A 57,671-nucleotide genomic window follows, 5' to 3' on the forward strand; every position below is an offset into this window, starting at 1 on the left:
AGTGTTTCATAGTGTTTCGGTGGTCATAGCGTGAGGGAAACGCCCGGTTACATTCCGAACCCGGAAGCTAAGCCTTACAGCGCCGATGGTACTGCAGGGGGGACCCTGTGGGAGAGTAGGACGCCGCCGAACAAATATTGATAGAGCTGGTCCCCGAATTTCGGTTCGGGGACCAGCTCTTTTTTGTTGCGCTTTACTTGGAGTTCACGTTGCGCGACCAGGATCCGCGCCATGGGTACCGTTGGAATGCTCAGGGCCGCAGGTGTCGGCGCAGGTGACGAGGTCGTCGTGCCGGCGTTCGGGAACCCGGAGGTCGCCCAGGCGGTGAGCCTGGCCGGGGCTGTGCCGGTGTTCGCCGACATAGACCCGGTGACGTACTGCCTGGATGCCTCGGCTGTCGAGGCCGCGGTGACGTCGCGGACGGTGGCCGCGGTCGTCGTACACCGTTTCGGAAGGTCCGCCGATATCGCGGCGCTTCATCAAGTCGGCCAGCGGCATGGGCTGTTGGTGCTGGAGCAGGGAGAGTCGGAGGCACCGTACAGCGAACTCGGGGAGCGTCGGCAGCGGGCCGCGTACCTCAGCGCCAAGCTGAAGGGCGTACGGACTCCCGAGGGCTGTGACGGGCACACCTTCCAGCAGTACGTCGTGCGGGTCCCCGGGAACGGGCGGCCGGACCGGGACGCGTTCGCGCGGGCCGTGCGGGCCAAGGGAGTCGAGTGCAGTGTGCCGGTGAAGACCCCGGTGCACCGGATGCCCGCGTTCCGGCGTGACGTGTGTCTGCCGGAGACCGAACGGGCCGCCGACGAGACGCTGGCGCTGCACATCGGCGGCGAGATGTCCCGGCGGCAGCTGCATCGGCTGGTGTCCGCCTGCAATGCGCTCGGTGGGCTGTTGCAACCGGCTTTCTAGTTCCGGTACTTCGGGCGACTCCGGGCACTGTGCCTGGCCGGCGTGCTGGTGGTTCGAAGCATCCGCCGAATCGGGGTATGATCTATCTCGTTGCCGCGAGGGAAACCTCGAACAGGCGACTGGCCCCTATAGCTCAGTCGGCAGAGCGTCTCCATGGTAAGGAGAAGGTCAACGGTTCGATTCCGTTTGGGGGCTCAGACTGAAGGCCCCGCCCATTGGGCGGGGCCTTTCTCGTGCTCGCTCAGTTCTGCGTGCTCGCTCAGTCCTGCTGGAGGCCCGGGACGCGCATCGCCAGAATGGCCATGTCGTCGGAGGGCGCGTCGGAGGCGAAGCGTTCGACCGCGCGCATCACACGGGCCGCGACCGCGCCGGCCGTGAGGCCCGTGCAGGTGGTGAGGACCTCGGTGAGGCCGTCGTCGCCCAACATACGGGTGCCCTCGCGTCGTTCGGTGACGCCGTCCGTGACACAGAGGAGGACGTCCCCGGGGTCGAGGGTGACCGTCTGCTCGTACAGCTCCAGATCCTCCATGACGCCGAGCAGGGCCTGCGGTTCGGCGGCCGGTTCGACCGTGCCGTCCTGGCGCAGGCGCAGCGGGAGCGGGTGGCCGGCGCAGACGACCTTCAGGACCGCGCCGCCGTCCTCCTGGGGCCACAACTCGCCGTACAGGAGCGTGAGGAAGCGGCTGCGGGCGCCCTCGTCGATGATCGCGGAGTTGAGGCGGTCCAGAACCGCCGGGCCGGAGTAGCCCTCGCGGGCCAGCAGGCGCAGGGCGTGGCGGGCGAGGCCCGTGACCGCGGCGGCCTCCGGGCCGGTACCGCAGACGTCGCCGATGGCGAAGCCGTACGCGCCGTCACGGATGGGGAAGAGGTCGTAGAAGTCGCCGCCGACCTCGTTGCCCTCGCCGGCCGCGCGGTAGATGACCTCGACCTCGACGCCGTCGATCTGGGGGAGCTCCGGCGGGAGGAGGCTGCGTTGGAGGGACTGGCTGATGGCCACGCGCTCCGAGTACAGGCGGGCGTTGTCCAGGGCGAGGGCGGCCCGGCGGGAGAGGTCCTCCGCCAGTTCCAGGATCTCCTGGCGGAAGTGCTCGTCGGTGGGCTTGCCGAGGGTCAGCATGCCGATGACGCGGTTGCGGGCCACGAGGGGCAGGACGACGGTCTCGCCGCCCACCGCCGAGGCCGTCGCCAGGGTGGTGCCGATGCCCGAACTCACCGTGGCGGGCTCGCCGAGGCCCAGGCTGCGCATGGAGGTGCGCAGGGCCGCCTGGTGGGCCGCCTCGGCGGGAGCCGTCCAGACGCGGGCGCCCGGGGTGGGAATGGGCTCCGGCGGGCGGATCTTGACGAGGAGGGCCTTGAGGCCGTCGATGAGGTCCTCGTCCTCGTGCAGGACGTAGCTGAGGTACGGGTCCGAGGCCTGGTCGGCGATCGTGTAGACGGCGCACCAGGTGGCGAGGGTCGGGATCGTCATCTGGGCCATCAGGGCGAGGGTCTGGTCGCGGTCCAGGGTGCCCGCGAGGAGGTCGGAGGCCTCCACGAGGAAGCTCAACGAGCCGCGGCGTAGGCGTTCCAGCTCGCCCAGGCGGGCCGACTCGACGGCCAGGGCGATGCGGTCGGCGGCGAACTGCAGGCGCAGGGCCTCCTCGTTGGAGTACCGGCCCTGCGCCTCGGCGGCGACGCCCAGGGAGCCCGTGAGGCGCCCTTCGACCTTGAGGGGGACCGTGACGACCGAGCGCATGCCCGTGCCGTTGAGGAGGGGCACCGCGCCGGGGACGGCCGTGAGGTCGTCGTGGACGGCCGGCATACGGGCCGAGCCGTACCGGCCGGGGCCGGCCTCCACGGGGACGCGGGCGAAGCGCTGGCGGGCCGAGGGGAGGCCCGTGGAGGCCCGTACCTCCAGCTCCGTCTCGTCGTCGGTGGCCAGCAGCAGGAAGGCGGAGTCGCCGTCGAGCATGTCGCGGGCGCGTTCCACCGTGCGCTGGAGGAGGCCGTCGAGGTCGTCCGGGGCGGGGGAGCCGATGAAGACTTCGAAGGGGTCGGTCGCCTGGCCCTCGCCGGAACCGGAGTTGTCGCCGGACGGCATGCGGATCGGGGTCTGGAGGACGGCGCGCTCGTGGTCGCGTACGAGAAGGCAGACCGTCGAGGGGTCGCCTGCGGTGTCGCGGACCCGGAGGTGGGAGGCATAGACCGGCGTCACACGGCCGTTGGCGGCGCGGATCCCGTAACTGCCCTCCCAGCGGGAGAGTTGGAGGGCCTCGGCGACGCCGGTGCTGGTGCCCGGGGTGTGCGGCCACGCGGCGAGGTCGGTGAGGGGCTTGCCGATGACCTGGTCGGGGGCGTAGCCGAAGAGTTCCTCGGCGTCCTCGTTCCAGGCGCCGATGGCGCCCGCCCGGTCGATCTGGACGACGGCGACGCGGACCCGGCCGTCGGCGAGCGGGAGGAGGTCGGCGGGGAGGGACGGGCCGGCCGAGCGGGTGCCCACCGGGCGGTCGGGGAGGTCGAGTTGGAACCAGACCTGCTTGTGCGTGGGCGTGTATTCGACGCCCCAGCGGGTGGCCATCGCCGCGCACAGCTGGAGGCCACGGCCGCCCTCGCGGTCCGGGCTGCCCATGTTGATGTGGCTGCCCTGGAGGGGGATCTCACGTTCGGGGTATCTGTCGGCGACCTCGATGCGTACGCCGTCCTCGGTGCGCAGGCAGAGGACGTCGGCGGGGGTGCCGGCGTGGACGACCGCGTTGGTGACGAGTTCGCTGGTGAGGACCACCGCGTCGTCGACGATGTCGGCGAAGCCCCAGCCCTGGAGGGTGTCGCGGACGAACGAGCGGGCGGTCGCGACGGATCGTGAGACGGCAGCGAAGCTGGCGGCCGCGCGCGCGGTGATCACAGAACTCCTTGTCCGGTTCTCTACGTGCTCTACGTGCTCTACGTGCGGGGGTGCGAGGACGGCCTCCTGCCGTGGCAGAGGCTGGTTCTCCGTCGGCCTGGGGTCCTGGGGGGTCTCCCCGGGATGCAGTCCGGTGGTCATGGTGCGGCCGCCCCTCCGATGCCTGCCCGCTCGTGCTCGTGCGCCACCGCCCAGGCCGGGTCGGAACCGGCGTGGCTGGACAGCCGCATGCAAGGTTACTTACCTTCGCCGTCCATGCGGATGCCGGTCGTCTGTGTTTCCGCCCGGAGGTGTGCGGACCGTGTGCGAAGCTGCCGAACTGTTATGGCCTGGTTCAGCCATGGTGAAACACTGGGCAGGCTTCCAGGAGTGGGTCGGGCGACTCCGAGTACGAAGTGGTACGAGCAGTGTGAGCAGTGCAAAGCGTTCGAATGCGACGAAGTACGTCTAGCAGGAACGGTCGACCCTTGCGGGAGGGACACAGTGGAGTCTGGCGCAGCGACGCGGGGCACTAAGACGCGCGCGAAAGGCGGACAGTCCATGAGTGACCAGCGCAAGTCACGCAAACCGCGCAGTGGCACGACGACCGTGGACACGGCTGCCCTGAACCGGCTGCTCACGGCTCTGGAGTCGATGCGGGACGGCAACTTCCGCAAGCGGCTGACCGTCTCGGGTGACGGGGTCATGGCCGAGATCGCCGCGGTTTTCAATGAGGTGGCGGACCGGAATCTGCATCTGACCGGTGAGCTGTCGCGGGTGAGGCGTGTCGTCGGGCGGGAGGGCAAGCTCACCGAGCGGCTGGAGACGGGCGCTGCCGAGGGGTCCTGGGCGACGGCGATCGACGCGTCGAACGCACTGGTCGACGACCTGGTGCGGCCCGTCTCCGAGGTCAGCCGGGTGCTGTCGGCCGTCGCGGACGGTGATCTGTCGCCGCGCATGGAGCTGCGGACGCAGGCGCCGGACGGGACCGGGCACCCGTTGCGCGGGGAGTTCCTGAAGGTCGGGCGTACGGTCAACAACCTGGTCGATCAGCTGTCCACGTTCACCGACGAGGTCACCCGGGTGGCCAGCGAGGTGGGCACCGAGGGCAAGCTGGGCGGGCAGGCCAAGGTGCGCGGCATGTCCGGTTCGTGGAAGGACCTGACGGAGTCCGTCAACACGATGGCGTATCGCCTCACCGCTCAGGTGAGGGACATCGCGCTGGTGACGACCGCGGTCGCGAAGGGTGATCTGTCCCGGAAGGTCACGGTTCACGTGGCCGGCGAGATGCTGGAGCTGAAGGAGACCGTCAACACGATGGTCGACCAGCTCTCCGCGTTCTCCTCCGAGGTGACGCGAGTCGCCCGTGAGGTGGGTACCGAGGGTCAGCTCGGGGGGCAGGCCGAGGTGCCGGGCGTGGCCGGGGTGTGGAAGGAACTCACCGATTCGGTGAACACCATGGCCGGCAACCTCACGCTTCAGATGCGCGGGATCGCTCAGGTCACCACCGCGGTCGCCAATGGTGATCTGTCGCAGAAGGTGACCGTGCCGGCGCGCGGCGAGGTCGCCAAGCTCGCCGAGACGATCAACCAGATGACCGAGACGCTGCGGATCTTCGCCGACGAGGTCACGCGCGTGGCCAACGAGGTCGGTGCCGAGGGTCGGCTGGGTGGTCAGGCCCAGGTGCCGGGTGCGGCGGGAACCTGGAAAGACCTCACCGATTCCGTGAACACCGTCTTCCGGAACCTGACCATCCAGGTGCGGGACATCGCGGCGGTGACGACGGCCGTGGCCAACGGTGATCTCTCGCAGAAGGTCACCGTGGATGTCGCGGGCGAGATGCTCGAACTGAAGAACACCGTCAACGGGATGGTCGACCAGCTCTCCTATTTCGGGGCCGAAGTGACCCGGGTGGCCAATGAGGTCGGTGCCGAGGGACGGCTGGGCGGTCAGGCGCAGGTGCCGGGCGCGGCGGGAACGTGGAAGGACCTGACGGACTCCGTCAACACGGCGTTCCGGAATCTCACCGGACAGGTGAGGAACATCGCGGCCGTGACGACGGCCGTGGCCAACGGCGACCTCTCGCAGAAGGTCACCGTGGATGTCGCGGGCGAGATGCTCGAACTGAAGAACACCGTCAACACGATGGTGGACCAGCTGTCGAGCTTCGCCGATCAGGTGACGCGGATGGCCCGGGACGTGGGTACGGAGGGCCGGCTCGGCGGTCAGGCCCGCGTGGACGGTGTGTCCGGCACGTGGAAGGAGCTCACCGACTCCGTCAACTCGATGGCCGGCAACCTCACCTCGCAGGTGCGCAACATCGCGCAGGTGACGACGGCCGTGGCGCGCGGCGACCTGTCGCAGAAGATCGACGTGGACGCGCGCGGCGAGATTCTGGAGCTGAAGAACACCATCAACACGATGGTCGACCAGCTGTCGTCCTTCGCCGACCAGGTCACCCGGGTCGCCCGGGACGTGGGTACGGAGGGCCGTCTCGGCGGTCAGGCGCAGGTGCCCGGTGTCGCCGGTGTGTGGCGCGACCTCACCGAGTCCGTGAACGGCATGGCCGGCAACCTGACCGGCCAGGTGCGCAACATCGCCCAGGTCGCCACGGCGGTGGCCCGGGGCGATCTGTCCCAGAAGATCACCGTGGACGCGCGCGGGGAGATCCTGGAGCTGAAGAACACGCTGAACACGATGGTGGACCAGCTGTCGTCGTTCGCGGAGGAGGTCACCAGGGTCGCCCGCGAGGTGGGTACGGAGGGCCAGCTCGGCGGTCAGGCCGAGGTGCAGGGTGTCTCCGGCACCTGGAAGGACCTCACGCAGTCGGTGAACTTCATGGCGAACAACCTGACCATCCAGGTGCGCCAGATCGCCGAGGTCACGACCGCGGTCGCCAAGGGCGACCTGTCGAAGAAGATCACCGTCGACGCCAAGGGCGAGATCCTCGAACTCGTCACCACCGTCAACACGATGGTCGACCAGTTGTCGTCCTTCGCCGAGCAGGTGACCCGGGTGGCCCGTGAGGTGGGCACCGAGGGCATCCTCGGCGGTCAGGCGCACGTGCCGGGCGTCACCGGCATCTGGAAGGACCTCAGCGGCAATGTGAACCTGATGGCCAAGAACCTGACCATGCAGGTGCGGAACATCTCCCAGGTCGCCGCGGCCGTCGCCAACGGCGACCTGACCCGTACGGTGACGATCGAGGCGGCCGGTGAGGTCGCGCAGCTCGCCGACACCTTCAACAGCATGGTGAAGACGCTGAGTTCGTTCGCCGACCAGGTCACCAAGGTGGCCCGTGAGGTGGGCACCGACGGCATCCTGGGCGGTCAAGCGCACGTGCCGGGTGTGGCGGGTACGTGGAAGGACCTCACCGAGTCGGTGAACTCGATGGCGTCCAACCTCACCGGACAGGTCCGCAACATCGCGATGGTCACGACCGCCATCGCCAAGGGCGACCTGACCAAGAAGATCGACATCGACGCGCGCGGCGAGATCCTGGAGCTGAAGACGACCATCAACACGATGGTCGACCAGCTGTCGTCCTTCGCCGAAGAGGTCACCCGGGTGGCCCGCGAGGTGGGCACCGAGGGGCAGCTCGGCGGCCTCGCGCGCGTGCGTGACGTCGACGGCACCTGGCGGGACCTCACCGAGTCGGTGAACGAGATGGCCGGGAACCTGACCCGGCAGGTGCGTGCCATCGCGCGCGTGGCCACCGCGGTGACCCGGGGCGACCTGAACCTCAAGATCGACGTCGACGCGTCCGGCGAGATCAAGGAGCTGCAGGACTACATCAACAAGATGATCGCCAACCTGCGCGACACCACGATCGCCAACCAGGAGCAGGACTGGCTCAAGGGCAACCTCGCCCGGATCTCCGCCCTGATGCAGGGCCGGCGGGACCTCGACGACGTGGCCTCGCTGATCATGAGCGAGCTGACGCCGGTGGTGTCCGCGCAGCACGGCGCGTTCTTCCTGGCGCTGCCGTTCCTCGACGGCAAGGACCTGGCCCCGGACAACGACGACCAGTACGAGCTGCGCATGCTCGGTTCGTACGGCTATTCGATGGGTTCGATGCCGACGTCGTTCCGGCCCGGGGAGGCGCTGGTCGGGACGGCGGCCAAGGAGAAGCGCACGATCCTGGTGGAGAACGCGCCGAGCGGTTACCTGAAGATCTCCTCCGGGCTCGGCGAGGCGCCCCCGGCGCAGGTCATCGTGTTGCCGGTGCTCTTCGAGGGGACCGTGCTCGGGGTGATCGAGCTGGCGTCGTTCACGCCGTTCACCCAGATCCAGAAGGACTTCCTGAGCCAGATCGCGGAGATGATCGCGACGAGCGTCAACACCATCTCCGTCAACACCAAGACCGAGGTGCTGCTGAAGCAGTCGCAGGAGCTGACCGAGCAACTGCGGGAGCGGTCCGACGAGTTGGAGAACCGGCAGAAGGCACTCCAGGCGTCCAACGCCGAACTGGAGGAGAAGGCCGAGCTGCTGGCCCGGCAGAACCGCGACATCGAGGTCAAGAACACCGAGATCGAGGAGGCGCGGCAGGTCCTGGAGGAGCGCGCCGAGCAGCTCGCGGTGTCCATGCGCTACAAGAGCGAGTTCCTCGCGAACATGTCGCACGAGCTGCGCACGCCACTGAACTCGCTGCTGATCCTCGCCAAGCTGCTCGCCGACAACGCCGAGTCGAACCTGACGCCGAAGCAGGTCGAGTTCGCCGAGACGATCCACGGGGCCGGCTCCGACCTGCTCCAGCTCATCAACGACATCCTGGACCTGTCGAAGGTCGAGGCGGGCAAGATGGACGTCTCCCCGACCCGGATCGCCCTCGTCCAGCTCGTCGACTACGTGGAGGCCACCTTCCGGCCGCTGACCGCGGAGAAGGGCCTGGACTTCTCCGTACGGGTCTCGCCGGAGCTGCCCGCCACGCTGCACACGGACGAACAGCGGCTGTTGCAGGTGCTGCGGAACCTGCTGTCCAACGCGGTGAAGTTCACCGACTCCGGGGCCGTGGAGCTGGTCATCCGGCCGGCGGGCGCGGATGTGCCGGTGGCCATTCGGGAACAGCTGCTGGAGGCGGGCTCGCTGCGGGACGCGGACGCCGACATGATCGCGTTCTCGGTGACGGACACGGGCATCGGGATCGCGGCCAGCAAGATGCGGGTGATCTTCGAGGCGTTCAAGCAGGCGGACGGCACCACGAGCCGCAAGTACGGCGGTACGGGTCTGGGGTTGTCCATCTCGCGGGAGATCGCCCGGCTGCTGGGCGGCGAGATCCACGCGCAGAGCGAGCCGGGACGCGGTTCCACCTTCACCCTGTATCTGCCGCTGCACCCGAGCGAACTGCCGCCGCAGGGCTACGCGCACAACGCGTCCGCCGCGCTGGAGGCAGGAGAGCTGCTGGAGTCCGAGGACGAGCTGGCAGAGCGCAGGGAGACGCCGGCCGAGGTGAAGTCGTACCGCGAGACCCAGAACGGGGCCGCCGCGCTCTTCAGGCGGCGCCGCCGGTCCGTGTCGGCCGGTTCCCCGTCCGCCTCGCTCGCGCAGGGCAACGGGCACGCGCAGGAGCACTGGGCGCAGCAGGCCGCTCAGGAGGCGGCGTCGCAGGCGCGCCGGACGGCGGCCCGCTTCGACGGCGAGAAGGTGCTCATCGTCGACGACGACATCCGTAACGTCTTCGCGCTCACCAGCGTCCTGGAGCAGCACGGCCTGTCCGTGCTGTACGCCGAGAACGGCCGTGAGGGCATCGAGGTCCTGGAGCAGCACGACGACGTGACGGTCGTGCTGATGGACATCATGATGCCCGAGATGGACGGGTACGCGACGACCACGGCGATCCGCCGGATGCCCCAGTTCGCCGGACTGCCGATCATCGCGCTGACGGCCAAGGCGATGAAGGGCGACCGGGAGAAGGCGATCGACTCGGGCGCTTCCGACTATGTGACGAAGCCGGTCGATCCGGATCATCTGCTGGCGGTCATGGAGCAGTGGATGCGAAGTGAGTGACAGGTGGTGCGGTCCGTGGTCACAACCCGTTGGGGGGCGCACGGAGTTGCTGACTGAGTGTGGCCGAGGCCGTGTAGAAACGCGGGATTCGGGGAACCTTCTGGTCCCCGCTTGCGTTTCTGCTACGAGCACAGTGACATCACGGTGACAGGGTGTGGCGACGGGCGGGGTGCGGCTACGATGACCGGCACAAGGACGGGTGGCGCGAGGGAGTCGTCCCCTGGGGTGACGCCGAGCGGTGTCACGTCGAGTCCTGCGGACAGGGGAGGCCCCAAGCCGGGGCGAGGAGGGCGGGCCATGGTGCAGAAGGCCAAGATCCTCCTGGTCGATGACCGGCCGGAGAATCTGTTGGCGCTGGAGGCCATCCTCTCCGCGCTCGATCAGACACTGGTGCGGGCATCGTCCGGGGAGGAAGCGCTCAAGGCGCTGCTGACGGACGACTTCGCGGTCATTCTGCTGGACGTCCAGATGCCGGGAATGGACGGTTTCGAAACGGCCGCGCACATCAAGCGGCGGGAACGGACCCGTGACATCCCGATCATTTTTCTGACCGCCATCAACCACGGACCGCATCACACGTTCCGTGGATACGCGGCGGGTGCGGTCGACTACATCTCGAAGCCGTTCGACCCATGGGTGCTGCGCGCCAAGGTCTCCGTCTTCGTCGAGCTGTACATGAAGAACTGCCAGCTCAGGGAGCAGGCGGCGCTGCTGCGGCTCCAGTTGGAGGGCGGTGGCAAGGGCGCGGCGGGCGGTTCCAAGGAGCCCTCCGGCGGCATCCTCGCCGAACTCTCCGCGCGGCTCGCGGCCGTGGAGGAGCAGGCGGAGGCGCTCTCCAAACAGCTCGACGACGACTCCGCGGACGCCGCGGCGGTGGCCACAGCGGCCCATCTCGAACGCAAACTCACCGGCCTGCGCCGGGCGCTGGACGCGTTGGAGCCGGGCACGGGCGGACCTTCACCGATGCCGTCGCAGAACTGAGCACAGGTCGCAGAGGGGGCCCGGTCACACAAGTGGCCCGGGCCCGCCCTTCGTTGCGGCCGGTTTCGGTACCGGCGCCCTTGATGGTTTGTCAGGCCGTGTCAGCTTCACGGCGGCTCGCGCGCGACACGAACGGGTGAAGCAGTAGGCACACGTGTCGGCCGTGGCCTCCACCGGTAACCTCACACTCATGGCCTCACGTCAGTCCGCAGCGAAGAAGCCGCCCGCGAAGAAGGCGGCCGCTCCGACGAAGGCTCCGGCGAAGAAGGCCCCCGCGAAGAAAGCCGCCGCCAAGAAGGCACCTGCCAAGAGGGCGACGGCGAAGAAGACGGCCCCTCCGAAGCCGGCGCCCAATCCGACCGGAGGCGTGTACCGACTCGTACGCGCCGTCTGGCTCGGTGCCGCGCACGCCGTCGGCGCCGTCTTCCGCGGCATAGGGCAGGGGGCGAGGAATCTCGACCCGGCGCACCGCAAGGACGGTGTCGCGCTGCTGCTGCTCGCGCTCTCCCTGATCGTCGCCGCCGGTACCTGGTCGAATCTGCGCGGTCCGGTCGGCGATCTCGTCGAGATGCTGGTCACCGGCGCCTTCGGCCGCCTGGACCTGCTGGTGCCGATACTGCTCGCGGTCATCGCCGTGCGGTTCATCCGGCACCCCGAGAAGCCCGAGGCCAACGGCCGGATCGTCATCGGCCTGTCCGCGCTCGTCATCGGCATTCTCGGCCAGGTCCACATCGCCTGCGGCTCGCCCGCCCGCAGCGTCGGCATGCAGGCGATAAGGGACGCCGGAGGACTCATCGGCTGGAGCACGGCCACCCCACTGACGTACACGATGGGCGAGGCCCTCGCCGTGGCGATGCTCGTGCTGCTCACGGTCTTCGGGCTGCTCGTCGTCACCGCGACGCCCGTCAACGCGATCCCGCAACGACTGCGGCTGCTCGGCCAGAAGCTCGGCATCATCGCGGACGACGAGGACGACGACGAGTTCGCCGAGGACGACGCGCGCTACGAGGAGCAGTGGCGCGACGCCCTGCCCGCGCGCTCCCGCCGACGCGGCTCCGCGACCGAGCCGTACGACCCGGACGGCGCCGAACAGGAGGCCCTCACCCGGCGCCGCCCGAGGCGCTCCGCCGTACGGCAGCCCGACCCGGACCGGCCGATGGACGCCGTGGACGTCGCCGCGGCGGCCGCCGCCGCGCTCGACGGGGCGGTGCTGCACGGCATGCCGCCCTCGCCGGTGGTGGCCGACCTCACCCAGGGCGTCACCGCGGGGGACCGGGAGGAGACCACTCCCGTACCGGCCGCGCGCAGCAAGCCGCCCCAGCAGGAGCCGCCGGCCGCCAAGCCGCCCAAGGGCGCCAGGCAGGACGCCCTGGTGCCGGATCTGACCAAGAAGGCACCGGACGAGCCCCGCGAGCTGCCGGCCCGTGCCGAACAGCTCCAGCTCTCCGGCGACATCACCTACTCCCTGCCCTCGCTCGACCTCCTGGAGCGGGGCGGCCCGGGCAAGACGCGCAGCGCCGCCAACGACGCCATAGTGGCCTCCCTGTCGAACGTGTTCTCCGAGTTCAAGGTCGACGCCTCGGTCACCGGCTTCACTCGCGGGCCGACGGTCACCCGCTACGAGGTCGAGCTGGGGCCCGCGGTGAAGGTCGAGCGGATCACCGCGCTCACCAAGAACATCGCCTACGCCGTCGCCAGCCCGGACGTACGGATCATCAGCCCGATCCCCGGCAAGTCGGCCGTCGGCATCGAGATCCCCAACACCGACCGCGAGATGGTCAACCTCGGCGACGTCCTGCGCCTCGCGGACGCGGCCGAGGACGACCACCCGATGCTGGTCGCGCTCGGCAAGGACGTCGAGGGCGGTTATGTGATGGCCAATCTGGCGAAGATGCCGCATGTGCTCGTCGCGGGTGCGACCGGCTCGGGTAAATCGTCGTGCATCAACTGCCTGATCACGTCGATCATGGTCCGCGCGACCCCCGAGGACGTCCGCATGGTCCTCGTGGACCCCAAGCGCGTCGAGCTGACGGCCTACGAGGGGATCCCGCACCTCATCACGCCGATCATCACCAACCCCAAGCGGGCCGCCGAGGCGCTCCAGTGGGTCGTGCGCGAGATGGACCTGCGCTACGACGACCTGGCCGCGTTCGGCTACCGACACATCGACGACTTCAACGAGGCCATCAGGAACGGCAAGGTGAAGCTGCCCGAGGGCAGTGAGCGTGAGCTGCAGCCATACCCGTACCTGCTGGTCATCGTGGACGAGCTGGCCGACCTGATGATGGTCGCGCCGAGGGACGTCGAGGACGCCATCGTCCGCATCACCCAGCTCGCGCGGGCGGCCGGCATCCATCTGGTGCTCGCCACCCAGCGGCCGTCCGTGGACGTCGTCACCGGTCTGATCAAGGCGAACGTGCCCTCGCGGCTCGCCTTCGCGACCTCCTCGCTCGCCGACTCGCGCGTCATCCTCGACCAGCCCGGCGCCGAGAAGCTGATCGGCAAGGGCGACGGGCTCTTCCTGCCGATGGGGGCGAACAAGCCGACCCGTATGCAGGGCGCGTTCGTGACCGAGGACGAGGTCGCCGCGATCGTCCAGCACTGCAAGGACCAGATGGCGCCCGTCTTCAGGGACGACGTCACCGTGGGCACCAAGCAGAAGAAGGAGATCGACGAGGAGATCGGCGACGACCTCGACCTGCTGTGCCAGGCGGCCGAACTGGTCGTCTCCACGCAGTTCGGCTCGACCTCCATGCTCCAGCGCAAGCTGCGCGTCGGCTTCGCCAAGGCCGGGCGGCTGATGGACCTCATGGAGTCCCGGGGCATCGTCGGGCCGAGCGAGGGCTCCAAGGCGCGTGACGTTCTTGTGAAACCCGATGAGCTGGACGGCGTGCTGGCCGTGATCCGGGGGGAGACTGAGGCGTAGGGGCCGCAGCGGTATCGCGGAGGGGCGCGACAGGGGCGCACGGCAGAGAAAAACCGGTTGTCCGACGGTCGGCACACGGATGTGATTACGGCATCCGGGTATTCGAACGTGACTCACCCGTAAGGAAATGGTGAGCAACCGTTTCCCTTCGTCGTACGTCAAGTTGGACGAGGGGACAGCCCCGTGCCCCACCCTCACCACCAGCAGGATGACCGGCCATTCTGATGGCGTACAAAGTCCCACCGCCCGGTTGCCCCACCCTTTCGCACCCCCCCTAGACTGAACCTCCAGCACAGGTGGCTACACGCTCGAAAGGCGCCCCCGTGTCCATCGGCAACTCCCCTGACGGCAACTTCCCCGAAGACGAGCGTCCGTTCGAAGACGACCGTGACGAACGCTTGGCGGAACGCCCCTCGATCGGCCGTGCCCTCCAGCAGGCACGCATCGAGGCCGGGCTGACCGTCGACGACGTCAGCAACGCCACCCGGGTCCGCATCGCCATCGTGCACGCGATCGAGCAGGACGACTTCGCCCCCTGCGGTGGCGACGTCTACGCGCGCGGTCACATCCGCACCCTCGCGCGCGCCGTGCGCATCGACCCCGCCCCGCTCCTCGAACAGTTCGCGGAGGCGCACGGCGGGCGGCCCGCGCCGACCCCGGCGGCCCCGCTGTTCGAGGCGGAGCGGATCCGTCCCGAACGGCGCGGCCCCAACTGGACCGCCGCCATGGTCGCCGCGATCGTCGCGGTGATCGGCTTCGTCGGCTTCACCGCGTTCAACGGCGGGGACGACGACGGCGACGCCACGCAGGTGGCGGAGGGCTCCACGCCGACCACCGGCAAGTCCGCCTCGCCGACGCCCAAGGCCGACAAGCCCGACGCCGACCCGAAGCCCGACCCGACCGACAGCGCCATCGCGGCCGCGCCCCATGACAAGGTGACCGTGCAGGTCAGCGCCTCCGACGGCCGCAGCTGGATCTCCGCCAAGGACCACAACGGCCGCTTCCTGTGGGACGGCCTCCTCAAGCAGGGCCAGTCCAAGACCTTCCAGGACAGCTCCAGGATCGACCTCGTCCTCGGTGACGCCGGAGCCGTCCAGCTCTACGTCAACGGCAAGAAGATCAAGGACGACTTCCAGCCCGGCCAGGTCGAACGACTGACGTACACGAAGGGCGACCCGGAGGTCGGCTGAGCCTTCGGCGCGTCCGGGGCGGGCGTACAGACGATTCAAAGGGAGACGCGGGTACGGGGTTGGCCATGATCGGCCAACCCCGTCGACGTGGGCTGTCACTGGGACGAAGTAGTCTTGAGCCCATGCCTGAACGCCGTACCGTCGCACTCGTCACTCTTGGCTGCGCCCGTAACGAGGTGGACTCGGAGGAGCTCGCAGGCCGCTTGGAGGCGGACGGCTGGGAGCTCGTCGAGGACGCCGAGGAAGCGGACGTCGCGGTCGTCAACACCTGTGGCTTCGTCGAGGCCGCCAAGAAGGACTCCGTCGACGCCCTCCTGGAGGCCAATGACCTCAAGGGACACGGCAGAACCCAGGCCGTCGTGGCGGTCGGCTGTATGGCCGAGCGGTACGGCAAGGAGCTGGCCGAGGCGCTGCCCGAGGCCGACGGCGTGCTCGGCTTCGACGACTACGCGGACATCTCCGACCGTCTCCAGACCATCCTGAACGGCGGCATCCACGCCTCCCACACCCCCCGCGACCGGCGCAAGCTGCTGCCGATCAGCCCGGCCCAGCGGCAGGAGTCCGCGGCCGAGGTCGCGCTTCCGGGGCACGCCCCCGTCGATCTTCCGGAAGGCCTCGCTCCGGCCTCGGGGCCGCGATCCCCGCTGCGCCGCCGTCTGGACGGCTCACCCGTCGCCTCCGTGAAGCTCGCCTCCGGCTGCGACCGCCGCTGCTCCTTCTGCGCCATCCCCTCCTTCCGCGGCTCCTTCATCTCCCGACGCCCCTCGGACGTGCTGAACGAGACCCGCTGGCTGGCCGAGCAGGGCGTCAAGGAGATCATGCTGGTCTCCGAGAACAACACCTCGTACGGCAAGGACCTGGGCGACATCCGGCTGCTGGAGTCCCTGCTGCCCGAGCTCGCCGAGGTCGACGGCATCGAGCGCGTGCGCGTCAGCTACCTCCAGCCCGCCGAGATGCGGCCCGGCCTCATCGACGTGCTCACCTCCACACCCAAGGTCGTGCCCTACTTCGACCTCTCCTTCCAGCACTCCGCCCCCGCGGTGCTGCGCTCGATGCGCCGCTTCGGCGACACCGACCGGTTCCTGGAACTGCTGGACACCATCCGCGGCAAGGCCCCCGAGGCCGGCGTCCGGTCCAACTTCATCGTGGGCTTCCCCGGTGAGACCGAGGACGACCTCGCGGAACTGGAGCGGTTCCTGAACGGCGCGAGACTGGACGCCATCGGTGTCTTCGGATACTCCGACGAGGAGGGCACCGAAGCGGCGACCTACGAGAACAAGCTGCCCGAGGACGTCGTCGCCGAGCGGCTCGCGCGGGTCTCCCGGCTGGCCGAGGAACTGGTCTCGCAGCGCGCCGAGGAGCGCGTCGGACAGACCGTGCGGGTGCTGGTCGAGTCGGTCGACGGCGACGAGGGTGCCTACGGCCGTGGCGCGCACCAGGCGCCCGAGACGGACGGCCAGGTGCTGTTCACGAACGGCGAGGGACTGAGCGTCGGCCTTATGGTCGAGGCGAAGGTGGTCGGCACGGAAGGCGTCGACCTGGTGGCCGAGGTGCTTCCGGGCTCGCTCACCTCCCCCGTGTGTACTGAGGAGGCGGCCAGATGACGGGAGTCCCGGCATCCGCGGCGGGCGGCACCTCCGGCGCCAAGAGCGCGACGAGCGCCTCCGGCGTTCCCGGCGCCCCGAGCGCCGCCGCCTCCAGCGCTGCCGGGGAGACGCGACCCGTCCGTGGCGGGAAGCTGGGAGCCGCTGCCGTCAATCAGGCCAGCCTCTGGAACATCGCGAACATCCTGACCATGGTCCGCCTGGTCCTCGTGCCGGGCTTCGTCGTCCTGATGCTCATGGACGGCGGGTACGACCCGGTCTGGCGGGCCTGGGCCTGGGCCGCCTTCGCCGTCGCCATGATCACCGATGTCTTCGACGGTCATCTGGCCCGGGCGTACGACCTCGTCACCGACTTCGGGAAGATCGCCGACCCCATCGCCGACAAGGCGATCATGGGCGCCGCCCTGATCTGTCTGTCCTACCTCGGCGATCTGCCGTGGTGGGTGACCGGTGTCATCCTCGGCCGGGAGCTGGGCATCACCCTCCTGCGCTTCGTCGTCATCCGGTACGGAGTCATCCCCGCGAGCCGCGGCGGCAAGCTGAAGACCCTGACCCAGGGCATCGCCGTCGGGATGTACGTGCTGGCACTGGAGGGACCCCTGGCCACCCTGAGGTGGTGGGTGATGGCCGCGGCGGTCATTCTGACCGTGGTCACCGGAATCGACTATGTGAGACAGGCCATTGTGCTGCGCCGGCGCGGAACCGCCGAGCGCGAAGCCGCGGCGGAGGGAGCGGAACGTTGACTTCCACGGCCGCCGAAGTGCTGCGACTACTGACCGTGAGGGGGGAGACGCTCGCCGTCGCGGAGTCGCTGACCGGTGGTCTGGTCGCGGCAGCGCTCACCGCGGCCCCCGGATCCTCCCAGGCCTTCCGAGGCTCGGTCACCGCGTACGCCACCGAGCTCAAGCACCAGTTGCTGGATGTCGACGCCGCCCTGCTGGACCAGCGTGGAGCGGTGGACCCGCAGGTCGCGGCAGAGATGGCGGCCGGCGTACGCAAGGCGCTCGGCGCCGACTGGGGAATTTCGACCACCGGTGTCGCGGGCCCGGAGCCACAGGACGGCCGGCCCGTCGGCACCGTCTATGTGGCCGTCGCCGGACCGTCCACAGCCGAATCCCGCGTATCAGGTGGCGGGAAAGTGTCGTCGTTGCGGTTGAACGGCGGCCGGACGGAAATCCGTATGGAGAGTGTACGGAGCGTACTCGCACTGCTCCTTGAGGAGCTTGCGGGCGAACAGACCGGGAATGAGCGGGCACAGGATACGGAACAGAACGGGGGGACTTGATGTTTGCAGCCCTGAGTGAACACAACAGCGCTCCCCGCACGGCCGCAGCGCAAGGCGGTACGGTGGGGCGTGAAGGATGCGGCTACGCGGTCCGAGGAGGGAGCCACCGATGATTCTGCTCCGTCGCCTGCTGGGTGACGTGCTGCGTCGGCAGCGCCAGCGCCAGGGCCGTACTCTGCGCGAAGTCTCCTCGTCCGCCCGAGTCTCACTCGGCTATCTCTCCGAGGTGGAGCGGGGGCAGAAGGAGGCTTCCTCCGAGCTGCTCTCCGCCATTTGCGACGCGCTGGACGTACGGATGTCCGAGCTCATGCGGGAAGTGAGCGACGAGCTCGCCCTTGCCGAGCTGGCCCAGTCCGCAGCGGCCACCGAGCCGGTGCCAGCACCAGTGCGTCGACCGATGCTCAACTCCGTCTCGGTGGCCGGTGTGCCGCCGGAGCGGGTCACGATCAAGGCGCCCGCCGAAGCGGTGGACGTCGTCGCGGCGTGACCTGCCGCGACCGATTGCATGAGCACCGGCGTGCGCCGGTGAAACGGTAGAACGAAGCGGAAGCCCCGGTCGGGGCCGCCAGGGAGACCTGGGGGTGCCGACCGGGGCTTTTGTGTTGCCTGGGGCTCCCGTTTGCCGGGGTGGCGGTGTGCGGTCATGGTGGTCGTACGGTCGTCTCAAGAATCCGGAGCGTGCTGATGTACGTGGTGAAGAGCCCGCTGTCCGAGGCCGATCTCAAGACCGTCTCCGAGGCGCTGCAAGGTGCCCTGGTCGATCTTGTCGACCTCTCCCTGGTGGCCAAGCAGATCCACTGGAACGTCGTCGGGCCGCGATTCCGCTCGGTCCATCTCCAGCTCGACGAGGTCGTGGACACCGCTCGGCTGCACTCCGACACCGTCGCCGAACGCGCCTCCACCCTCGGTGTCCCGCCGGACGGGCGGGCCGGGACGGTCGCCGGGAGCAGCGGTATCGGCAGGGTGCCGGACGGCTGGGTCAAGGACGCGGACGCGGTCGGGACCCTGGTGGAGGCGCTCGGCGCGGTGATCACCCGGATGCGGGCGCGGGTGGAGAGCACCGCGGAGGCGGATCCGGTGAGCCAGGACATCTTCATCGGTATCACGGCGGATCTCGAGAAGCACCACTGGATGTTCCAGGCGGAGAACGGGTAGCGCGCGGAGTTCCGCGTGGAGAACCGGTGGCGCGTGGAGGTCCGGCGGCGAACGGGTGGCGCGGCGCGGGTGACGGGTGGGGGCGTGAGGACGGCGGTGAGTGGCTGCGGGGCGCATCGGGTGGCCCGTGGGCGCGGTCCCTGTGAGAGGGCCGTGCGTCCCTGTGCCGGTGGTGCGCCCTCTCCGGTCGTGACGAGGGCCGTCTAGCGTCGTTGTGGGGGCCCGAAGGCCTTGGAGGTGGCGGCCATGCGAATAGCTCGCTGGGGGGCGGCTCTGGGGCTCGGTGCGCTGTGGTGGTGGGGTGTGCTGCGACTCGCGCTGGTGCCGGACGCCGGCGCGGTGGAGGGGGCGGTCGCGGCCGGGGGGTGGGGGCTGAGTCTCCTGCCTGTCCACTGCGTGCCGAAGGGGCGGGCACGGGAACGGTCGGGGGGCGCGTCAGGGGGCGCGAGGGGTGGTCCTGTTCTGGGGGGCACGGTGGGGGCCGTGGTCACCAGGGCATGGCCACCCCGCCGTTCGGGCGGAGGATCTGGCCCGTCGTGAACGCCGAGGCGTCGGAGGCGAGGTGCAGCACGGCATGAGCGATGTCGTCGGGCTCGCCGACCCGGCTCAGCGGTGACAGCCGGGCCATGCGGGACTCGGTCCGCGCCTGCGCCTCGCCGTCGTGCCGGTCGGTCATGGGCGTACGGATCCAGCCCGGCGCCACGGCGTTGACGCGGATGCCGTGCGGGCCGACCTCGGTCGCCAGGGTCTTCGTCAGCTGGACCACCGCCGCCTTGGTCACGCCGTAGCAGAGGAGTCCCGGACCGCCGGTGTCGACGGCGCCGGAGGCCATGGTGACGATGCTGCCCCGTGTCCCGTCGGCGATCATCCGGCGGGCGGCTTCCTGGCAGGCGTGCAGCACGCCCTTGAAGTTGACGCTCCACACCCGTTCCAGGTCCTCGTCGCGGGTCTCCAGCACCGGGCTGGTGTGCATGATCCCGGCGATCGCCGCCATCACATGGAGCCGCTCGCAGGCGGCCACCGCCCGCGCGAGCCGGTCGCGGTCGGTGACGTCGAGGTGGTGGACGTGGGCGGTACCGTTCCCGGCCTCGATCAGGGTCGCCGTCTCGTGCAGGCCCTGCGCGTCACGGTCCGCGCAGTGCACCGCGGCGCCCGCCTCGGCGAGCAGTACCGCCGACGCGCGGCCGATACCGCTGCCGGCGCCGGTGACGAACGCGGTGCGGCCGGTGAGGTCGTACGCCGGGATGGGCATGAGGCGACGGTACGAGCGTTTCTGACGGTCCGTCAATCAGATGTGCGGCGTCGGGTTCCGTGTGCGGTGCGGGGGTTCGCGCGGGACGTTCTGGCGGTGCCGGGCGCCGGTGCCGGTCCCGACTGGCAGGTGGGGCACCAGTAGGTGGGGCGTTCCCGGGAACCGTCGCCCTGGTCGGCCGCGCGGACGGGGGTCTGGCAGCGCAGGCACGGGCGGGGGGCCCGGCCGTACACGAACAGGTCGTGATGGCGGTGGCCCGTGGTGCTGCGGATCGGGCGGTCGCGGTTGGCTTCGAGGAGCTTCTTGGCGAGGACGGGCAACCGGGCGGCGAGGTCCTCGGGGAGGGCGCCGACGGGGAGCCAGGGGGTCACCCGGAGCAAGAAGCAGAGTTCGCTCTTGTAGACGTTGCCGATGCCGGCGAGATTGCGCTGGTCCAGCAGTGCCTCGCCGAGGGGGCGCGCGGGGTCGCTCAGGAGGTTGGCGAGGGCTCGGTCGGGGTCCCAGTCCGGTCCGAGCAGGTCGGGGCCGAGGTGGCCGACGGCGCGGGACTCGTCGACGGTGCGGATCAGCTCCAGCACGGGGAGGCGGTAGCCGACGGCCGTGCGGTCGACGGTGCCCAGGATGGCGCGGATCTGGTGCGCCGGGCCACCGCGCCAGCGCTCGTCGTTTCCGTACACCTTCCAGGAGCCGTCCATCCGCAGGTGGGAGTGGAGGGTCAGGCCGCCTTCGATGCGGGTGAGGAGGTGCTTGCCCCGGGGGGTGACGTCCAGGACGGTGCGGCCGGTGAGGTCGGCCGTGGCGAACTTCGGGACCCTCAGGTCGGAGCGGGACAGGACCTTGCCGGCGAGGGCGGTGTCGAGTCGTCTCGCCGTCTGCCAGACGGTGTCACCTTCGGGCATGGGTCAAGGGTGGCATGTCGGGGGGACCGGGTGCTCTGTGGACGGCTGGTCGTCCTCGTGACGCGGAGGGGCATGGGGGCGCACGGTGACGGCGCTTCGTGCCCCTGACGTGTGGGCTCTTCGGTCACGCTCGGATGCGCAGGCCACGGGGGGTCGCGATGAAGCCTGCTCCTTCCAGGAGGGGGCCGTGGGGGGAGGTGAGGGCGGAGGTGCCGTTCACGCGCTCCACCGTGATCGTGCCCAGGGAGCCCGCGCGTGCCGCCGCGGAGAGGGCTTCGGCGGCCGGGCGCAGGCGGGGGTCGTCCAGGGGTCTGGCGTCGGGGTCGGCGGGCCAGGCCAGGAGGGTCTTGCCGCCGCGTTCCATGTAGAGGGTCAGCTCGCCGTCGACCAGGACGACCAGGGAGCCCGCCTTGCGGCCCGGTTTGTGCCCGGCCTCGGTGGGCGGCTCGGGCCAGGGGAGGGCGGCGCCATAGGCGTTCGCGGGGTCCGCGGCGGCGAGGACGACTGCTCGCGGGGAGGGTGTGGGGCGGGTGCGGTGCGGGGCGCGGCCGGTGCGGTGGTACGGGTCGGCCTGGGCGGGCGTGTGGTGTCCGTCCGGAGTGCCGCTCGGGGTGCCGTCGGGAGCGTATGGGGAGTCGAAGTCGAGGTGCAGGTCGGGAGCACCGGGGTCGACGGGGGTGAAGGAGGCGGCGTCGGAGAAGGTGTCCCACGAGGGCTGGGGCTGTGCTGTGGGGCGGGCCTCGTCGGCGGAGGTGTACGGGGCGGGGCTCGGGACGGGCTCGCCCCGTTCGCGGGCGTTGGACACCGCGCGGAGGCGGTCCACGGCGCCGTCCATCGCGAACTGGGCGGCACCCAGACCCTCGACGACGTAACCGCGGCGGGCCTGGCCGCTCTCCTCGAAGACGGACAGGACGCGATAGACCGCGGAGAAGCCGCCCTCGACCCCCTCGGCGCCGACCGCGCCCCGGGTCACGACACCGTGGCGGTCAAGGAGGGTGCGGGCCAGGGCGTGGGCGCGGACGGTGGGATCGGGCTCATGGGTGGGGAGGAGGGACCAGCGGCCGGCGACCGTGGGCGGGCCCGTACGGGACTGGGGGCGGGCGGCGGCGGTCAGGGAGCCGTACCGGCCGCGCGGGACCGTGCGCTTGGCGCGGTGGGCGGTGGAACCCGCGGTGCGGCCCGAGCCGAGGAGGGAGCGCATGGGGGTGAGCGTGTCGTTGGTCAGCCGGCCGGACCAGGCCATGTCCCAGACGGCATCGGCCAGTTGGGGATCGGTGGCGTTGGGGTGGGTGGTCGCGCGGACCTGGTCGGCGATCTGGCGGAAGAAGAGGCCGTAACCGCCGGAGAGGGCGCTCAGGATCGACTCGTGAAGCGCGGTCAGCTCCAGGGGGTGCGGCGGTGGGAGGAGGAGGGGCGCCGCGTCCGCCAGATACAGCGAGACCCAGCCGTCCTTGCCGGGGAGGGCTCCGGCCCCGGCCCAGACGACCTCTCCGGCAGCGGTGAGTTCGTCGAGCATCGCCGGGCTGTAGTTCGCCACCCGCGAGGGCAGGACCAGCTTCTCCAGGGCGGAGGCGGGTACGGAGGCGCCCTGGAGCTGTTCGATCGCGCGGACCAGGCCGTCGACGCCGCGCAGTCCGTGGCCGCCGCCCACGTGCTGCCACTGGGGCAGGAACTGGGCGAGCGCGGCCGGCGGCACCGGCTCCAGCTCATGGCGCAGGGCCGCGAGTGAACGGCGGCGCAGGCGGCGCAGCACGGTCGCGTCGCACCACTCCTGGCCGATGCCCGCCGGGTGGAACTCGCCCTGCACGACACGGCCGTTCGCCGCCAGGCGGTGCAGCGCGCCGTCCGTGACGGCCACGCCGAGGCCGAAGCGGGCGGCTGCCGTGGCCGAGGTGAACGGGCCGTGCGTGCGCGCGTAGCGGGCGAGGAGGTCGCCGAGGGGGTCCTTGACCGGTTCGGTGAAGGCTTCCGGGACACCGACCGGCAGGGCTGTGCCGAGCGCGTCCCGCAGGCGGCCAGCGTCTTCGATCGCCGCCCAGTGGTCGATGCCGGCGACGCGGACGCGGATGGCACGGCGGGCCCTGGCCAGCTCCGGCGCCCACTGCGGCTCCGCTCCGCGCTCGGCCAACTCGGCGTCCGTGAGGGGGCCGAGGAGGCGGAGCAGGTCCGCGACGCCTTCGGCGTCCTTGACGCGTCGGTCCTCGGTGAGCCACTGGAGCTCCCGCTCCAGCTCGGTCAGCACCTCGGCGTCGAGCAGTTCCCGCAGCTCCGCCTGGCCCAACAGCTCGGCGAGCAGCCGGGAGTCCAGCGACAGGGCGGCCGCGCGACGCTCGGCGAGCGGGGAGTCACCCTCGTACAGGAACTGCGCGACATAGCCGAAGAGGAGGGAGCGGGCGAAGGGGGAGGGCTCCGGGGTGGTGACCTCGACGAGGCGCACCTTGCGGGACTCGATGTCGCCCATCAGCTCGGCGAGGCCGGGGACGTCGAAGACGTCCTGCAGACATTCGCGGACCGCTTCCAGGACGATCGGGAACGAGCCGAACTCGCTCGCGACCTGCAGCAGTTGGGCCGCGCGCTGGCGCTGCTGCCACAGGGGCGTGCGCCTGCCGGGGTTGCGACGGGGCAGCAGGAGCGCGCGGGCGGCGCACTCGCGGAAGCGGGAGGCGAACAGGGCCGAGCCGCCCACCTGGTCGGTGACGATCTGGTCGACCTCGCCCTTGTCGAAGGCGACGTCCGCGGCGCCGAGCGGGGCCTGCTCGGCGTCGTACTCCGTGCCCGCCTTCATGGGCTCCATGTCGAGCAGGTCCAGGCCCATGAGGTCGGCGTCGGGCAGGCGCAGCACGATGCCGTCGTCGGCGTGCATGACCTGGGCGTCCATGCCGTACCGCTCGGAGAGCTTCGCACCGAGGGCGAGCGCCCAGGGGGCGTGCACCTGGGCGCCGAAGGGGGAGTGGACGACGACGCGCCAGTCGCCCAGCTCGTCGCGGAAGCGTTCGACGACGATGGTGCGGTCGTCCGGTACGTGACCGCAGGCCTCGCGCTGTTCGGCCAGGTAGGAGAGCACGTTGTCCGCGGCCCAGGCGTCGAGTCCGGCGGTCAGCAGACGCAGTCGGGCGTCCTCCTCGGACAGGGAGCCCACCTCGCGCAGGAACGCGCCGACCGCGCGCCCCAGTTCGAGCGGGCGGCCGAGCTGGTCGCCCTTCCAGAACGGCAGGCGGCCCGGGACACCCGGCGCGGGGGAGACCAGCACCCGGTCGCGCGTGATGTCCTCGATGCGCCAGGAACTGGTGCCGAGGGTGAACACGTCCCCGACGCGGGACTCGTACACCATCTCCTCGTCCAGCTCACCGACCCGGCCGCCGCCTTTCTTGGGGTCGGAGCCCGCGAGGAAGACCCCGAAGAGGCCCCGGTCCGGGATCGTGCCCCCGGAGGTGACGGCGAGCCGCTGGGCGCCGGGGCGGCCCGTGATCGTGCCGGCGACCCGGTCCCACACCACGCGCGGGCGCAACTCGGCGAAGGCGTCGGACGGATAGCGGCCCGCGAGCATGTCGAGGACGGCCGTGAACGCGGACTCGGGGAGCGAGGCGAACGGGGCCGCGCGGCGGACGGTGGCGAGGAGGTCGTCGAACTGCCAGGTGTCCATCGAGGTCATGGCGACGATCTGCTGCGCCAGGACGTCCAGGGGATTGCCCGGGATCCTCATGGACTCGATGGAGCCGCTGCGCATCCGCTCGGTGACCACGGCCGACTGCACCAGGTCGCCCCGGTACTTGGGGAAGACCACACCCGTGGAGACCGCGCCCACCTGGTGCCCGGCGCGTCCCACGCGCTGCAGGCCCGAGGCGACCGACGGAGGTGACTCCACCTGGACGACGAGGTCCACCGCGCCCATGTCGATGCCCAGTTCGAGGCTGGAGGTGGCGACCACGGCCGGCAGCCTGCCCGCCTTCAGGTCCTCCTCGACCAGGGCGCGCTGCTCCTTGGAGACCGAGCCGTGGTGGGCGCGGGCGAGGATCGGTGGCGCTCCCTGGGCCGCGCCCGAACCGCCCATCAGCTCAGCCGGGGCGTGGTGTTCGTCCAGGGGTTCGCCGGTGGCCCGCTCGTACGCGATCTCGTTGAGCCGGTTGCACAGCCGCTCCGCGAGGCGCCGGGAGTTGGCGAAGACGATCGTGGAGCGGTGGGCCTGGACGAGGTCGGCGATCCGCTCCTCCACGTGCGGCCAGATCGACGGCCGCTCCGCGCCCTCGTTGGCGTCGGCGACGGGGGAGCCGCCCAGCTCCCCCAGGTCCTCCACCGGCACGACCACCGACAGGTCGAACTCCTTGCCGGACGGAGGCTGGACGATCTCCACCCTGCGGCGGGGGGAGAGATAGCGCGCGACCTCGTCGACGGGGCGCACGGTCGCGGACAGGCCGATGCGGCGGGCCGGCCGGGGCAACAACTCGTCGAGCCGCTCCAGGGTGAGGGCCAGGTGGGCGCCGCGTTTGGTGCCCGCGACCGCGTGCACCTCGTCCAGGATCACCGTCTCCACGCCCGTGAGCGCCTCACGGGTGGCCGACGTCAGCATGAGGAACAGCGACTCGGGGGTGGTGATCAGGATGTCCGGCGGGCGGGTCGCCAGGGCCCGGCGCTCGGCGGCGGGGGTGTCCCCGGAGCGGATGCCCACCTTCACCTCGGGCTCGGGCAGTCCCAGGCGCACCGATTCCTGGCGGATGCCGGTCAGCGGACTGCGCAGGTTCCGCTCCACGTCCACCGCGAGTGCCTTCAGCGGTGACACGTACAGCACCCGGCAGCGCTTCCTCGGGTCGGCCGGGGGCGGGCTCGACGTCAGCTGGTCCAGCGCGGCGAGGAACGCGGCCAGCGTCTTGCCGGAGCCGGTCGGGGCGACCACCAGCACGTCCGAGCCCTCGCCGATCGCCCGCCACGCCCCGGCCTGGGCCGCGGTGGGCGCGGAGAAGGCCCCCGTGAACCAGCCACGGGTGGCGGGGGAGAAGCCGTCGAGGGCTCGATCTGCGGAGCTGACCATGCCCCCATCCTGCACCCGACCACTGACAACGGCCCGGACCTGGGCAAACGGCCCGGAGTGGGACGGGATGAGGGGGCGGGTGCGGAGGAGGGTGGATGGGGGTGAGGCGGATGGGGGTGAGGCGGGCGGGGGTGGACGCGGCCCGGCGGGGGCTGGGCGGAGCCCGCGTGGGGCCGGGCGGGGCCCGTGCGCGTTCGCCGCTCGGGGCGGCCGCAGAATGGGGGTATGGCGGGTTCGGTGGAGCGGGCGAGGCACTGGCGGTACGCGGAGCTGCCCGGGGTCGACCTGCTGCGAGCGAGGTACGTCCAGAAGAAGTTCGTGCGCCACACCCACGAGAACTTCGTGATCGCGGCCATCGCCGACGGCCTCGAGGTGTTCCACCACGGCGGTGCCGATCAGTACGCCGGCCCGGGCACCCTGGCCCTCGTCAACCCGGACACCCCGCACACCGGTCGCGCCGGTGTGCCCGAGGGCTGGCGGTACGGCGCGATCTACCCGCCGCCGGACGTGGTGGCCGAGATCGCCGCCGAGACCACCACGATCCGCGGCACCCCAGGCTTCGTGAATCCGGTGCTCGACGACCCGTACGCCGCCGGCCTCGTCCATCAGGTGCTGCGGGCCGTCGACGAGGGCAACGCGCTGGCCGCGGACACCCTCCTCCGGGTCGCCGTGACCCGGCTGCTGCGCCTGAACGGCGGGTCACTGCCCCAACGCCCCGTCCGTACGGCCGGCACCTCCGTCGCGGCACGCGCGCGTGCGGTGCTGTCCGAGCGGATGGCCGACCCGCCGACCCTGGCACGGCTTGCCGCCGACCTGGGCACCAGCCCCTTCGCGCTGCTGCGGGCCTTCCGCGCGGCCTACGGCATGCCGCCGCACGCCTGGCTGACCGACGCCCGCGTGCGGCGGGCGCGGAGCCTGCTCGACGCGGGCACGGCTCCGGTCGATGCCGCCGTCGCCGTCGGCTTCACGGACCAGCCGCACCTCAACCGCCACTTCAGCCGGATCGTGGGCGTGCCTCCGGGGGCTTACCAGCGCGAACGTATCGGTGGTCCTGGTGGTCCTGGTGGTCCTGGTGGTCCTGGTGGTGGGCGGGAGCGGGAGGAGCGCGCTCGGACGCACTGACGGCGTGCGGGGGTGCAAGAACGTACAAGACCGATAGCGCCGCGGGCTCGTACCGTCCGGTGCGTGGTGAGTGAACAGACAGGTCTCGCGGAGACACGGGACGACGGTGGCGGCACGAAACCCGACGGAGCGGTCGTCCGGGACGCCCTGGGAGTGGGGGTGGCCGTCGGCCTGTCCGGCTTCGCCTTCGGGGTGACCTCGGCCGGCAGCGGACTCAGCCTGCTGCAGACCTGCGCGCTGAGCCTCCTGGTATTCACCGGGGCCTCCCAGTTCGCTCTGGTGGGCGCGCTCGCGGTCGGCGGCAACCCCTTCACGGCAGCCGCCGGGGCCTTCTTCCTGGGCGTGCGCAACGCGTTCTACGGGCTGCGTCTGTCGCAGATGCTCGCCCTCCCGCGCGCGGTGCGGCCGTTCGCCGCCCAGTGGGTCATCGACGAGACCACGGCCGTCGCCCTCGCCCAGCCCACACGGCGCGCCACCCGCATCGGCTTCGCCGTCACCGGGCTCAGCCTCTACGTGCTGTGGAACCTCACCACGCTGCTCGGCGCGCTCGGCGCAGAGGCCCTCGGCGACACCGATGCGTGGGGGCTCGACGCGGCCGGGCCCGCGACCTTCCTGGCCCTCCTCGCGCCGATGCTGAAGACAGCGGGGGAGCGGGCCATCGCGGGCATCGCCGTCGTCCTGGGGCTGGGCCTGCTGCCGGTCCTGCCCGCCGGAGTCCCGGTCCTGGTCGCCGCGAGCGCCGCCCCGCTCGTCCTCTGGGCGGAGGGGCGCCGTCGCAGGGCCGACGGCCCAAGGGGCGAGGCACGTGGTGAGGGCGGCGGTGGGCAGCGTCCGCAGGGCGAGGACGGTCGGCGCGACGACAGGCAGGACGAGGACGGCCGGCGCGGGCAGGGGGACGAGCGGTGAACGTCTGGATCGCGATCGTCGTCACCGCCGTCGGCTGCTACGCGGTCAAGCTGATCGGCCTGCTGGTGCCGGAGGGCGTCCTGGAACGCCCCCTCGTGCAACGCCTCGCCGCCCTGCTGCCGGTGGCCCTTCTCGCCGCCCTCACAGCCCAGCAGACCTTCGCCGACGGTCACGACCTGGTCGTGGACGCGAGGGCAGCGGGGCTCGCCGCGGCCGCCGTGGCGCTGCTCCTGCGGGCCCCCTTTCTGGTCGTCGTGGCAGCGGCGGTGCTTGTGACGGCGGGGGTGCGGGCGATCACGGGCTGACGGTCGCCGTAGCTGTCGTACGGCACGCACACGCACGCAGGCATACGCGCACGCGCGTGCCGCGTCTCACGCGCGTGCGCCGGTTGCACGCACGTGTGCGCGTGCGTCCCGGCCAGCACCGAGCCGGCAGGCCTCAGCCGATCGGCCGCCCGTACGCGCGCAACGTGCGCAGTGCCTCGATCGTCACGATCGGGCGGCTCTCCATGGCCGTGCTCGGGGCCCACTGACGCCAGCGGATCGGCCAGCCGCCGTCCTCCGCCTGCTCGCCCGCCAGGAAGTCCAGAGAACGGGACATCTCCTCGTCGGTGAACCATGCGCGCGCGAGGGACTCCGGGGTGCGCGCGAAGTCGTGCGGGTAGTGGTGCTCGCCCGGTGCGTAGCCGGCGGACACGGGGAAGTCGTGCGGCCGCTCCGGATCCAGCGCGGCGAGCCGGTGCTCGCGCACCAGGCGGCCGAGCCGGTCGGCGGCCGCCCGCGCGCGCGGGCGGTCCGGCACCGACTCCAGGAACGCCACGGCGGCGTGGATCTCGTAGGGGTGCGACTTCTCCAGGGACTCGACCGCCTGCCAGCAGAAGTCGGTGGCCCGGAACAACCACGCGTGCCACACCTGGTTGCGGTGCAGCAGACCCACCACGGGCCCGGTGGCCAGCAGATCACTGGGCGGGTCGTCGACGATCGGTACGAACGGGGCTGCGGGGTAGCCGCGCTGGCTGGGGTGTACTGCGGGGAGCGCGCCGTCGGGGGTCGACACCGAGGTCAGATAGCGGCACACGCGCTCCACCCGCTGTCCGCCGCAGCGCCCGATCGAGTCCAGGACACGCAGCGCGTGCCCGGTGTGCAGCGGCTGGCTCACGGGTCCGCGCAGATCGGGTTCGAGCGCGTGCCCGTACCCCTCGTCGGCGTTGCGGTAGGCGGCCAGCGCGGTCTCCACCGCGTCGGCGCTCCCCTCCAGGAAGTGGTGGGCGAAGCGGCGCTGCTCCAGCACGCGCGCGGTCAGCCAGATGAACTGCTCGGCGCGAGCCAGCGGGGTGTGCGTCGGCGACGACGAGGGGAGTGGGGATGCTCCGGTTTCGGCCATGGCTCCGACCGTAGGGTGGAAAGCGGTCTCGGAAAGCCGTCCCGTGAAGGCCCACCCCCTGGGGCGGGATACTGGACTCATGCGGTTGACGGTCTTCTGGCAGCGGATGGCGGAGCACTTCGGTGCGGGGTACGCCGAAACCTTCGCGCGCGATCATGTGATGTCCGACCTCGGCGGACGTACGGTCCACGAGGCGCTGGACGCGGGCTGGGAGGCCAAGGACGTGTGGCGCGTGGTGTGCGCCACCATGGGCGTTCCGGCTGAAAACCGCTGAAAGACCCGGGACTTCACCACGTGGACGTCGATCGTTGCGCCGGAGGATCCGGGGGTGGCGACTGATTGTCGGTGGCGTGGGCGAGACTTGGTGCGTGGCCCCCACAGACGAGACCGCGAGGTTGCAGCAGCAGGTACCCCCGTCCGGCACGACACCGCCCATCGGCCCCCCGGTCGGCCCGGGACCCGGTGCCGCGCCGAGCGGCCGTATGCCGCGCTGGCTGCCGCGCGCGATGGTGCTCGCGCTCTCTCTCATAGCCGTCTTCCAACTGGGCAGTTGGGCGTTCCACCAGCTGATCGGGCTGCTGGTCAACATCCTCATCGCGTTCTTCCTGGCGCTCGCGATCGAGCCCGCGGTGAGCTGGATGGCCTCGAAGGGGCTGCGCAGGGGCTTCGCGACCTTCCTGGTCTTCCTGATCACACTGATCGGGGCCGCGGGCTTCGTCACCCTGCTCGGCTCGATGCTCGCCGGCCAGATCATCAAGATGGTCGAGGACTTCCCGGCGTACCTCGACTCCGTCATCAGCTGGATCAACACCAGCTTCCACACCGAGCTCAAGCGGGTGGACATCCAGGAGGGGCTGCTCCGCTCCGACTGGCTCCAGAAGTACGTGCAGAACAGCGCCACGGGCGTCCTCGACGTCTCCGCGCAGGTGCTGGGGGGCCTCTTCCAGCTGCTGACGATCGCGCTGTTCTCGTTCTACTTCGCCGCCGACGGACCGCGGCTGCGGCGGGCGCTGTGTTCCGTGCTGCCGCCCGCGAAGCAGGCCGAGGTGCTGCGCGCGTGGGAGATCGCCGTGGACAAGACCGGCGGCTATCTCTACTCACGCGGGCTGATGGCGCTGATCTCCGGCGGGGCGCACTACATCCTGCTGGAGTACCTCGACGTGCCCTACGCGCCAGCGCTCGCGGTCTGGGTCGGCCTGGTCTCCCAGTTCATCCCCACCATCGGCACCTATCTCGCGGGCGCCCTGCCGATGCTGATCGCCTTCACGGTCAACCCGTGGTACGCGCTGTGGGTCCTGGTCTTCGTGGTCATCTACCAGCAGTTCGAGAACTACGTGCTGCAGCCCAAGCTGACCGCCAAGACCGTGGACATCCACCCGGCCGTCGCCTTCGGGTCGGTCATCGCGGGTACCGCCCTCCTCGGTGCCGTCGGCGCGCTCATCGCCATCCCCGCCATCGCCACCCTGCAGGCGTTCCTCGGGGCGTACGTGAAGCGGTACGACGTCACGGACGACCCCCGGGTGCACGGCCACCGCAGACGTGGCTCCCGCAACCTTCTCGCGCGTCTGCGGACGCGGCTGGAGGAGACGGCGGACCGGCACCGGCCGACGAGTCGGCCGACGGACGACGCAGGCGACGACAGTCGGGACGACGCCGGCCCCGAGAGTGGCGCGGGGCCGGAGGGTGGGGCCGGGCCGGAGCGCGGCACTCCGTAGGGCGCGGCCGCACGACAAGGCGCCTCGGCGAGGACATGAGGAAGTCCCCCGGACAGCTTGTGGTGTCGCTTGACACTAAAATCGAACATCCATTCTTATGGAGGCTCCGGCGCGGCTGCCGACGGGAGTTCGGCAGGGTTTTTCGTGGAGAAGTGCCCGAGTTATCCACAGGCCGGGCGGGCGTCGGGGCCCATTGTCAGTGGCAGGCGTTAGCGTCTTTCACGTGAAGCGATCGACTCAAGCAAACCGGGTGGAACCCATGGCAGGAACCGACCGCGAGAAGGCGCTCGACGCCGCGCTCGCACAGATTGAACGGCAGTTCGGCAAGGGTGCGGTGATGCGCCTCGGCGAGCGGCCGAACGAGCCCATCGAGGTCATCCCCACCGGGTCGACCGCACTGGACGTCGCCCTCGGCGTCGGTGGCCTGCCGCGCGGCCGCGTGGTGGAGGTGTACGGCCCGGAGTCCTCCGGCAAGACGACCCTGACCCTGCACGCGGTGGCGAACGCGCAGAAGGCCGGCGGCCAGGTGGCCTTCGTGGACGCCGAGCACGCCCTCGACCCCGAGTACGCGAAGAAGCTCGGTGTCGACATCGACAACCTGATCCTGTCGCAGCCGGACAACGGCGAGCAGGCCCTGGAGATCGTGGACATGCTGGTCCGCTCCGGCGCTCTCGACCTCATCGTCATCGACTCCGTCGCCGCGCTCGTCCCGCGCGCGGAGATCGAGGGCGAGATGGGCGACAGCCACGTGGGTCTGCAGGCCCGTCTCATGAGCCAGGCCCTGCGGAAGATCACCAGTGCGCTCAACCAGTCCAAGACCACCGCCATCTTCATCAACCAGCTCCGCGAGAAGATCGGCGTGATGTTCGGCTCCCCGGAGACCACGACCGGTGGCCGGGCGCTGAAGTTCTACGCCTCGGTGCGTATCGACATCCGTCGCATCGAGACCCTGAAGGACGGCACGGAGGCGGTCGGCAACCGCACCCGCTGCAAGGTCGTCAAGAACAAGGTCGCGCCGCCCTTCAAGCAGGCCGAGTTCGACATCCTCTACGGCCAGGGCATCAGCCGTGAGGGCGGCCTGATCGACATGGGCGTGGAGCACGGCTTCGTCCGCAAGGCCGGCGCCTGGTACACGTACGAGGGCGACCAGCTCGGCCAGGGCAAGGAGAACGCCCGTAACTTCCTGAAGGACAACCCCGATCTCGCCAACGAGATCGAGAAGAAGATCAAGGAGAAGCTGGGCGTCGGCGTCCGGCCCGAGGAGCCCGCCGCCGAACCCGGCGCGGACGCGGCGGGCGCGGACCCGGCCACCGCGGACGACGCGAAGGCGGTGCCCGCTCCGGCAGCCAAGGCCACCAAGACCAAGGCCGCGGCGGCGAAGAGCTAGTCCGTGACGCGCAGAACGGACTGGGGCGAGTACGCGTATCCCGGTGCTCCCGAGGGCCGGGGGCTCGGGGGTACCGGCGGGGGGACCGGGGGATTCGGCGCGCATGAGGACGGGGACGGGGGCTTCCCGCCCTGCGACGGCGGCGGTGACGGCGACGTCGCACGGTGGGAGGACGGCTCGCGCTCCGGTGCGGGCCCGGCCGCCGGCGGCCGTCGGCGTGGTGGCGGCCCCACGCGCGGTGCGGACGGCGACGCGCGTGGCAGGCGCGGCGGCCGAAGCGGCAGGCGGCGTGGCTTCGGGGAAGCGGGCGACGGCCCGGACGACGGGGGACCGCAGGACGGGGGTTCGTCTTTCTCGTCGAGGGCCGAGAAAGGCGAGTCCTCAGGGGACCCGGCTGAGCGGGCGCGCGCGATCTGTCTGCGCCTGCTCACCGGGACCCCGCGCACCCGTAAGCAACTCGCGGACGCCCTGCACAAACGCGAGATCCCCGAGGGCGTGGCGGAGGAGGTGCTGTCGAGGTTCGAGGAGGTCGGACTGATCAACGACAGCGCGTTCGCCGACGCCTGGGTGGAGTCCCGGCACCACGGTCGGGGCCTGGCACGACGAGCCCTCGTCAGGGAGCTGCGCACCAAGGGTGTCGACTCGGCCCTGATCGACGAGGCCGTCTCCCAGCTCGACTCGGAGCAGGAGGAGACGACCGCGCGCGAGCTCGTCGCCCGCAAGCTGCGCTCCACCCGTGGCCTCGATCGTGACAAACGCCTCCGCCGGCTCGCCGGCATGCTCGCCCGCAAGGGCTACCCCGAGGGCATGGCCCTGCGAGTGGTCCGGCAGGCGCTGGAGGAAGAGGGGGAGGAGACGGAGGGACTGGAGGACGAGGGGTACTGAGGCGAGGGGGAGCGAAAGGTGCGGGGAGTGGGAGCGGGCGGGGGCCGCTCGGGCCCCCCGGGCTCACTGCCAGTCCGACGGGCGCTCCACGTGCTCCAGGCGCAGCACCTGCCCCGTGCGGCTGAAGCGCCGGATGCGGGGGAGGGGCGGGTAGTAGGCGTGGACGGAGATCGCGTGCTCCTCGGAGGACTCGTTGAGCACCTCGTGGACATGGTGGTGTCCGAAGGAGCGGCCCTTGCCGGCAGGCAGCTGCCGCTCGCGGTCGACGCCTTCGGTGAGTTCGAGGGTCTTCCAGCCGTCGGTGGGCAGTCGGGCGGCGAGTGAGTACTCCTTGAGTTCGCCGGCGGCGGTGACGAAGGCGCCCACCGAGTCGGCGTGGTCGTGCCAGCCGGTCCCCGTGCCGGGCGGCCAGCCGATGAGCCAGGCCTCGCTGCCGCCGGGACCTTCGAGCCGCACCCAGGTGCGGCCCTCGGGGTCGAGCGGGAGCGACGCGATCAGCTCGGCATCGGCGGCGGTCCGGCGAGCGAAGTCGAGCAGTTCCGCCTGCGTGGGGGCGGAGACGGTCGGAGCGGAAGAGGGAGGAACAACGGGGGACACAGACACGGGTACCGTCCTGAAGTGCGTTCGCTGGGGAGCGCGCGGCAGCACACGGATGGCGCGCGCGAAAGAGAGGGATGCGAAGTCAGCAGGACGGACGACACACGCAGCCCGCATAGCGGACGAGGTCCATATGGACCCTCCGCCACAGGCGCGTAGAGGTGTCGGTCACGGACCGGAGTACACCATGACCGGGCTGGGTGGTCAACTCACCGTCACTATGTGGACACACAGTGACGGTCGTCGATCGGTCCGGGCCCTCTCTGCGCGGGACAGGGCGTCTCCGAGGGCATGTCAGCGCTCAGCGCGCGCTCGTGGCCGCGTCGCTGTCGCTGGTCTCGGGCTGCTGCTTCGCCCCGCCCAGCGTCGCCTCCGCGGCCGCGTACAGGTCGGCCGGGCGTACGCCGCTCAGGGCGGTGACGAGGTAGCCGTCGGGGCGGACGAGGAGGACGGTGTGGGCGGCGGCGCCCGGGTAGGCCTCGGCGACCAGCAACTCGGCGGGCCGCGGCAGGGCGGAGACGGCGGCGGCGAGACGGGGCATGATCCCCGCGCTCATCCAGTGCTTGCGCTCCCACACCCCGGTGCCCGGCGCGATCAGCACGACCAGCAGGGCCCCGCGTCCGAGCCGGTCCCGCAGCGGTACGAAGGTGCCGTCCTCCGCCGTCACCTCCACATCCACGACCTGGGTGCCCGGCAGTGTGTCGACCGGAGTCTCCGCGGCGGCGCGTGGAGGCATGAGCGGCGAGTCGGAGTACGCCCCCGGCGCGCCCAGTGCCCCGCGCCCCAGGTGTCCGTCGGCCAGCAGCGCGTCGTGGCCCCGGGCGGAGCCGGGGACGTAGGACCGCAGCCCCTTGCCGCCGCGCAGCAGGGGCAGTACCTGGTCGGCGGCGCGCAACCGGGCGGCGACGACTGCGCGCCGTTCCGTCTGGTAGCTGTCGAGCAGGGGCTCGTGGGGGCCGTGGTGCCAGGCCAGGGCCAGTTTCCAGGCGAGGTTGTCGGCGTCACGCAGTCCCTCGTCGAGACCCTGGGTGCCGAGTGCCCCCAGCAGGTGGGCCGCGTCGCCGGCGAGGAAGACCCGGCCGACCCGCCAGCGCCGGGCGAGCCGGTGGTGCACAGTGTGCACGCCGGTGTCCAGCAGGTCGTACGGCGGTGTCGAGCCGCCTGTCCAGCCGGCGAGGGTCTCGCGGACGCGGGCGACGAGGAGCTCGGGAGTCACGAGGTCCTTGCCCGGTGGCAGGAGCCAGTCGAGGCGCCAGAGGCCCTCGTCGAGGGGGCGCGCGGTGATCTCCCCGCCGGACGGACCCGCCGTGCGCCACGGTGGCATGCGGTGCAGCAACGCTTCGCCCGGCCAGGGGAGTTCCGCGCGCAGTGCCGCCACCGCGTGTCGTTCCACCGCCGTACGGCCGGGGAAGCGGATGTCCTGGAGCTTGCGGACCGTAGAGCGGGGGCCGTCGCACCCGACCAGGTAACTGCCGCGCCACCAGGTGCTCTTGGGGCCACGGGTGTGGGCCGTGACGCCGGACTTCTCCTGTTCGAGTGCGTCGAGCCGGCTCTCGACGGCGATCTTGACGAGCCGCTCACCGGCGATGGCCTCGCGCAGGGCGGCGGTCAGGACGTGCTGGGCGATGTGGAGCGGGGGGAGGTCGGCGGAACCCTCCACGACGGCGTCGTGGCCACCGCGGGTGGCCTTCGCGCCGTCCCGGGGCGGGACGCCCGGCTCCTCGAAGTCGGCTTCCCCGAACCTGACCTGACGCATCACCTGCTTGCGCCGCATCGACCGCCATCCGGCCCAACGGAAGCCGATCCGGGAGAGCGGGGCCCCGGACAACCGTTCCAGCAGTGCGGCCGTGTCCTCGTTCAGGACGACCGTCCGTGCGAGCCGCTGCTCGTCCTTTCCCGGTCCCTCGTCGAGGACCACGGACGGCACGTCCTGGCGCGCCAGCGCGAGGGCGAGCGTGAGCCCCACGGGCCCCGCACCGACGATGATCACCGGATCCACGGCGCGGCGCCCCCTGCCCGGCGCGACGTCCCGGCGGACGTGGGTGAACAGGAAGTTGGAGCAGGGTGCACGATCACAGAACGTATGCAACCCATTGCCGGTGCTTGCGTCAAGTGACGGAGGGCAGTGGCGATCATGCCACTGCCCTCCGGGGAGCGAATCGGGGGACATCCTGGGGGGATGTCACCTGATCACCTGTCAGGTACCTGGTTGGCCACCGCCACCACCGTCGACACCCCCGACACCGACGGCGCCACCCGCGCCGGTCGCCGCGGTGCCCTCGATCGCCGCCGGGCCCAGGACCGCACCGGTCGACTTCTTGCCGCGCCGCAGCCGCTGCTCCAGCCAACTGGCGAAGCTCGTGATGATGAAGTTCAGGATGATGTAGATGATCGCCACGACGACGAAGCTCTGGATGACATTGCCGTAGTTGGCAGCCACCGTGGTGCGCGCGTTGAGAAGGTCGGTGAACTGCAGCAGCACACCACCGAGCGCGGTGTCCTTCACGATGACCACGAGCTGGCTGACGATGGCCGGCAGCATCACGGTGACGGCCTGCGGCAGCAGGATGCTGCCCATCGTCTGGCCCTTGCGCAGACCGATCGCCTGGGCGGCCTCCGTCTGGCCCTTGGGCAGGGCGAGGATGCCGGCGCGTACGACCTCGGCGAGGACCGAGGCGTTGTAGAGCACCAGGCCGGTGACGACCGCGTACATCGGCCGGTCCTCGGTGCTGATGCCTGTCGAGCGGGCATAGACCTCGTTGGCGAACAGCATCAGCAACAGGACCGGGATCGCCCGGAAGAACTCCACCACGGTGCCGGCCGGAACCCGGACCCATCGGTGGTCGGAGAGACGCGCGATACCCAGGAGCGCGCCCAGCGGAAGGGCGATCACCATGGCGAGCCCCGCGGCCTTGAGCGTGTTGGCGAGGCCGGGCAGCAGATAGGTGGTCCAAGCCTGGGACGTGGTGAAGGGCTTCCAGAGACTCCACTCCAGCTGGCCCTTGTCGTCCATCTTCTGCCACACCCACCAGGCAAGGAGGGCCAGCAGGACCACGAAGGACACCGTGAGGATCACGTTGCGCCGTTTGGCCCGGGGGCCGGGGGCGTCGTAGAGGACGGAACTCATCGCTTCACCGCCAGTCGCTTGCTCAGCCAGCCGAGGAACAGGCCGGTGGGCAGGGTCAGTACCACGAACCCGAAGGCGAAGACCGCGCCGATGAGCAGCGTCTGTGCCTCCTTCTCGATCATGCCCTTCATGAGGTAGGCGGCCTCCGCCACACTGATGGCGGCCGCCACGGTCGTGTTCTTGGTCAGCGCGATCAGCACGTTGGCCAGCGGGCCGATGACCGCGCGGAACGCCTGCGGCAGCACGATGAGGCCGAGGACCTGGCCGAAGCTCAGTCCGATGGCGCGTGCCGCCTCGGCCTGGCCCACAGGCACCGTGTTGATGCCGGAGCGCAGTGCCTCGCAGACGAACGCCGCGGTGTAGGCGACGAAACCGAGAACGGCGAGCCGGAAGCCCTGGGCCTTGAAGTCGTCGGGCGCCCCCATGGTCATGCCGAAGATGTCGGCGAGGCCCAGCGAGGTGAAGACGATGATGACGGTCAGCGGGATGTTCCGCACGATGTTCACGTAAGCGGTGCCGAAGCCCCGCATCAGGGGGACGGGGCTGACTCGCATGGCGGCGAGCAGGGTCCCCCAGACCAGCGAGCCGATGGCCGAGGCGACGGTGAGTTTGACCGTCATCCAGAAGGCGCCCAACAGGCTCGGGTCGTCATAGTTTGAAAGGAAGTCGAACACTGTCTCCCGCGCTTCCGGGTGTGTGGCATACGTGGCAGGCGCAGAGCGCCGCCGCCCTCACCGCGCCTTGCGGCGGGCGGCGGCGCGCCTGCGAGAACCGCGCTGGGCGCGGATACCCGACTTACTTGATGTCGCCGATCTTCGGGGCGGGCTCGTTCTTGTAGTTGGCCGGGCCGAAGTTCTCCTTGACCGCGGTCTCCCAGGCGCCGTCGCTGACCATCTTCTCGAGGGCGGCGTTGATCTTGTCCACGGTCGCGGTGTCGCCCTTCTTGACGCCGATCCCGTAGTTCTCGTTGCTGAGCTTCAGGCCCGCGAGCTTGAACTTGCCCTTGTACTGCTCCTGCGCGGCGTAGCCGGCGAGGATCGAGTCGTCGGTGGTCAGGGCGTCCACGGCACCGCTCTGCAGACCCGCGAGGCACTCGGAGTACCCGCTGTTCTCACGCAGCTGGGCCTTCGGGGCGATGGTGTCCTTGACGTTCTGCGCCGAGGTGGAACCGGTCACCGAGCAGAGCTTCTTGCCGTTGAGGTCCGTGCCCTTGCTGATGTCGGAGTCCGACTTGATCAGCAGGTCCTGGTGGGCCAGCAGGTACGGGCCGGCAAAGTCAACCTTCTTCTTGCGCTCGTCGTTGATCGAGTACGTCGCCGCGATGAACTTGACGTCGCCGCGGGCCAGGGCGTTCTCGCGGTCGGCGCTCTTGGTCTCGACGAACTCGATCTGCTTGGCGTCGTAGCCGAGCTCCTTGGCCACGTACGTGGCCACGTCGACGTCGAAGCCGGAGAAGGAACCGTCGGGCTCCTTCAGGCCGAGACCCGGCTGGTCGTACTTGATGCCGATCTTGATCTTGTCGCCGCCACCGGAGCCGGAGCCGGAGCCGCCGTCGTTGCCGTTGCTGTCGTCGCCGCCGCACGCGGTGGCGGTCAGGGCGAGGACGAGGGCGGCGGCTGCTGCGGCGGAGGCCTTGCGGAGCTTCATGGTGAACATCCTTTGCGTGGTGAACAGATGCGGACCGTCATGGTGCTGGGTGCCGGGTGCCGGATGGGCGTCGGCAGGCCGTCAGTGGTGCAGGATCTTCGAGAGGAAGTCCTTGGCCCGGTCGCTGCGGGGGTTGCTGAAGAACTGGTCCGGCACAGCCTCTTCGACGATGCGGCCGTCCGCCATGAACACCACCCGGTTGGCGGCCGAACGGGCGAAGCCCATCTCGTGGGTGACCACGACCATGGTCATGCCGTCCCGGGCCAGCTGCTGCATGACCTCCAGGACCTCGTTGATCATCTCGGGGTCGAGCGCCGAGGTCGGCTCGTCGAAGAGCATGACCTTGGGGTCCATGGCCAGTGCCCGCGCGATCGCGACGCGCTGCTGCTGACCGCCCGAGAGCTGTGCGGGGTACTTGTCCGCCTGGGTGCCCACGCCGACCCGGTCCAGCAGGTTCCGCGCCTTCTCCTCGGCCTGCTTCTTGTCGGTCTTGCGGACCTTGAGCTGTCCCAGCATCACGTTCTCGAGCACGGTCTTGTGCGCGAAGAGGTTGAACGACTGGAACACCATGCCGACGTCCGCACGCAGTCGTGCGAGCGCCTTGCCCTCCGCGGGCAGCGGCTTGCCGTCGATCGTGATGTCGCCGGAGTCGATCGACTCCAGCCGGTTGATGGTGCGGCAGAGGGTGGACTTGCCGGACCCGGAGGGTCCGATCACCACGACGACCTCACCCCTGGTGATTGTCAGATCGATGTCCTGGAGCACGTGCAACGCGCCGAAGTGCTTGTTGACGCTCTTCAGGACGACCAGGTCCTCGGCCGCGGGCACCGCGTCCTTGACCACCGAAACTTCGGTCATCGCTTTCTGGCTCCGTCCTCCTCGGTTTCGGAGGACAGTAGTGACCGGCGACGACCAGCGTCATTACATCTGAGCGAGAATTGAGCATAACGATCTGGTAGCCGGACGGACACTGCACGTGACGGGCTCGGGCGGGGCGTTTCGGCTGCATAACGGAACCCGCGCGGAACCCCTCCGGCCTTGACGGCGTCCTCACTCATCAGTGTGACTGCGAAGGGGCCGATACGCGCGTGCCCGGGATGCGAATCCGCGTAATGTGTGCCAGCCGAGACGCACACATGACCGAAACGTATGACCCACCGAGCAGGAAGGGGCCGGAATGAGGCTGCTCCTCGTCGAGGACGACAACCACGTGGCCGCCGCCCTGTCCGCGGTCCTGGCCCGACACGGCTTCGACGTCACCCACGCCCGCAGCGGCGAGGAGGCGCTCCAGGCACTCGTCCCGGAGGGCAACGGCTTCGGCGTCGTCCTGCTCGACCTCGGCCTGCCCGACCAGGACGGCTACGAGGTCTGCGGCAAGATCCGCAAGCGGACCAGCACCCCGGTGATCATGGTGACGGCCCGCTCCGACGTACGGTCCCGGATCCACGGCCTCAACCTCGGCGCCGACGACTACGTGGTCAAGCCCTACGACACCGGCGAGCTGCTCGCCCGGATCCACGCCGTCGCCCGCCGCCGGGCCCCCGACGAGGCCGCGGCCCCCGGTGACAGCGGGCTGCGGCTGGGGTCCGTGCTCATCGAGCTGCCCACCCGGCAGGTCAGCGTGGACGGCTCGGTCGTCCAGCTGACCCGCAAGGAGTTCGATCTGCTCGCGCTGCTGGCCCAGCGGCCCGGTGTCGTCTTCCGCCGGGAACAGATCATCAGCGAGGTGTGGCGGACGAGTTGGGAGGGGACCGGCCGCACCCTGGAAGTACATGTCGCCTCCCTGCGGTCGAAGCTGCGGATGCCCGCCCTGATCGAGACGGTGCGCGGGGTCGGCTATCGGCTGGTCGCCCCGACGCCGTAGCGTGCCCGCGTGCGCACTCGTCTTCTTCCGCTGCTCATCGTCCTGATGGCCGCCGTGCTGCTGGCCCTCGGCATTCCGCTGGCGGTGAGCCTCGCGGCGGCGCGGCAGCAGGAGGTGGTCGTCGACCGCATCGACGACACGGCGCGCTTCGCGGCCCTCGCCCAGTTCGTCACCGAACGCCCGAGCGGATCCCGCGTGGACACCACGGACGGCCGCGGCGAGACCCTCCAGCGGGAGCTGGAGCAGTACTACCGGGTGTACGGCATCAAGGCCGGCGTCTTCTATCGGGAGAAGAGCCAGCCGGCCATGGCCAACGCTCCCGTGGAATGGGGTCGGCCCACCGAGGGGGAGGGGCTCGCCGCCTTCGAGGAGGCGCTGCTGGGGCGGCGCCCGCACGACCCGAAACAGGTGTGGCCCTGGCAGGAGGGCCGGCTCGTCGTCGCGTCCCCCGTCATCCACGACGGTGACGTCGTCGCGGCCGTCGTCACCGACTCGCCCACCGACCAGATGCGCTCGAAGATCCTGCGCGGCTGGCTGATCATCGGCGCGGGCGAGGCCGCCGCGATGCTCCTCGCCGTAGGAGCCGCGCTGCGGCTGACGGGCTGGGTCCTCAAGCCCGTACGCGTCCTCGACGTCACCACCCACGCCATCGCCTCCGGACGCCTCAAGTCACGGGTCGCGGCGGCCGGCGGACCACCTGAACTCCGGCGTCTGGCACGGTCGTTCAACGAGATGGCCGACAACGTCGAGGACGTGTTGGAACAACAACGCGCCTTCGTCGCCGACGCCTCGCACCAACTCCGCAACCCGCTCGCCGCGTTGCTGCTCCGCATCGACCTGCTCGCGCTCGAACTGCCCGAGGGCAACGAGGAGATCGCCTCCGTCCGCACCGAGGGCAAACGCCTCGCGTCGGTCCTCGACGACCTGCTCGACCTGGCGCTCGCCGAGCACGCGGAGTCCGATCTGCGGCTCATCGACGTGGGCGAGCTGACCGCCGAGCGCGTCGCGTCCTGGTCGCCGCTGGCCCACGACAAGGGGGTGTCGCTGGTCGGCACCTGCCCGGCCACCACCGCCTGGGCCGACCCCATCGCCCTGTCCAGCGCCCTGGACGCGGTGATCGACAACGCGCTGAAGTTCACGCCCGCTGGGGAGCGTGTCGAGGTCCGGGTCGGCTCGAACGGCGAGTCCTCCACGGTCGTCGTCACCGACGGCGGGCCCGGCCTCAGCGACGAGGAGCTGGAACGCGTCGGCGACCGCTTCTGGCGCAGCACCGCCCACCAGAACATCAAGGGCTCGGGTCTCGGGCTCTCCATCTCCCGGGCGCTGATCGCGGCCGGCGGCGGCTCCATCGCCTACGCCCACCACGAGCCGCACGGGCTGCGGGTCACGGTGACGGTGCCCCGGTCGCGTCCGCCGGTCTGAGAAGGCCGGGCTCGACCGAGAGGTGATGAGGGTCCTCAGGGGCTGAGATGGCTGGGGGCTGCGAGGGCTACGGGGGCGGGGCTTGCGAGGGCTACGGGGGCTGAGAAGGGCCCGGCAGGGGCCGGGCGCCTCCGGCGGACTACGGCTTCACCGACCGGTAGTACGCCCGCGCGCCACGGTGCAGCCGCAGCGGGTCCGTGTAGATCGCGGTGCGCAGATCCACCACCTGGGCCGCGTGGACGTGCTGGCCGATGTTGTCCCGGCTCTTGAGGACGACGCGGGTCAGCCACTCGGTGAGCCGGGGATCCATGTCCGCGCGGGTGATGAGCAGGTTCGCCACGGTGAGGGTGGGCACCGGGGCCTTGAGGATGGTCGGGTAGGCGTCGGCGGGCATCACGGACGCCCGGTAGTGGCTGAAGACCCCGCCCTGGTCGTGCAGCGCCGCCACCAGGTCGCTGCGGATCGGGACGAACCGGAAGGCGTACTTCTCCTTCTCCGCGAGGTCCGTCAGCCCCTTCGTGGGCAGGCCCCCCGACCAGAAGAAGGCGTCGATCCTTCCGGTGCGCAGGGCGTCGGGGCTCGTGCCGATGGTGTCGCGCCGCGCGTCTATGTCCTTGTCGATGTCGAGCCCGTCCGCGGCCAGCAGACGTTCGGCGATCAGCCGTACGCCGGAGCCCTCGGGGCCGACGGCGACCCGCTTGCCCTTCAGCTCCGAGACGTTCTGGATGGTCGAGTCGGCCGGGACCACCAGCTGCACGTAGTCGTCGTAGAGCCGGGCCACCCCGCGCAGCTGATCGGCGCCGGGCTGGTCCTCGTCGATGTACGTCTGGACGGCGTCGGCGGCGGCGATGGCGAAGTCGGCCTGTCCGGTGGCCACCCGGCGGACGTTCGTCTGGGAGCCGTTGCTCGGCATGAGCTGGACCCGCAGCCTGGGCATGTCCCCGGCGATCGCGTTCCGCAGTCGGCTGCCGTACTCCTGGTAGACGCCCCGCTCGGCTCCCGTGGTCACCGTGATCGTCCCGTTCGGGGGCTCCTCGCTGGGCCACAGCCACCACGCGAGCAGCCCGAGGACCACCAGCGAAGCCATCGAGCCCAGCAGCGCGTGCCGCCTGCCGATGCGGGGGAGTACCTGGACCATGCGACGAAATCCTGCCAGGTCACCGGGCGGGCGGCCAGGGTCGGACCCATCCGGTGCGAGCTCGTGACCTCGGCGACGCCGGACCCCTGCGGGGCGGGGTCCGGCGGCCGGGGCCGACGAGGGCGGTCAGCGGCCGGTTGCCACGGCCGTGCGCAGGCGCTCCAGCTCCCCGTACATGACCTCGCCCGGGCACTCCGTCGCCATCCAGTCCCGGTGGCCGCTGATCTCCGCGACCTCCTTCTGGGTGCCGTTGACCGGGTTGGTGTAGGTCACGCGGGCCTGCGGGTCCACGCCGTGCTGGCGGACCAGGACCTTCACGAGCCGGGTCAGCGCGGCGCGGGCGGCTTCCTTGGGGCCCTGCTCGGTGAAGGTGCCCAGCAGGGCGATGCCGAGGTTGCCGGAGTTGAAGCCGCCGACGTGGAAGGCGGTCACCACCTTGCCGTCGGCGTCGTGCGCGGGCAGGCCGTCGTCGCCGGAGTAGCGGCCCTCGTAGATACGGCCCTCCTCGTCGATGAGGAAGTGGTAGCCGATGTCGCCCCAGTCGTTGGTGACGGCGTGCAGCTGGTAGATCGCGCGGACCGTGGCGGCCGGGTCCGGGTCGTCGTTGGCCATGGCCGTGTGGTGCACGGTGATCGTCTGGAACGGGTAGAACGCGGTCGGGGTGTTCTCCGTGCCGTCCGCCTTGAAGCGCAGCGACTCGTCGGCGCCCCAGGCGGCCCGGGTGAGGAACTCGACGCCCCTGACCCGGGTGGGGTCGCTAGGCACCCGCACCTTCCGGTCCGGCCCGTGCGCGCAGTCGACGGCCAGTGAGCGCAGTTCGGTCGCGCCGTCGGGTGCCTTCAGCTCGTAGCCGGCGGCCCCGCCGGCCACGATCAGCGCACCGCCGCCGTTGGCCACCGAGCAGCCGCCGTCGCCGAGGGACTGCCATGCGCCCTGGGTGCCGTCGGCGTCCGTCAGTCTGATGCCGCCGCCGGTGGTCTCGTCGGTGCCGCCCCAGCGCACGCCCACGTAGCCGATGGGGAAGGCCGCCTCGACGGGTGCCTCGCCGGTGGCGGCCTCGCTGCGGGTCTTCGGGAAGGTCTCGGTCGTCGTGCCGGCCGCGGATCCCTCGGCGCCGGTGTCCGAGGACGTGGAGGTGCCGGAGTCACCGGTCGTGGCCATCACGGTCGGCGTGATCACGGCGCCGGCCGCTACCGCGCCGGCCGCGCCGATCACCGTACGGCGGGTCACCCGGGAGGTGGCCCGGTGGCTGGGGGAGGTGGGGGGAACGCTCACGATGGGTCCTCAATCGCTCGGGGTGGTACGTGAAGACACAACGGAGCGTACGGAGTGGAGTCACAGGTTCCGGCACCGGCCCCCCTGTGCTGACATAGCGTCAAAGATCCATGACAGTAAGGGACTTGGGCGTCATGACCGTACGAGACCGACGGAACTGTCGAAGGGGGCAGCCGGTCGGTAGGCTCGCCGGATGAGTTCCTCTCCCGCTCGCCTGGTCCGTGAGTTCCACCGAGCCTTCGGCCTCGACGCCCGTACCGCCCCCACCGAGGTCTCGCCCGAGCTGGCCGCCCACCGGGGAGAGCTGCTGGCCGAGGAGGCCGCCGAGGTCGCCGAGGTGGCGGTCGACGGGCCGCTCGACCGGTTGGCCCACGAACTGGCCGACGTGGTGTACGTGGCGTACGGCACCGCTCTCGTCCACGGCATCGACCTGGACGCGGTGATCGCCGAGATCCACCGCTCGAACATGACCAAGCTGGGCCCCGACGGGCGGGTCGCCCGCCGGGCCGACGGCAAGGTGCTCAAGGGGGACCACTACCGGGCACCCGATGTCTCCTCGGTGCTGCGGAAACAGGGCTGGGCGGGCTGAGCCCCGCTCAGAAACGGCCGGACAGGGACTCGTCGTCCGAGCCGTTCGCGACGGCGGTGACGGTGTAGAGGTCGCGGCCCGCGTCGCGCCGGCCCTGGGCGTGGTCGTACTGGACCTTGAAGACATAGGTGCCGGGGGCGAGGGTGACACCCGACTTCAGGGTCATGACGTACCCGATCTGGTCGCCGGTGGCGTTCTGGCCCACGGCGATCTTGTCGCCCAGGGAGGTCCAGGCGCCCGTGCTGGACACTCCGCCGGTCTGGATGACGCGGACGACGACCTTGAGCGAGGTGAGCGGCTTGGTGGACTTGACGGTGACGGTGCTCTGGTCCCAGTAGTCGTTCGAGTCGGCCTCCACGCTTCCGTCGGCCCACAGATAGCCGGACGTCGACCCGGACTCGGTGTTCTGGGTGGTCGAGGACTTCTCCTCGGTGCCGGTCGAGCCGGTGGAGCCGGTCGAACCCGAGGTGCCGCCCGTGCTGCCGCCCGTGTCGGACCCGGAGTCGGTGTCCGGTGCCGGCTGCGCCGCGCCGCCCGTCCCCGCTCCCGCTCCGCCGCTGACCGGGACGTAGACGACGTCCGGGTCGTCCTTGCCCTTGCCCTCGCCCTTGGCCCGGTCCGTCGGCGACGGGGCGACCGCCGCTTTCCTGGTGTCGCCGGGGACGGACTGCTCGTCGGCCGGTTTGTCGGCCGCCGTGGTCACCTTCTCGGACGAGTCGCCGCTCCAGTCGATGGCGGCCACGGCCGTGGCAGAGCCGGCGATCACCAGGACCGCGGCGGCGGAGCCACCGATCGCCTTCCACACCCGGCGGCCGGGCAGGAAGCCGCGGAGCGGGATGCGGGTCCTGCGGGCGAAGAGGTCGGCGAACTCGCCGTCCCGGCGGTCGCTTCGGTCGGGTGAGTGCGGCATGGGGGCGGTCCTTGTCCTTGGTGGTGGGTCCGTGCGGGTGGGCGCGGGGGCGAGTGGTGGAACGGGTACGGGGCGCTCGGCTCAGAGGCTCTGGGGGATGTCCTCCGGTCTGAGGGTCATCACGTCCGCCTCCGAGGCCTCCGGCAGTTCGGCGACCCGGTACGCCTGGCGTTCCGTCATGGCCTGGAACAGCTGGCGGGCCGTACGGCCGTTGCCGAAGCCCCGGTCGCGGGGCATGGCGTCGAAGCGTGCGGTGAGCTCCGTGACGGCGTCCGGGGTCAGCTCGTACTGGTGCTGTGCGGCCTGGTGTTCGACGATGCTGACCAGTTCGGCGCCGCTGTAGTCGTCGAAGAGCAGGGTGCGGTTGAAGCGGGAGGCCAGGCCGGGGTTGGAGCGGACGAAGACCTCCATCTCCTTGAGGTATCCGGCGACGATGACCACCACGTCGTCGCGGTGGTCCTCCATCAGCTTCAGCAGGGTGGCGATGGCCTCCTGGCCGAAGTCGTTGGTCCCGGCGTACTGGGTGAGGGAGTACGCCTCGTCGATGAACAGCACACCGCCCCGGGCCTGTTGGAAGACCCGGGTGGTTTTCGGTCCGGTGTGGCCGACGTACTCGCCGACCAGGGCGGAGCGGTCGGCCTCGACCAGATGGCCCCGCTCCAGCAGGCCGACGGCGGCGAGGATCCGGCCGTAGAGACGGGCAATGGTGGTCTTGCCGGTGCCCGGGTTGCCGGTGAAGACGAGGTGGCGGCTGAGCGGGGGCGGGACCAGGCCCATCTCCTCCCGGCGGCGGACCATCTGCATCAGCTTGACCAGGGACGAGACATCGTTCTTGACCCGCTCCAGACCCGCGAGACCCTGGAGCTCGGCCAGCAGGTCGTCCAGGGTGTCCTCGTCGGGTGCCTCGGTCTCCCGCGCGGTGGTCCCGGCGCCCGCCGGCTCCGGGCCCCCGGCCGCCGACAGGGCCTGCTCGGCGCCGGTCGGCAGGGACGGGTTCTTCACGTCCCGCGAGACGCAGTCGTCGAACACCGGGCGGGCGCCCTTCTCCAGCGCCACGTCCTCCTCGCTGTCGCGGACCAGACAGCCGCGCAGTACGGGCGCCCCGCCCGTCGAGACGTGCAGGGCGGGGAAGGCGGCGCCGTCGGTGCCCGCGCCGCTGAAGACGCAGTCCTCGAAGGTGCCGCGGGCCTTCTCGCCGACGAACAGGCTGTTCTTGCCGGTCCGGGCCACCGTCACGGCCCGGATCCGGGGTTCGGCGCGGGGGCCCACGACGACGCCGGAGCCTGCCGCGTCCCGGACCGTGCAGCCCTCGACGCTCGGCGTGGCGCGCTCGCCGATCACCAGGCCCGCCGTGCCGGTCCCGCTGATCCGGCAGTCCCGCAGCACCGGCGCGGTCTCCGTGCCGCAGGAGATCCCGGACCGTTCGGCGCCCATGACATCGCACTCCTCCAGGACCATGGTCCCGGACGACTCCATGGTGATCCCGGCCCGGCCGCGCACCACGGACAGCCCGCGCATCCGCGCCTCGGCGGCCCCGTCGATCCGCACCCCGGACAGCCCGCAGTCCGAGATCCGGCCGCCCTCCACGGTCAGCCCGGCCCGATCGGTGGCCCGGATGCCGTGTTCGGCGGAGGAGCCGATCCGGCAGGCGGTGAGCGTCACCCGGGAGTCGTCGCAGGCGTGCACCGCGCTGAACGAGCACGCCGTCAGGTCGCCGGTGTCCACCCGCACCTCGGCGCGGCCGCCCGCCAGCAGCCCGTTCGCCCTGCTGCCCGTCACCGAGGTGCCCTCGGCCGACAGCCGGGCCGTGCCCCGGGCCACCAGACCCGAGCCGTGCGCCCCGTCCACCTGGCAGTCCACCAGCTCGGCGCGGCCCTCGTCCTCCACGCTCACCCCGGGCCCCGAACCGTCCCGCAGCCGGCAGCCGAGCATCAGCACATCGCCGCCGCCGGAGACGGCGACCCCGTCCCCGCCGGTGCGCAGCACCTCGCAGCGGACGAGCACCACCCCGCCCTCGCCGAACTCCGCGCCCCCCGAGGGCGGTGCGGGCCGCGCCGAACTGCCCAGTACCCGCACCCCCTCGGCGGCCGTCTCCTCCACCCGGCAGTCCCGCGCGGTGACGGTGGCGTCGTCCTCCACCAGCAGCCCGCTGCGCCCGGGGCCGGAGATCCGGCACTCCCGCAGGGCCGCGCGGGCGCCGCCCCGGACCCGGACACCGGACCCGGTGACCCGCCGTACCGTCAGCTCGTCGGCCTCGGCGGTGGCCCGGGAGCCGACGACGACACCGGTTCCCTCGACGTCCTCGACCACGACCCGGGTCAGCCGCGCCGATCCGGTGGTGTTGAGGTGCACGGCCGCCAGCTCGGCCCCCGCGACACGGCAGTCCGTCAGGGCGAGCGACGCGTCACCGCCCGCCTCGACCCGGCCGCCGGACACGTCACAGCCGTCCAGCTCCAGATGCCCGGCGTCCACCAGCACGGCGGGCAGCCCCGGGTCCTGGCCGACCAGGACGAGATCCTCGACGTACACGTCCCGCGCGGCGACCTCCAGCACCGGGCGGCCGGGGGAGGCCGCCAGCAGGCGTACGGCGTGCCGCGTGCCCTCCTCCGGCAGCAGGCGCACCGCACGGTCGATCACCAGGTGTTCGACGTACTCGCCGGGGGCGACATGGATCTCGTCGCCGTCGCGGGCGGCGCGCAGGGCGGAGGCGATGCTGCGATGGGCGCCGCGTCCCTTGGGGGCGACCCGGTGCACGATGGCGGTGGGGGTCACAGGAGCTCCGTTCCGTCGGGCAGGGCGGCCGGGTCGATGGTGAGCGGCGGCTGCGGGGGTGTGGGTGGCGGTATCGGCGCGGTGAGCGCGGCAGGGGTGGTTGCCGGGGATGTGGTGCTCGCCGGGGGCGGGAAGGCGCGCGAGGGCTGGATGTCGGCGGCCCTGTTGTTGAGCCCGTAGTTGAGGGTGCCCGCGCCCAGCGCCTCGGCGATCTGCCAGATCAGCTCGCCGGGGCCGCCGCGGTGGAAGACGCGGGAGCCCGCGGCGGCGTGCCAGCTGTAGCGCAGCAGACCGCTGGTGACGCCCGCGAAGGCACTGCCCGCCGCGCCCCACGCCCCCGCTTCGAGCGCGTCGAGGCCGGTGCGCTTCTGGCCGTCGACCCCGAACACGGCCGCGTTGACGGTGCTGTTGACGAAACCGGTGAGGACGCCGACGCCCAGGTTGTTGAAGAAGTCGTAGGAGCCGGAGCGCCAGCGGGTGGGGTTCTCGAACACGGTCCACTCGCCGTCCCAGTCGTCGTTGGAGGCGAGCGGGTGGCGGTGCCAGTCCTGGCCCTGGTCGAGGTTGGTCAGGCCGTACTTGAGGTAGCCGAGGCGGGTGGTGTCGTAGGCGACGTTGACGCCGACGCGGATGCCGCCGCCGATCGCGCCGTTGAGCGCCGCCCGCTGCAGGGCCGTGGTCAGGTCGAACTTCTTGTTGTCGAGGTCGGCGACGATCGCGGACACGGCGAAGCTGGTGCCGAACTCGATGAGATAGCCCATGGTGAAGTCGGTGACCGCCTTGCGGAGCTGGTGCCGCCACATCGGCATGGCGGCCGAGGAGCCGTCCTCGACACCGGTCCAGATCTCGTGGAACACATCGCGGAACTCACGGTTGTAGCCGCGCAGTTCGGTGGTGTAACCACGGAAGTCGACCTCGCGTCCGACCAGCCGCCAGCTGCGGTGCCCGTCGAGGCCCACCTCGCCGCCGACCCTGGGGAGGCTGCTGATCTCGGGCAGCTTGGCGATGTCGAAGTTCGACCAGCGGCCGAACGCGTCGGTGACCCAGACCCGCCCGGTGATGGTGCGCTGGGCCACCAGCCGGCCGTCCTGGTACTCGCGCCACTGGTTCCACAGCGACTCCGACTCCCGGAAGCGGCCCTCGAACCCCTCCACCGGATCCCGACGGCGGAGCACCTTGCCCATGTCGAACTCCTGCCAGACCTCCCGGTTCACGGTGGCCGACACATCCGGCTCGAAGTGCCGCGCGGAGCGCGCGAGGAGGTCGGACAGGGAGATCCGGCCGGACTCCACGGGCGGCGGGGCGACCCGCTCGTTCACCGTGTACGCGTACTCGCGGACCCGGCCGCCGTCCCGGAACCGTACGGCGTCGGTGCCGATGTGGTCGGTCCAGCGGCCCTTGGCGAGGTCCTGGTAGGTGCGGATGCCTTGGGACTCGACCGTCCCGTCCGCGTTGATCTTCCGCCAGGTCCAGGTGCCGCCGGACTCGCGGGTGGCGTCCACCCAGACGGAGCCGTTGTCGGTGGCGTTGCGCTCACGGATCGCGTCGCCCCGACGGCCGTCGGGCAGCCGCTCGAAGTCGATGAACGAGTCGTCCCAGGTGTTGGTGTGCACCAGGGAGCCGCGGTTCTGGATGCGGACGCCTTCCGTGACCTGCCCGTCAGGGCCGGTGGCCGTCCAGGTCCAGTGGTCCTTGCGGGGGTCGCCGTGCGCCTCGACGAACAGATCGCCCCAATGGTCGCGGCGGCCCGTGATCTGCAGCTGGGTGTTCTTGTCCACCCACACGCCGGACACGTCGTCGGCACCGATGCCGCGCGCCGGGTTCTCGGCGAGGTACTCGCGCACCCCGGTGCCCTGGGTACGCAGGGACAGCAGTTCGTCGCCCGCCGCGTTCTTGAAGACGTCCACGAAGCCGCCGTCGGCGGAGACGTACCGGGTGCCGGACCTGCCGCTCTTGGTGTCCAGCCAGGGCAGCTCGTACGCGTCCGCCGAGCCGTTCCACTTCGGGGCCGGGGCCCACTGCTTGGGGTCGGCGGCGCTGCGGCCCACCTCGACGACGTTGCCGTTCTCCAGGGTGCGGGTCTCGCGGACGACCCGGCCGAACTGGTCGATGTCCTGCCAGCCGCGGCCGGCGTGCGCGACCAGCCGGACCCCCCGCAGCTTGGCGCCGTCGGCGGCGGTCTCCGTCCACGTGGACACCTGGAACATGGAGTCGCCGGTGACGAAGTTGCGGAAGAACCCGTCGAACCGGCCGTGGCCCGCGCGCGGGTACCAGACGGCCGCCGGGAGGCGCTGGTCGGAGATCCGGGCGACGTGCAGGGTGCCGCCGTCCGCCAACTGCGCCATTTCCTCGGTGAGTTCGTCGATGAAGTCGATCGGCTTGTTGTTGGGGCCGACGGCGGTGTGCAGCACCGGGTTGGTGCGCATCCCGCCGGGCGCGGGCCCGGACAGCAGCGGGTGTTCCAGGTACTGGCGGGAGCCGTGGTAGCCGTTCAACGGCCAGACGTCGCCCCGCCGCTGGGCCACGGCCCGCTCTCCGGTGGCCGGGTCGAGATAGGTGTCCTTGTAGCCGATCCGGGTCCAGGACCAGTCGCGGGTGCCGTGCAGCACCTCGGTGCCGTCCTTGTCGAACCGCGTCCAGGCCCAGCTGCCCTCGGTGTTCTTCTCCGCCCGGATCAGACCGCCGTCCAGGGCCTTGGTGTAGGTGCGCACATCGAGGACGTCCACCGGGGCCCAGCGGTAGGGGAGCGTGTCGTGGTACGTGCGGCGGTCACCGTCGAAGATCCGCTCCCCGGCCCGCAGCCGGTTGCCGGCCTCGTCGAACTCCGTCCAGCGGGCCCGCCCGAACCGGTCCAGGTCGAGATGGAGGACATGTCCGTTGCCGAGCACCTCGCGCTCGAACAGCGTCACCTTGCCCTCGCCGATCAGCTTGTACTGGCCGGTGGCGGACTTCTCCAGCTTGGCGGTGTCGAACCGACCGGTGAGCGGGGTCCCCGTGTCGTCGAGCCGTACGGCCGTGCCGCCCGCGTGGTCGATCTTCCACAACTGCCCGTTCACCTTGCCGCCCTTGACCCGGACGGCGACGGTCTCCTCCACCAGCTTGCCCGCCGGGTCGAACACCGCCCGCTCCAGCGGCAGGGCGCCCTTCGCGGTGGGGATGACGGCGACCCCGCCGTTGTCGAGCGCCTCCGCGCGGAAGCCGGGGCGGGGGTGGCCCGTCGTGTCCAGGACCTGGGGTGCGCCGCCGGCCTCGAAGCGCAGGACACCCCGATCGCCGGGCAGGTCGACGTCGCGGAAGGCGTGCACGCCCTCGGGGCCGTAGTGCCAGCGGGTGGTGCCGGTCGCGTCGGTGAGGACGACACCGCCGCGCAGTTCGGTGCTCGGGGAGACGGTGAAGAGGTCGTCGGCGGGGCGGGTGCCGATGAAGTCGGCCGTCGCCGGGGTCCAGGGCCCGCCGTCCACCGAGCGGCCGGTGATCCCCAGCTTCAGCCCGTCGAGGTCGGCCGGGCCGCCGCGCAGGAAGACCTCCTGGTGGACCAGCGAGCGGTTCGCGTCGAAGCCCAGGGTCAGGTCGGACGGGTGGTGGTGCACGGTGTAGCGGCTGCCGCCGGGGCCGCCGTGCGGGGTCGGCGTGACCGTGAAGTCGCCGAGGACGCGGCCTGCCGGCGTCGTGGCCCGCAGGTCTTCGAGGCGGGTCGCGAGCGGCAGGTCCAGATACTCGGCGAGGGCGCCGAGGGCCCCTCGCCGCAGACCCAGCCGGGCCTGTTCGGTCAGCTGGCGCAGCTGGTCGGTCAGCAGGTCCGGGCGCAGCCCGAGCCGGTCGAGCGAGGCCGCCGCGTCGTCCGCCAGCCGCTGTACGCCCGGCAGGTCCAGCGCCTGGAACGCGTGCCCGTCGGGGGCGGTGTGCAGGAAGTCCATGGCGCCGGCGATGCCGGACAGGTCGACCGGATCGCCCTCCGGGACCGTACGCAGGCCGGAGGCCTCGTCGAGCGTGCGCTCGAAGATGCGGGCGAGGTCGCCGACGTCACCGAGTTCGCCGAGTTCGTCGAGCCGTACGGGCGGGGTGTCCGGCCCGGCCCCCTCGGTGAAGCGGAGGAAGCCGGAGCCCTCCGGGTCGGGCAGGTCGCGGAAGGCGAGCCCGCCGGTGTTGTCGAAGTGGAAGCGTGAGCCGGTGACCGTGTCGGTGAGGGTGAAACCGCCGGGCAGCCGTGCGGACAGCATGGCGTCGAGTTCGGTGAACCGGATCGAACCGGTGGCGCCGGTCACATCGACCCAGAGCCGCTTGGTGCCGTCGCCCAAGGGGGTGTGGGTCACCTGGAGTCGCAGGCTCTGCGGCAACCCGTCGTACGGGAGCGCGGCCTGCCGTCCGAGGAAGGCGCCGTCCGGCGCGAACTCGAAGCGGGTGCCGCCCGTCGGATCGACCACCGCGAACCGGCCGCTGTCGTCCAGCAGTTCGACCGTGAAGTCCGACGCGCGCACCGGTCCGGTCCCGCCGGGGGTGCGGTCGGTGAGTTCGAGCCGGTACGTGCCCTGGGGCGCCTCGTCGGTCGCCGGGAGGCGCGACACCCGTAGGTCGAAGTCCGCCAGGTCGTCCACGCCGGACAGCGGGACGAGGAACGGCTCGTCGGTGCCGGACGGGTCGTCGTCCATCCGCCGGACGCCGTCCAGGCGTGCCTGGAGGTTCGCCCATTCCGTGTCCGACAGGTCGCTGACCTCCGAGAGGGCGTCGGTGCGGGGGGAGTCGACGTCCGACGTGTCGAGGCGTGAGGGGTCGACGCGTGGTGAGTCGGGGCCCAGGACGCGGTTGAGTTCGTCGAGGGAGAGGGGCCTTACGTCCTGGGACAGGTCGTTCCAGAGGTCGTCGACGAGCGCTTGTTCCTGCGGGCTCAGGTCGTCGCCGATGCCTCGGGGGTTTCCGAACTCGTCGAGCCGTACGGGCGGGGTGTCCGGCCCGGCCCCCTCCGCGATGCGGAGGAAGCCGGAGCTGTCGTGGGCGGGCAGGTCGCGCAGTGCGAGGCGGCCGTCGGCGTCGAAGTGGAAGCGGGCACCCGTGCTCGTGTCGGTGACCGTGAAGCCTTGCGGCAGTCGTCCGGAGAGCCTTCCGCCCACGGGGTCGAGCCGGAACGAAGCGGTGAGGTCCGGCGGACCGGTCAGCTCCAACACCCTGGTCGTGGTGCCGCCCGCGCCGGGGGAGGTCGTCGTCCTGACCCCCAGACCGGACGGACCGTCCAGGCCCGGCAGCGTGAGCGGCAGCTCCCGCGACTGTGTCAGGCCACCGGGTTCGAAGCGCCACACGGCGGTGGGGCCGTCGGGGCCCGGCATGGGCACGCGCACGATCAGCTCGCTCGGCGTGCCGGAGGCGTCCCGTACCGGCCTGACCGTGGCGCCGGGGACAGGGACTCCGTCCGGGCCGGTCACCTGGATCGGGCGGAGCGCGTCGTCGGTGAAGCGCAGCGAGAAGTCGGTGCCGGTCAGCGGCAGTTCCCGGTGCTCCAGGCGCCCCGCGGCGTCGAACTGCCAGCGCACGCCGCCCTGCGGGCCGGTGGCGGTGAAGCCACCGCCCTCCCGCACGGTGACCGAGGCATCCGGCAGCCGCGCCGGCCCGCCCCGGGCGGTGGCGTCCAGCACCTCGACGCGCACGGACGCCGGGGCGGCGTCGGTCGCCGGGACCTCCGTGACGCGCAGCCGCAGCCCGGCCACGTCGTCCAGCCCGGACAGCGGAACCTCGCGCACCGAGGGCACGAGTGGGGGAGGGGAGTCGAGCGACTGCCCTCTCAGGGGGGAGGCGCTCAGCTCGGGGGCGGGTGTGGGGCGGAGCGTGATGTCCTGCGCGGGGTCGCTCCGGAGGAGGGCGACGTCCGGTCCCTCGGTGATGCGCGGCAGGTCGAGCTCCGGGGCCTGGGTGATCCGGGGCAGGTCGATGTCCGGTGTCCCTGTGATCCGGGACAGGTCGACCCCCGCGAGCTGAGCGGGCCGCGGCACGTCGGCCGCGGGAATGTGCGGCTCGTCGAGGTTGGTCAGCGGCCGGTTCAACTCGCCCGGCAGCGGCCCCCCGCCCGGTAGCGGCCCCCCGCCGGGACGCGGGGGCGCCGGCGGGGCGGAGGGCACTGCGGTGACCGGTGGCCGGACGGGGGCCACGGGCCTGGTGGTGATGTCCTGCCAGGTCTGCGGGTGCCGCAGGTTGATCCACTCGGCCTTGTGACTGGCCGCCGCCATCCTCAGGATGGCATCGGTGCTCTTGTTCTGATGGATGCGCCCGGCGTCCGGATCCCTGGGGAACTCCGCGCGGTACCAGTCCGCGAAGGCGTCCCGGTTCTCCGGCCCGGAGACGAAGTCGTTGATCCTCCGCACGCCGGCCGCCCGGTTCCCGCCCAGCTCCGCCAATGGGTCGGTCACCACCGCGACAGGCGCCTTCTCGTGGGGTACGGCGCCCTTCAGCTCGTCCGGGAGGGAGCGGAACTCGAACAGCAGGGCTCGTTCGCCCCCGACCGTGGCGTTGTTGATGCCGCGTCCGGCCACCTCGTTGCCGTTCAGGATGTACTGCCGCGCGGCCTTCCACACGGGCTCGTCACCGAGGGCCGGGGCCTCGCGCAGGAGTCTCAGCGTCACGGCGCGGTCACCGGGTGACAGGGAGTCGAGGACGAGGCTCGGCCTGGTCCTGGGCAGTACGGACCACTCGTTCTTCACCGCCGGGTGGGTCAGGCCGAGGTAGGGCGGGGCGCCGGCCCAGTCCTCCATGGGGGTGCCGTGCCTGCGGACCAGGTCGGAGGTGAAGTCGATGACGGACTTCAGATAGGTGTACGCGTTCTCGACCTGTTCGGGCGCGTCGAGCGTCTCCCGGGTCAGCGCCGTCCGCAGGGCGTCGTCGTCGCGGAAGGCGGGCTTGTACCAGTGGGCGTGGTCGGCCAGCAGCCTTAGCTCGGGCGTGGCACGGGAGCCGAAGTCCACGGCTCTGATGCCGATCGTGGCCTGCTGCTGGGTCGTCGGCATGGAGACGGAGGGAAGGCCTTCGAGTTCCAGGCCCGTCCCCGCCGCGATGACGTGGCGGTCGCTCGTCACCTGCAGCCGGTAGAGCCCGTCGGGGCTGACCATCGACTCCAGCGGCCGGTGATTGTGGATGCCGAGCCGCTCCTTGAAGACGTCGAGCAGCCATTGGGTCGCGCCGTTGCGGGCGCCGATCGCCCCCTGGTCGCCCAGGCGGGAGGGGTAGGTGATCAGCTCCACGGTGTGCGTCTGCCAGTTGCCCTGCTGGGCCATCGTGAGGTCCGCGGGGTTGGCGTACGCGCCCTTGCTCATGTCCTTGGTGACCATGAGCAGGGGTTCGTCGGTGTCGACCTTCGACACGAAGGCGAAGGTCCGGTCCGCGCTCCCCGGGAGGGCGACGACGAACCCGCCGAGTTCGCTCTCGGTGCCGATGGAGGGGCCGGGGAAGGACGTGTCGAATCCCGGTGCCACGGCTCGCGGTCCCCGGGCGGACACCGGCGCCCCGGGCAGATGCGCCGGGGGAGCGGCGGTGGGAACCGGTGGCGGAGCGACCAGGGGCGGGGCAGGTGGTGGCGGAGTGACGTGGGGTGGGGCGGGCGGAGGCGGAGCGACGTGGGGCGTGGTCGGAACAGCCAGGTCCTCCAGGGACACGCGCTCGCCGGCCGGGAGCGGTCCCGCGACCTCGCTCGCCGTGTCGTCCAGGACTCCGGCCCCGGGGAGGGACGCCGGAAGCAGCCGTTCGGGCGGATTGCCGCCGAGCCCGCCCAGCCCGTCGAGGCCGCCCAGTCCGTCGAGCCTGCCCAGTCCGTCGAGCCTGCCTAGCCCGTTGAGATCGTCGAGGGCCGTCACCGGCCGCGCCGCCGTGTCCGGCACCGTCGCCCCGAACGTGTCCAGCCCGGTCGTCGGCGCCCCGTCCGCGGGAAGATCCACCAACCGGCCGCCCCGGTCGAACACGAACCGCGTCCCGGTCGCCGTGTCGGTCACCGAGAAGCCGCCCGGCAGCCGCCCCGCCAGAGCCCCGTCGAGCCGTACGACGTCGAAGGCGCCGTCACCCAGCCCCAGCCCCGGCACCGTCAGCCGGTACGTCGCCGGCTGGGTGCCGCCCGGCAGCCGGGTGAACGTCGTGGTCAGCCGGGACCCGGTCAGCGGGCCACCGGTGGGGCCGGACAGGGTCAGCTGCTCCGACAGCCGCGTACCGTCGAGGTCGAAGCGGCTGACCCAGGAGCCGTCGAGCGACCGCACCCGCACCCCGGTCACCACGCCGAGCGCGCCCCTGACCGGTTCGACGGTCGCACCGCTGCGAAACGGCACCCCGTCCTGGCCGATGATCCGGGGCAGCGACGCCGCCCCGGCGTCGGCGTCGAAGCGTACGAAGCCCGCGTCTCCCGGAAGCCGGATGTCGGTGAACTGCCGGACCTCCCGGGCGTCGAACACCAGCCGGAGGTCACCGGTCTGGTCGGTGAGCCGGAACCCGCCGTTCTCCAGGGGGGTCCGCTGCCACTCCGCACGGAAGCCGGTCACGCCCGTGAGGTCGGCCGGGTCCACCACGACGGTGTCCGTTCGAGGAGTGGGAGCGTCGAAGCGGTCGAACCGGAAGTCGTCGGAGAGATAGCCGAGTTCGTCCAGCTGGCTGCCCACGTCGTTCAGGGAGTCGGCCCGGCTGAGCGAGTCCGGGCCGTTCGGTGAAGTGAGGCCGGTGGGTGAATCGAGGCCGGTGGGTGAATTGAGGCCGTTCGGCGAACCGAGGCCGTTCGGCGAACCGAGGCCGTTCGGCGAGCCGAGGTTGTCGAACGTCCCCGCCCCGCCCAGGTCGAGCTGGTCCAGCAGCCGCAGCTGGTCGTCGAGGGACAGCCCCT

The 57,671-nt window shown here is 71.2% G+C and carries 37 protein-coding genes, 1 tRNA gene and 1 rRNA gene (1 of these 39 running past the window's edge); 22 read left to right on the forward strand and 17 right to left on the reverse strand.

The genetic code is table 11. From position 1 onward, the window contains the following. The first annotated feature begins 15 nt into the window (after window positions 1-15). The 3 genes from rrf to PUR53_RS16470 all read left to right on the forward strand — a co-directional run bounded on the left by rrf (window position 16) and on the right by PUR53_RS16470 (window position 1,104). A 5S ribosomal RNA gene (gene rrf / locus PUR53_RS16460) occupies window positions 16-132 on the forward strand. Window positions 133-246: 114 nt separating this feature from the next. Next, window positions 247-909: a DegT/DnrJ/EryC1/StrS family aminotransferase gene (locus PUR53_RS16465; protein ID WP_329900370.1), complete on the forward strand. Its 663-nt coding sequence runs from the start codon at window positions 247-249 to the stop codon at window positions 907-909. 122 nt (window positions 910-1,031) lie between these two features. After that, window positions 1,032-1,104, forward strand: a tRNA-Thr gene (locus PUR53_RS16470). A 64-nt stretch (window positions 1,105-1,168) separates the two neighbouring features. Here the strand turns inward: PUR53_RS16470 and PUR53_RS16475 are convergent. Continuing rightward, window positions 1,169-3,931, reverse strand: coding sequence for a SpoIIE family protein phosphatase (locus PUR53_RS16475; protein WP_329908710.1), 2,763 nt, complete (start codon window positions 3,929-3,931; stop codon window positions 1,169-1,171). A gap of 399 nt (window positions 3,932-4,330) precedes the next feature. Here PUR53_RS16475 and PUR53_RS16480 point away from each other — a divergent pair, with 399 nt between their 5' ends. The 9 genes from PUR53_RS16480 (at window position 4,331) to PUR53_RS16520 (ending at window position 18,916) form a co-directional block, all read left to right on the forward strand. Further along, complete coding sequence (locus tag PUR53_RS16480) at window positions 4,331-9,775, forward strand: HAMP domain-containing protein (protein WP_329900148.1); 5,445 nt, start codon at window positions 4,331-4,333, stop codon at window positions 9,773-9,775. A 297-nt stretch (window positions 9,776-10,072) separates the two neighbouring features. Next, window positions 10,073-10,756, forward strand: a complete 684-nt coding sequence (locus tag PUR53_RS16485) for a response regulator (RefSeq protein WP_033525098.1) — start codon at window positions 10,073-10,075, stop codon at window positions 10,754-10,756. A gap of 190 nt (window positions 10,757-10,946) precedes the next feature. Then, complete coding sequence (locus PUR53_RS16490; protein WP_329900149.1) at window positions 10,947-13,682, forward strand: FtsK/SpoIIIE family DNA translocase; 2,736 nt, start codon at window positions 10,947-10,949, stop codon at window positions 13,680-13,682. A 323-nt stretch (window positions 13,683-14,005) separates the two neighbouring features. Beyond that, the gene (locus PUR53_RS16495; protein ID WP_329908711.1) at window positions 14,006-14,872 is read left to right on the forward strand and encodes a helix-turn-helix domain-containing protein; all 867 of its coding nucleotides are present in this window, start codon (window positions 14,006-14,008) and stop codon (window positions 14,870-14,872) included. A gap of 122 nt (window positions 14,873-14,994) precedes the next feature. After that, window positions 14,995-16,476, forward strand: a complete 1,482-nt coding sequence (gene rimO / locus PUR53_RS16500; RefSeq protein WP_329908712.1) for a 30S ribosomal protein S12 methylthiotransferase RimO — start codon at window positions 14,995-14,997, stop codon at window positions 16,474-16,476. Then, window positions 16,473-17,219, forward strand: coding sequence for a CDP-diacylglycerol--glycerol-3-phosphate 3-phosphatidyltransferase (gene pgsA / locus PUR53_RS16505; protein ID WP_329900152.1), 747 nt, complete (start codon window positions 16,473-16,475; stop codon window positions 17,217-17,219). Before rimO ends, pgsA begins: the two co-directional genes overlap by 4 nt. After that, window positions 17,216-17,761 carry a CinA family protein gene (locus tag PUR53_RS16510; protein ID WP_329908713.1) on the forward strand — a complete coding sequence of 182 codons (546 nt, stop codon included), beginning with the start codon at window positions 17,216-17,218 and terminating at the stop codon, window positions 17,759-17,761. The genes pgsA and PUR53_RS16510 overlap by 4 nt, the downstream gene beginning before the upstream one ends. A 109-nt stretch (window positions 17,762-17,870) precedes the next feature. Then, entirely contained in the window at window positions 17,871-18,248 is a 378-nt protein-coding gene (locus PUR53_RS16515; protein ID WP_005481441.1) for a helix-turn-helix domain-containing protein, read from the forward strand. A 197-nt stretch (window positions 18,249-18,445) separates the two neighbouring features. Next, entirely contained in the window at window positions 18,446-18,916 is a 471-nt protein-coding gene (locus PUR53_RS16520; RefSeq protein ID WP_329900371.1) for a Dps family protein, read from the forward strand. Window positions 18,917-19,403: 487 nt separating this feature from the next. On the opposite strand, the gene PUR53_RS16530 is transcribed toward PUR53_RS16520, so the two are convergent. From PUR53_RS16530 to PUR53_RS16540, 3 genes are all read right to left on the reverse strand, one after another. Continuing rightward, window positions 19,404-20,168 (reverse strand): SDR family NAD(P)-dependent oxidoreductase, encoded by a 765-nt coding sequence (locus PUR53_RS16530; RefSeq protein ID WP_329900155.1) that lies wholly within the window; start codon window positions 20,166-20,168, stop codon window positions 19,404-19,406. A 32-nt stretch (window positions 20,169-20,200) separates the two neighbouring features. After that, window positions 20,201-21,067: an Fpg/Nei family DNA glycosylase gene (locus tag PUR53_RS16535; RefSeq protein ID WP_329900156.1), complete on the reverse strand. Its 867-nt coding sequence runs from the start codon at window positions 21,065-21,067 to the stop codon at window positions 20,201-20,203. Between the two features lie 124 nt (window positions 21,068-21,191). Continuing rightward, window positions 21,192-26,093: an ATP-dependent helicase gene (locus PUR53_RS16540; protein ID WP_329908714.1), complete on the reverse strand. Its 4,902-nt coding sequence runs from the start codon at window positions 26,091-26,093 to the stop codon at window positions 21,192-21,194. 225 nt (window positions 26,094-26,318) lie between these two features. Here PUR53_RS16540 and PUR53_RS16545 point away from each other — a divergent pair, with 225 nt between their 5' ends. The 3 genes from PUR53_RS16545 (at window position 26,319) to PUR53_RS16555 (ending at window position 28,426) form a co-directional block, all read left to right on the forward strand. Continuing rightward, window positions 26,319-27,215: an AraC family transcriptional regulator gene (locus PUR53_RS16545; protein ID WP_329908715.1), complete on the forward strand. Its 897-nt coding sequence runs from the start codon at window positions 26,319-26,321 to the stop codon at window positions 27,213-27,215. A 66-nt stretch (window positions 27,216-27,281) separates the two neighbouring features. Then, entirely contained in the window at window positions 27,282-28,121 is an 840-nt protein-coding gene (locus PUR53_RS16550) for an AzlC family ABC transporter permease (protein WP_329900159.1), read from the forward strand. Further along, window positions 28,118-28,426: an AzlD domain-containing protein gene (locus tag PUR53_RS16555; protein ID WP_329900160.1), complete on the forward strand. Its 309-nt coding sequence runs from the start codon at window positions 28,118-28,120 to the stop codon at window positions 28,424-28,426. The genes PUR53_RS16550 and PUR53_RS16555 overlap by 4 nt, the downstream gene beginning before the upstream one ends. Window positions 28,427-28,559: 133 nt before the next feature. Here the strand turns inward: PUR53_RS16555 and PUR53_RS16560 are convergent, their stop codons facing one another. Next, window positions 28,560-29,504, reverse strand: a complete 945-nt coding sequence (locus PUR53_RS16560; RefSeq protein WP_329908716.1) for a hypothetical protein — start codon at window positions 29,502-29,504, stop codon at window positions 28,560-28,562. 79 nt (window positions 29,505-29,583) lie between these two features. On the opposite strand from PUR53_RS16560, the gene PUR53_RS16565 reads away from it, so the two are divergent. From PUR53_RS16565 to recX, 4 genes are all read left to right on the forward strand, one after another. Further along, the gene (locus PUR53_RS16565) at window positions 29,584-29,778 is read left to right on the forward strand and encodes a DUF3046 domain-containing protein (RefSeq protein ID WP_045561144.1); all 195 of its coding nucleotides are present in this window, start codon (window positions 29,584-29,586) and stop codon (window positions 29,776-29,778) included. 94 nt (window positions 29,779-29,872) lie between these two features. Then, window positions 29,873-31,219, forward strand: coding sequence for an AI-2E family transporter (locus PUR53_RS16570; RefSeq protein ID WP_329908717.1), 1,347 nt, complete (start codon window positions 29,873-29,875; stop codon window positions 31,217-31,219). Between the two features lie 259 nt (window positions 31,220-31,478). Further along, window positions 31,479-32,606 (forward strand): recombinase RecA, encoded by a 1,128-nt coding sequence (gene recA / locus PUR53_RS16575; RefSeq protein WP_329900163.1) that lies wholly within the window; start codon window positions 31,479-31,481, stop codon window positions 32,604-32,606. 3 nt (window positions 32,607-32,609) lie between these two features. After that, the gene (gene recX / locus PUR53_RS16580) at window positions 32,610-33,491 is read left to right on the forward strand and encodes a recombination regulator RecX (RefSeq protein ID WP_329908718.1); all 882 of its coding nucleotides are present in this window, start codon (window positions 32,610-32,612) and stop codon (window positions 33,489-33,491) included. Window positions 33,492-33,554: 63 nt separating this feature from the next. Here recX and PUR53_RS16585 read toward each other — a convergent pair whose 3' ends face one another. The 7 genes from PUR53_RS16585 to PUR53_RS16615 all read right to left on the reverse strand — a co-directional run bounded on the left by PUR53_RS16585 (window position 33,555) and on the right by PUR53_RS16615 (window position 39,720). Further along, window positions 33,555-34,094 carry a cysteine dioxygenase gene (locus PUR53_RS16585; RefSeq protein ID WP_329900165.1) on the reverse strand — a complete coding sequence of 180 codons (540 nt, stop codon included), beginning with the start codon at window positions 34,092-34,094 and terminating at the stop codon, window positions 33,555-33,557. A gap of 79 nt (window positions 34,095-34,173) precedes the next feature. Next, a complete protein-coding gene (locus PUR53_RS16590; RefSeq protein WP_329900166.1) occupies window positions 34,174-34,320 on the reverse strand; it encodes a putative leader peptide in 147 nt (48 codons plus the stop codon). Window positions 34,321-34,389: 69 nt separating this feature from the next. Beyond that, on the reverse strand, window positions 34,390-36,087 hold the full coding sequence (locus PUR53_RS16595) for an FAD-dependent monooxygenase (protein ID WP_329900167.1): 1,698 nt from the start codon (window positions 36,085-36,087) through the stop codon (window positions 34,390-34,392). A gap of 198 nt (window positions 36,088-36,285) precedes the next feature. Next, window positions 36,286-37,215 carry an amino acid ABC transporter permease gene (locus PUR53_RS16600; protein ID WP_329908719.1) on the reverse strand — a complete coding sequence of 310 codons (930 nt, stop codon included), beginning with the start codon at window positions 37,213-37,215 and terminating at the stop codon, window positions 36,286-36,288. Continuing rightward, window positions 37,212-37,889: an amino acid ABC transporter permease gene (locus PUR53_RS16605; RefSeq protein WP_329908720.1), complete on the reverse strand. Its 678-nt coding sequence runs from the start codon at window positions 37,887-37,889 to the stop codon at window positions 37,212-37,214. The genes PUR53_RS16600 and PUR53_RS16605 overlap by 4 nt, the downstream gene beginning before the upstream one ends. A gap of 121 nt (window positions 37,890-38,010) precedes the next feature. Then, complete coding sequence (locus PUR53_RS16610) at window positions 38,011-38,862, reverse strand: glutamate ABC transporter substrate-binding protein (RefSeq protein WP_329908721.1); 852 nt, start codon at window positions 38,860-38,862, stop codon at window positions 38,011-38,013. 81 nt (window positions 38,863-38,943) lie between these two features. Further along, window positions 38,944-39,720 (reverse strand): amino acid ABC transporter ATP-binding protein, encoded by a 777-nt coding sequence (locus PUR53_RS16615; protein ID WP_329900171.1) that lies wholly within the window; start codon window positions 39,718-39,720, stop codon window positions 38,944-38,946. A 319-nt stretch (window positions 39,721-40,039) separates the two neighbouring features. Between PUR53_RS16615 and PUR53_RS16620 the strand changes: the two genes are divergently transcribed. Next, window positions 40,040-40,726 carry a response regulator transcription factor gene (locus PUR53_RS16620; protein ID WP_329900172.1) on the forward strand — a complete coding sequence of 229 codons (687 nt, stop codon included), beginning with the start codon at window positions 40,040-40,042 and terminating at the stop codon, window positions 40,724-40,726. A 9-nt stretch (window positions 40,727-40,735) separates the two neighbouring features. Then, the gene (locus tag PUR53_RS16625) at window positions 40,736-42,148 is read left to right on the forward strand and encodes a sensor histidine kinase (RefSeq protein ID WP_329900173.1); all 1,413 of its coding nucleotides are present in this window, start codon (window positions 40,736-40,738) and stop codon (window positions 42,146-42,148) included. A 139-nt stretch (window positions 42,149-42,287) separates the two neighbouring features. On the opposite strand, the gene PUR53_RS16630 is transcribed toward PUR53_RS16625, so the two are convergent. Both PUR53_RS16630 and PUR53_RS16635 read right to left on the reverse strand, forming a co-directional pair. Beyond that, window positions 42,288-43,286, reverse strand: coding sequence for a TAXI family TRAP transporter solute-binding subunit (locus PUR53_RS16630; RefSeq protein WP_329900174.1), 999 nt, complete (start codon window positions 43,284-43,286; stop codon window positions 42,288-42,290). A 126-nt stretch (window positions 43,287-43,412) separates the two neighbouring features. Further along, window positions 43,413-44,561, reverse strand: a complete 1,149-nt coding sequence (locus tag PUR53_RS16635) for a peptidoglycan recognition protein family protein (RefSeq protein ID WP_329900175.1) — start codon at window positions 44,559-44,561, stop codon at window positions 43,413-43,415. Between the two features lie 193 nt (window positions 44,562-44,754). Between PUR53_RS16635 and PUR53_RS16640 the strand changes: the two genes are divergently transcribed. Continuing rightward, window positions 44,755-45,150, forward strand: coding sequence for a MazG nucleotide pyrophosphohydrolase domain-containing protein (locus PUR53_RS16640; protein ID WP_329900176.1), 396 nt, complete (start codon window positions 44,755-44,757; stop codon window positions 45,148-45,150). A 7-nt stretch (window positions 45,151-45,157) separates the two neighbouring features. Here PUR53_RS16640 and PUR53_RS16645 read toward each other — a convergent pair whose 3' ends face one another. The 3 genes from PUR53_RS16645 to PUR53_RS16655 form a co-directional block, all read right to left on the reverse strand. Beyond that, window positions 45,158-46,060 (reverse strand): hypothetical protein, encoded by a 903-nt coding sequence (locus tag PUR53_RS16645; RefSeq protein ID WP_329908722.1) that lies wholly within the window; start codon window positions 46,058-46,060, stop codon window positions 45,158-45,160. Between the two features lie 81 nt (window positions 46,061-46,141). Next, window positions 46,142-48,832 carry a right-handed parallel beta-helix repeat-containing protein gene (locus PUR53_RS16650; protein ID WP_329908723.1) on the reverse strand — a complete coding sequence of 897 codons (2,691 nt, stop codon included), beginning with the start codon at window positions 48,830-48,832 and terminating at the stop codon, window positions 46,142-46,144. After that, window positions 48,829-57,671: the 3' portion of an actin cross-linking domain-containing toxin gene (locus tag PUR53_RS16655; RefSeq protein WP_329908725.1), read on the reverse strand. The gene runs 3,211 nt beyond the window's last position; the window shows 8,843 of its 12,054 coding nt (coding positions 3,212-12,054); its start codon lies off the right edge, out of view; its stop codon occupies window positions 48,829-48,831. Before PUR53_RS16655 ends, PUR53_RS16650 begins: the two co-directional genes overlap by 4 nt.

The organism is Streptomyces sp. SP18BB07 (assembly GCF_036322545.1).
Taxonomy (GTDB): Bacteria; Actinomycetota; Actinomycetes; order Streptomycetales; family Streptomycetaceae; genus Streptomyces; species Streptomyces deccanensis.

Coding starts and splice junctions, on each gene's coding strand:
- PUR53_RS16465 (WP_329900370.1), top strand. CDS start 247: ATGCTCAGGGCCGCAGGTGTCGGCGCAGGTGACGAGGTCGTCGTGCCG.
- PUR53_RS16475 (WP_329908710.1), bottom strand. CDS start 3,931: ATGACCACCGGACTGCATCCCGGGGAGACCCCCCAGGACCCCAGGCCG.
- PUR53_RS16480 (WP_329900148.1), top strand. CDS start 4,331: ATGAGTGACCAGCGCAAGTCACGCAAACCGCGCAGTGGCACGACGACC.
- PUR53_RS16485 (WP_033525098.1), top strand. CDS start 10,073: ATGGTGCAGAAGGCCAAGATCCTCCTGGTCGATGACCGGCCGGAGAAT.
- PUR53_RS16490 (WP_329900149.1), top strand. CDS start 10,947: ATGGCCTCACGTCAGTCCGCAGCGAAGAAGCCGCCCGCGAAGAAGGCG.
- rimO (WP_329908712.1), top strand. CDS start 14,995: ATGCCTGAACGCCGTACCGTCGCACTCGTCACTCTTGGCTGCGCCCGT.
- pgsA (WP_329900152.1), top strand. CDS start 16,473: ATGACGGGAGTCCCGGCATCCGCGGCGGGCGGCACCTCCGGCGCCAAG.
- PUR53_RS16515 (WP_005481441.1), top strand. CDS start 17,871: ATGATTCTGCTCCGTCGCCTGCTGGGTGACGTGCTGCGTCGGCAGCGC.
- PUR53_RS16520 (WP_329900371.1), top strand. CDS start 18,446: ATGTACGTGGTGAAGAGCCCGCTGTCCGAGGCCGATCTCAAGACCGTC.
- PUR53_RS16530 (WP_329900155.1), bottom strand. CDS start 20,168: ATGCCCATCCCGGCGTACGACCTCACCGGCCGCACCGCGTTCGTCACC.
- PUR53_RS16535 (WP_329900156.1), bottom strand. CDS start 21,067: ATGCCCGAAGGTGACACCGTCTGGCAGACGGCGAGACGACTCGACACC.
- PUR53_RS16540 (WP_329908714.1), bottom strand. CDS start 26,093: ATGGTCAGCTCCGCAGATCGAGCCCTCGACGGCTTCTCCCCCGCCACC.
- PUR53_RS16545 (WP_329908715.1), top strand. CDS start 26,319: ATGGCGGGTTCGGTGGAGCGGGCGAGGCACTGGCGGTACGCGGAGCTG.
- PUR53_RS16560 (WP_329908716.1), bottom strand. CDS start 29,504: ATGGCCGAAACCGGAGCATCCCCACTCCCCTCGTCGTCGCCGACGCAC.
- PUR53_RS16565 (WP_045561144.1), top strand. CDS start 29,584: ATGCGGTTGACGGTCTTCTGGCAGCGGATGGCGGAGCACTTCGGTGCG.
- recA (WP_329900163.1), top strand. CDS start 31,479: ATGGCAGGAACCGACCGCGAGAAGGCGCTCGACGCCGCGCTCGCACAG.
- PUR53_RS16600 (WP_329908719.1), bottom strand. CDS start 37,215: ATGAGTTCCGTCCTCTACGACGCCCCCGGCCCCCGGGCCAAACGGCGC.
- PUR53_RS16610 (WP_329908721.1), bottom strand. CDS start 38,862: ATGAAGCTCCGCAAGGCCTCCGCCGCAGCAGCCGCCGCCCTCGTCCTC.
- PUR53_RS16615 (WP_329900171.1), bottom strand. CDS start 39,720: ATGACCGAAGTTTCGGTGGTCAAGGACGCGGTGCCCGCGGCCGAGGAC.
- PUR53_RS16620 (WP_329900172.1), top strand. CDS start 40,040: ATGAGGCTGCTCCTCGTCGAGGACGACAACCACGTGGCCGCCGCCCTG.
- PUR53_RS16630 (WP_329900174.1), bottom strand. CDS start 43,286: ATGGTCCAGGTACTCCCCCGCATCGGCAGGCGGCACGCGCTGCTGGGC.
- PUR53_RS16640 (WP_329900176.1), top strand. CDS start 44,755: ATGAGTTCCTCTCCCGCTCGCCTGGTCCGTGAGTTCCACCGAGCCTTC.
- PUR53_RS16645 (WP_329908722.1), bottom strand. CDS start 46,060: ATGCCGCACTCACCCGACCGAAGCGACCGCCGGGACGGCGAGTTCGCC.